Raw genomic sequence first — 47,144 nt, forward strand, 5'->3', positions numbered from 1 at the left:
AAATTCAGTTAGCTGGCCGTTCGTCGTGCGTACCGTGAAGGTGCGCTATTTTTTATATTTCGGGCTTACTTTGTTTTTTTCTCAATAGCTTTTTAGACATGATAATTAGTCATGTTATAAAGCTGATTCTGTTTCAATTTATAAATGGTTATTTCCTTTTTTTATATCTAACATACTCTATTATGTGTGTTATGTAAAAAAAGCATTCTTCGCGCACTTTCAAACAACGTATATTTAGTGATTTTCTGTTCATAATATCCCACACCGTAAAAAATATAATATGTAAACGTCTCAAATTGATGACCATTATCTATATAAGCTGATGTCAATGAATAATATGTCCTTATAATATAGATGATTAATGTCTAGATAATTATTTAGTGTATATGAATTACTTTGTTATACAAGAGGAACTTTACATAATAAAAGGAGTATTGGCAATGGACTCAATGACTTTTGTTTTATTTGGAGCTACAGGAGATTTAGCTAAAAGAAAAATAATACCCGCGTTATATAATTTATTTTTAAATAAGAAAATGCCTCAGCCAATTTCTATTGTTGGATCGGGTAGAGAAGAGATGTCTGATACGGATTTTCAAAACCTAGTAAGAGAGTCAGTGGAAACTTTTTCTCGACGAAAGGTAGACAATCGTTCAAGCATGGAAGATTTTATAGGTTATTTCAGTTATATTAGCTTGGATGCAACAGCACCAGAAGATTATAAAGATGTATTAAATCATGTTCAACAACGTGAAAAAGAATTAGGAATTCCAGAAAATCGAATATTTTACCTATCAGTAGCACCAGATTTTTTTGATTCTATCGCATTAAACATTAAAGAGAGCGGGCTAGGTTCTACAAAAGGTTGGAAGCGCCTGATAATCGAAAAGCCATTTGGACATGATTTAAAATCTGCGCAAGATTTAAACCTAAAATTAAGTCAAGCATTTAAAGAAGATGAAATTTACCGTATTGATCACTATCTTGGAAAATCTATGGTTCAAAACTTAGAAGCTTTAGAATTTGCAAATCCTATACTTCAATCACTATGGAATAACGAACACATTGCTAATGTCCAAATTACGGCAAGTGAAACGGTAGGGGTAGAAGAAAGAGCTGGTTATTATGACCAAGCAGGTGCAATTCGAGATATGGTTCAAAATCATATGTTGCAACTCGTAATGATGACGGCTATGCACCTACCAAAAAGAATTAATTCAGAAGAGATTCGTAATGAAAAGAAAAAAGTAATGGAATCACTTCGCCTCATAAAGAAAGAGGAAGTAGGTATGCACGTTATTCGTGGTCAGTATAGTGCTGGAGAAGTTCAAGAACAGTCTGTAGTTGGATATAAAGAAGAACCTGGTATTGACACGTCTTCACAAACTGATACATTTGTAGCTGCTAGATTGTGGATTGATAATCCATTTTGGACTGAAGTCCCTTTTTATATTCGCACAGGAAAAAGAATGAAAAATAAGTCTACTCGCATTGTGATTGAATTTAAAAACTCGTTAAAATATTTGCATGTTACTGAAAAAAGAAACCTGGCTCCTAATTTGCTAATTATTGAAATTAATCCGCATGAACAGGTCTCCATACAACTTAACAGTAAAAATCCATTAAATAACGGAGAAATTGAACCTGTAAGAGTAAACTTTTCATTGGATCAAAAGGACGTACCTGAAGCCTATGAACGGTTAATCTTTGATGCTTTCTGTGGAGATCCTACTTTCTTTGCTCACTGGGATGAGGTGGAGATGTCTTGGAAATGGGTACAGCCAATCCTAGAAGCTTTTGCTGAAAACCTTTTACCTCTTTATTCTTATAAATCAGGTTCTTATGGGCCTGAGGAAGCGAATCGTTTACTGAGTGCAAACGGATTTAAATGGTGGTTAGATAAGGATCTCTTTCCAACTTTAGAAGGGTGAGACCTTTAAAAAAGCGTCTATTATTTGAAATAAGAATCTCCCTGGGATGGGAATGATAAGGACCATAGGAGAAAATAATATCTAGTGACATGTTTCGAGCGTTAGATCAGAGGTCAATCATTTGAATTTACCACAGAAAACGTTGTTCAACTTACTAAAAATGTATTACATGGTTAAATTAAGAGATATTAGGGGAAAGAAAGTAAACAAGCTTATGCTCTATTGTCTTGTAGCTAAAAAAAGATTTGATGGAGGAATACAACTATGAAATTTTTTATTGATACAGCAAACATTGAAGATATTAAAAAAGCATATAAAGTAGGCGTTTTAAACCCATCTTTAGTGGCAAAAGAAGGCGTAAAGTTCGAAGATCGCATTGAAGAAATTCTAAAAATAGTACCTGAAGTAGAATCAGTTTCAGCAGAAGTAACACCGGATGCTGAAACTGCAGAAGAAATGATTGCACAGGCAGAAGAATTAATTAAAATTAACGGCGGAGATAAAAATATTACAATCAAACTTCCAATGACAATCCCTGGCCTGGAAGCAACACGTTACCTTTCAAAAAAAGGCGTGAAAACAAATGTAACACTCATCTTTACCGTGAACCAGGCACTTCTAGCAGCGCGTGCAGGTGCTACTTATGTATCTCCATTCTTAGGACGTTTAGATGATATTTCAGAAGACGGTGTCCACCTTGTATCAAAAATTGCAGAGCTGTTCCGCGTACAAAACATTGATTCGCAAATTATTGCGGCTTCTGTCAGACATCCAGATCATGTGACGCGTGTAGCGCTTGCTGGAGCTCATATTGCAACAATTCCTTATGCTGTCATTGAACAACTAGTGAAACATCCTTTAACTGAGCAGGGAATTGAAAAGTTTGCAGCTGATTGGAAAAACGCTGTTAAGAGCTAATTTCTCTACCTAAAACGATTTATTTAATGGAAGGAACGTTAGCTGTTTAAGAATTGTTAACGTTCCTTCTCGTTATAAGGATATTAATACGACTAAGGGGTTAATTAGTATGGATTTATTAAGTAGTAAAGTAATTAAGACTGCCCGTGGTTTGGAACTATATATAGATTCAGTAGAGAATATCACGATTAAAGGGATTCATATTCCAACTACATCTAAGCCATATTATGGGGTTAAATTTGAAATTGATTATTTTTTATTAGAAGAACATAAATATTATGACCTGCAACAAAATTATTTCTGCCTTGTTATGAGTGAAAACTTTCAGTCAATCAAGTTAGAGGAACCAGAGATGCAAAGTTTATTTGGTGTTAAAAATGAAGAGGAATTTAAAGCAACCAAACAGCTCTTAAGTGACTGGTTAATTAAAACAAATGCTTATAGAGAAGCAATTCTTCAATCTCTTAATGAACATAAAGAGCATGGTACAAAAGAAGGAAATGAAGATACTAAAAAAACAATTACATTCTTAAAGGAGTATTAGAACTGAAAACAATAGACATAGAGCAAGCGCCTATCTAAAGAACGGTTTATTATTTTCACTATCCGGTATAGTAAAGAAGCTCCAGAACTAATTTAATCGTTCTGGGGCTTCCTTGGAGTTAGTATAGTTTCATGGACACCATTTAATTAAAATACCTTTAAGCTTTATGAAGCCTGTATTACACATAGCTAAAAACAGATAATTGCGGTGATTACCTGGATATGAGATGAATAATACATAGGTTACGCTAATCAAATTTCTTTATCTTAATTATCACCCAATAAGAGGAGCAAATAAATGTCTAGTTCTAAAAGACAAATGATGGACGCTGCTTTAGCTCAACATTATAAAAGAGAAGGTGGTTCAAACGGGATAGAGCTGAAACAAATTGAAAACCTTTAGTCCTAATTTGAAATAACTTCGTCCAGAAAAGATTTACCTCGAAAGGAATCTTTTCTGGACAAGTACAGTATTAACAAAAACTTATAGATTAATAGGTTTTAGATGTCGCAATTGCTTGTTCAAGGCTAGAGACAATTGAGATTTTACTGAAATCAATCCCGATTTGAATAGCAGTTTGTGCAATTTCAGGTCGAATACCTGATAATGTAGCTTTTACACCTATTAAGCTTAATGATTCAATTAATTGAAAGATTTGATGAGCCACCATTGTATCAATAATGACTACTCCGGATAAATCAAGCAAAAGGTGACGAATCCCCTTATCTACACATTGATTTAAAGTGTTCTCAAGAATAAACCTAGCGCGGTCTGTGTCAATCTCACCTACAATAGGAAGTAAGGCTAAGCTTGAACTTAATGAGATGATAGGTGAGCTCAGTTCTATAATCAGTTCTTGCTGAGCCTTCAATCGTAGCTGAGAATGCGCATGGTATTCTCTAGTGAATACAGTCATGACGTAATTAAAGTTTTTAATCACAACACGATTCCACCTATTGATTGTTTCTTGTGAATACGTTTCACTACTTGTCCGAACAAATTCTTCAATTAAATCCAAATACTGATTTTGCGTAACGAAAAACTCATGTAAAATGACGTCGATTGGCGTGTTTAAATGTTCTTCATCTTTTGAAATTGAATTAATCCATTCATCGAAGTGAATGGAAAACTGTTCACTTGACTCGTTATTATCAAAGACTTTACAAAATCGAACATGAAATTCATGGTTTTGCTGTTTTACTTTATCAATTACGAGTGGATCATTTGAAGCATATACACCTAATGAATTTTCTTTGTCTAATGATTCATACCAGTTTTCAGTCAAAGACCATGTGCGTTCAACTAAAAAATGATATAATTTGTGATTTCTATGCATCGTTTATTATCTCCTTATACAAGTGATGGCCATCATCGATCTTTCATGTTGTAAACAGTAAAGTCGTTATTATCTTATAAAGAAAAAAGCCCTGGATTTAAAGGGCTTTTTCTGCTCTTAAATTATTGTGCATGCAGTTTTCACTTTATTAAATTTAAAATAGACTGCTTTGTGCTTGTTTATCTTAACATATTAATATAGAGAAAAATACCTTTTTTAGTGTATATATGCTCACAAGGAGTATTTTGCTAACAGCAGTTAACTTAGCTTGAAGGGGGGATAGTATAGCTTTACAGACAAGCATTCAAAGCGTAGAATGACTCTAACGAATAGACAATTTACTATTTTAAGAATCTTAAAATGTGGGTTGATCTTATATAAGGGAGCGTCCACAATTGAAAAATCAGTTTTCTCAATTAATAGAGAACAACGAAAGCGTTCATATTTATTATAATATTAACGATAAAAGAAATTACTTGGACAATCTAGTGTCGTATATTGTTTCAGGTGTAGAACAAGAAAGACATACGTTAGTAATTGAAAGTGAAAGATTAATTCCGCTCATTTTTAAAAAGTTAGAGGGAATGCTAACTAAGGAACAATTAACATATATACACATTCTACGTTTCTTTTTGTTGGCTTATGCTGCAGTCTATTTGACGTTTTGTTTCGGTCAATTCTTTCGTTGAGATCCGCTTCTAGCTCCACAAAATATATCGTACCGCATTTTGATTCAAAAATGTCGCATACTTCTTTAACAAAATCCCAATCGCTTTGCATATCAAACGCCCATACATAAGTGAAAATTATACCTTCTGCGTCACTTTTTGCAACAGCTTCAAAGATTTCTTTACGGAACAAATCTACTAATCTCCACATTTCTTCGTTGAATTGAAACAAAGGAGCAAGAAGCTCAACGCCTGTGGGCCGAATATGAGAACGAACTTCATCTAGTTTCTCCTTTCTGCCGTAAGCTTACTAGATTATCATTATATACATTTGGTGAATTTTATCACAAATAAACAAACAGCGGAAGAAGAGATTCCAACAACTAACAATTTACCGTAGAGGTGCGGAATTGCACCAACTCCAATCAAGAATGATAGCATAGCTTCTTCATAACCACGGCTTCTGCTTATCTCAAAAAAGCATTAAAAAAGGATGAAGGTAATACAATACCCTCATCCTTGGATTTATATTTCTGCTGAACATCTTGAAAACAAAACAATTTCATGATAAATTAGTATAGATGCGTATCTATATTTGTTATCGATTATAATTTTCCCTACTATAATTATAATATAGAAATGATGCGCTAGTCAACTATTTTTTAAGGGGTGTTTGCGATGGGTTCGGAACTTCAGCAGGAACAAAAGCGCGTAGACGACGTTACGGAAAGAATTAATGAAGAAATAAATAAGCTAGAAGAAGAGACGACAAAGCGTAAAGAAGAAGTCATTCATATTCGCAAGCACTTTTGGGATGAGGTTAAGGTAAATACGGATACGTTTGATGATTACCTTGAAACGATTATTGGGTTACGTCAGGAAGCTCAGGCACTATCAGTAACTCAAAGTACACATAAACATTCCTCTAAGCGATTATCCACGTTGCATCGGATGAAAGAACTTCCTTATTTCGGTCGTATTGATTTTACAGAAGAAGGAGATTCAGCTCCTGAAAGCATTTATATTGGAATTGCTGCTCTTAATGACCAAACCGGAGATGATTTTTTGGTTTACGATTGGCGAGCGCCTGTTTCCAGCGTCTATTATGATTATCAGCCTGGGCCGGCTCATTATATGACTCCAGGCGGTATGATTCAAGGTGTGCTTGAAAAGAAATGGCAGTACCTTATTCGTAACGGGGTGATTCAGTCCATGTTTGATACAAGTTTGACGATTGGAGATGAAATCTTACAGCAGGTTTTAGGTAAAGGTACAGATAAGCAAATGCATAGTATCGTTGCGACAATTCAAAAAGAACAAAATAAAATCATTCGCCACGATAAAGGACGATTATTGATTGTTCACGGGACAGCTGGAAGCGGAAAAACCTCGGCAGCTCTGCAGCGAATTGCGTATTTATTGTATAAATACCGAGACCACATCAATGCGGATCAAATTATTCTGTTTTCACCTAACTCTATGTTCAGTAGCTATGTTTCAAACGTACTACCAGAGCTTGGAGAAGAAAATATGCAGCAAGTGACGTTTCAAGAGTATTTAGACCACCGCTTAAGTAAAGCATTTCAAGTAGAAACGCCGTATGAACAGTTAGAATATGTTTTAACAGCTAAAAAGACATCTTTCTATCAAGCGAGGCTTGCAGGCATACGTTTCAAAGCATCTACACGCTTTTTTGAAGCTGTTCAAACTTACAGAAAGTCGCTTGAATCAGAAGGAATGCTGTTTAACGACGCGGTGTTTAGAGGAAAAGCTGTTGTAACAGCAGGAGAAATAGTAGAACGATTTTACAACTTTGATACCTCTCTCCGTTTTCATAACCGACTTGAAAAGTTACGAGATTGGTTATTGAAGAAGTTAGCTGACTTTCAAAAAACAGAAAGTAAAAAGCCGTGGGTTCAAGACGAAATTGAGCTTCTAAGCAATGAAGACTATCATAAAGCACATGCGTATTTAGCTAAAAAACGCGGGTTTAAGAGAGAAGACACCGCTGATTATGATATGGAGCCACAAGCGCTTGCAAGGCTGATTGTGCGTCAAAAGCTAAAACCGCTTCGAAGCAAAATTAAAGAGCTACAGTTTATTGATTTTATTGGCATATACAAACAACTTTTCACAAATTCTCTTGAAATAACGAAACACTTAAAAGGCAAGGTGCCTGATGACTGGTCTGACATTTGCGGAATTACAGTCGATGCATTAGAGAAAGATAAGCTTTTTTATGAAGATGCTACGCCATTTTTACTTTTAAAAGAAATTATTGAAGGCTTTCAAATAAATAGCGCTATTAAGCATATCGTCATTGATGAAGCGCAGGACTATTCTCCGTTTCAGTTTGAGTTTTTGAAGCGTTTATTTCCAGCTGCACGAATGACGGTACTTGGTGATTTCAACCAGGCTATTTTTGCTCATGCAGATGAAAATACCGATTTTAAGATGTTAACGCACCTCTACGGCGTAGAACAAACGGAACTGATCAACATTACGAGAAGTTATCGATCCACAAAACCCATCATTGAATTGACAAGAAGGCTTGTGCCTAACGGAGAAGGCATTGTTCCGTTTGAGCGTGAAGGGAAACGCCCTGCTCTTACACAGCTGCCAGATTATGATGAACTCCACCAAGCAATTGCGTCAAAGGTTGATGAATTCAAGAGTGAGGGTTATCACAGTATTGCGATTATCTGCAAGTCTGCAGAAGAAAGCGCATCTGCGTACTTATCTTTAGCTAGCATTAAAGATCTGAAGTTGTTAAAAAGCAACTCTCTTGAGTATGAGCAAGGAGTAGTAGTGGTTCCTGCGTACTTATCAAAAGGAATTGAATTTGATGCCGTTATCATCTACAACGCATCAGAGAAAGTCTACGCTGAAGAAAGTTTACGCCGTACTTTTTACACAGCTTGCACAAGAGTCATGCATGATCTTCACCTATACAGCGTAGGGAAAGCAAGTCCGTTTTTAGACAAAGCCCTTCTTGAAAGAGCGCTTGACGCTTAGGGCAATAAAAGATATTTACTTCTTCTAAATATTGGGTTATGATGGAATTATCATGGAGATATATGGAAGGAGCATAATGCAGATGGCTGGCATTCAATAATGGTTAATTAACAAAATGAATAGACAAATTCCCTTTTTTTACGAAAGGGTTGTTTTTCATTGTTACCATTATAGGATACGCCTAAGCTTATGTATGAGAAGACAAAAGAGCGGGTGCCTATTAGCATCTGCTTTTTTTGTTAGTCCATATCTCCAATCGTACGTTGGTTGGCGCGTCCGCAAGGAGATGCAAATATGTCTAAATTAACAAACAAAATTGCTGTTATAACAGGAGCAAGTCGAAGCAAAGGGATAGGCTCAGCCATTTGTATAGAGCTAGCCAAAGTGGGGGCAGATATCTTCTTTACTCACTGGTCTCCTTATGATCGACAAATGGACTATTTTGAAGAAGAAGATACAAGTTGGTCAAAAGAGTTAGTAACCGAAATTAAAAAATATGGCGTAAGATGCGAAGCGCTGGCACTTGATTTATCTAAACCTGATGCACCAGCACAGCTTCTTGAAGAAGTTCAAAAGCGACTTGGGACACCTTCTATTTTGGTGAATAATGCCACTCATTCCATTGACGTAGACTTCCGGAATCTAAATGCAGAAGTTCTTGATAATCACTATGCAGTGAACGTTCGAGCCACCTGTCTTTTAACCGCTGAATTTGCGCGGCGATTGGATGGCAAACATAGTGGGCGAGTCATTAATATGGTATCCGGACAAGATAAATCACCTGAACCAGGAAACCTTGCATATATCGCAACAAAAGGTGCAGTATCTACATTTACAAAATCAATCGCGATTGAACTTGCTTCTTTAAATATTACGGTAAATGCTGTAGACCCTGGTCCAACCGATACAGGCTGGATGAATGAAGAGTTAAAGCGAACTTTACTACCTCGCTTTCCAATGGGAAGGATTGGCGCGCCTACTGACGCAGCAAAACTTATTGCCTTTCTAGCTAGTAATGACGCAGCGTGGATTACCGGACAAATTATTCACTCTGACGGTGGTTTTTTGTAAATAAATCAATTTTCTTGTCCGCTAACATCAATTTTGGCATTTTTTTCATACTATAGATTGAGGTGAGACTATGCCAAGAGTTCAGTATAAGGATTCAGACGTTGCATTAATGGCTAGAATGATGCGAGCGGAAGCAGAAGGTGAAGGACAGCAAGGAATGTTATACGTTGGAAATGTCATTGTAAACCGAGTAAAAGCGAATTGCCTTGACTTTAAAGGTCTACGAACAATTCCGCAGGTTATTTATCAAGTGCAAGGAGGTAACTATTCCTTTGAAGCTGTTCAAAAAGGGAATGCTTTTTATCAACGAGCAAGAAGTACAGAGAAAAGATTAGCCAAGAAAACGCTTGATTTTTGGCGTGAGTATCCTGCAAAATATGCGCTTTGGTATTTTAACCCATACGGTCCGTGTCCTCCAACTTGGTACGGCCAGCCATTTGCAGGTCAATATAAAAACCACTGCTACTACGAGCCGCAGCCGAATACGTGTGACAGTGTGTATACTGGATCGTAAAGTTAATTTAAAATAAAAAAGAGTTCATCGCCTTTATATTTTAAAGATGAGCTCTTTTTTTGTTTTAAAACCGCAAAAAGTTTTGAGGCGTAACACGATATTTTCTACTACATTAGTATAGCTATGTCCAAGGGGATTTTGAAATCTCGGTACAATATAGAAAAATTTAATATCATTGTTTCGAAATATATACTCTAGACGCTCAAGGTAAATTCCTTCCATGGCTAGCTCAATACCAAAAGTAGCAGCTTGATGCAGGGTAGCGGATTCAATAAAGCCAAAATACGTGGGCTGCTTAATGAGAATATTGCTTTTTCCATTTGGGAAAGGCATTGAGACTAATAGATTAAGAGCTTGCTGAGAGCCAGATACAATAAATAATTTGTCTGGATTGGTAAAAACCTGTAGAGTTTGCAAATAGTTCACAAGCTGAACTCGTAGTGAATAAAGACCTTGCTGTTCAGAATAAGTAAATAGTTCTTCTTTATATAGATCTATCGCTTGGTACTGTTTTGGCGTTTCCTTTACTTACGAGCTGGGCAATGAAAACTCTACCTGTATCTCACGGAGCTGTAGAATTAGCACTTTTACCCTTAGCCACAGCAGGCTTTGCGATCATTAGAGCAAATGAAGCTCCTTCGCTTACGTTTTGGATTTCAAGCTTAATCGGCTCTTTGTCAGTCAGTTTCTAGCCTATGTAGCTTGGTACAGCGGAATGGCGATGGGCGGCATTTTAAAAATAAGTCAAATTCAATATCTACAGCCGTTTCTGATGATTGTTTTTGCAGCGCTCTTTTTGAACGAATCTATTACATTCTTTACAATTGTAACGGCTGTGGTTGTAGTAATAGCAGTCATTGTAGGTAAAAATACTGGAGTCACGAAGAAAAGTTCTGCATCAATCAAACAATCAAGATAGATGCCGTAAATATGTATCGAAAAAAATAGTCTATAGGCTTGTATCCGTTACCAAATCTTCCATTTCTCATAAGCTAATAGAGAAGGGAGAGACAAGTCATATGAAAAAGATTTATCTTGATGCCGGCCATGGCGGCACGGACTCAGGTGCAGTCGGTAATGGCTTATTAGAAAAAAATCTTGTTTTAAAGCTTCAGCAATACATGATTAGCTTTTTAAACGCAAACTTCGCTGATTTTACGCTCCAAACTACGCGTACAACGGATACGTTTTTAAGTTTGTCAGAACGCGCTTCTAAAGCGAATGCTTGGGGAGCCGATGTATTCATGTCTATTCACGTAAACGCTGGTGGTGGTACAGGTTATGAGGATTACATTTACAATGGATCCGTCAGCTCAGCAACTATTAACTATCGCAATCGCGTTCATGAGCAGGTAGTTCCTATATTATCAGCTTACAACCATACAAATCGAGGTAAAAAAGCAGCAAACTTTGCGGTTTTACGCTTAACGAATATGCCAGCTGTTTTAACTGAAATTGCGTTTATTGACACAACGAAGGATGCAAATCTTTTAAAAAATGAAGCTTTCTTACAAGCGATGGCAAATGCATACGCAAGAGGTATTGCAGTGTATTTAAATTTACCAGTTCGCCAATCAACAGTTTATACAATTCAAGCAGGGGATACATTCTATAAAATTGCAACTATGTATAACATTACTGTTGAAGCACTGCAAAATGCCAATCCTGGTGTTAACCCAACTACTCTACAAATTGGGCAACAAATCTATGTTCCTGTGCGCACATATATAGTAAAAGCAGGAGATACACTGTATAAAATCGCAGGGATGTATAACGTAACGGTTCAACAAATTCAAGCAGTAAATCCGGGCATTGACCCATCAGCGCTTCAAATTGGGCAACAAATTAGGATTCCTTCATAAAAAAGTAGAAAAAGGGCTTATCTTTAAGCTCTTTTTCGCTTATAATAGCGCTTTAGAGTAGGTGTTTAGGTTCATTTTTTTTGAATCTCTTTTTATAGACGGAAAAAAATTCTATAATAGACATAAGGAGGAGAGGTATGTACATTGTTTATATTATTGGCACAATCTTAATTCTAGGGTTAATAACGACTTGTATTTACCTTTATCGCCGAAATGTACAAGTCGAAGAGAAGTATGTTACCCAGCTGGAGCTAGCACAAAAGGAAGCGGCTGTTTCCATCGCTGCTTGTGAAGAAGAATACAAACAGAAGAAACAAGCTGATTTAACAGAGAAAGAAGAGCACTACAAAAATATTATCAGAGATTTACGAGAAAAACATACGGCTCAGTTAATTAAATCGACAAAGTATATAAAAAGCTTGGAAGCTTTTTCGAAAAATAAAGGTGAAATTGTTATTCATAAAACGTTAACGACATTACAAACAAACTTAATTCATAAAAATAAGATTACAGCTGATGACATGATTATTATGGGAAACGTTTTTATGCCTTATTACATGAACGAACAGCTATTTATTCGACAAATTGACCACGTTGTTTTAATGAAAACTGGTATTTATTTGATTGAAGTGAAGAACTGGAGCGGAGATATTCTTTATGGTATTCGAAAAGACCAGATTCATGAGCTGTCATTTTTAGTCGATTCACTATCCACTCGGGTAGCACGAACCGAAGAGCAAACCTTTGTATTTACGAAAACAAGTGAAAGTGAGATTAAAGTAATGAGTAAGCCTCATCCTGGAAAAGAAGTCCAGCAACACGCGGCTAGCTTAAAGTCTTACTTGCAAAAATTACGTCGCGATATACCTGTAGTAACACCAATCGTTTATTTTAACGGTGATTATAATACGAGTGTAAAAAACTACTCACAAAACCATTCACTTTGCTTTTCTACTAAAGATGACCTATCTGTCTTTTTCACTGAACAGTTAAAACAACAGCCTATCTATACAACAGAAGACTTAAAGATGTTTAAAGAAACGCTTGAAAAAGCAAGTTATCATTTCATTCATTCCTAGTTGTTAAAACGAACATAGCTTACTAAGGTAAAAGAGTAGTATACGTATTGACTAAAATGGAAAGTAAATACCTAAAATATGTTGTGTAAAAAGTGCTTTTATAAGCACTTTTTTTCATCAAGAAAGGATGGGAACCAATTGAATGTTCGTCAAATTTCAAAAGAAGACACGTGGCAACTTAGGCAAAGCGTAATGTGGCCGGATAAGAATATTGAGTATGTGAAAATAGACAACGATCATGAAGGAATTCATTACGGGCTATTTGATCATAATGAGCTTTGTTCAGTAATTTCACTCTTTGTCCAAGGTGATACAGCTCAGTTTCGTAAATTTGCAACTGATACAAGTCGTCAAGGAAAAGGCTACGGTACGACTTTACTAAATTACGTCATAAATGAAGCGAAAGAGATGAATACAAAAATAATTTGGTGCAACGCCAGAAAGAACAAGACCACCTACTATAAAAGATTTGGTTTAACGCCTTCTAATGATACGTTTCAAAAGGGCGGCGTTGACTATGTTATTATGTCAAGACACCTATAATTTTGTTTGATTTTGAAAAAATATCCTGATATGGTGCTATAATGTAAATATCGATGATTATAGTAAAGCAGGTGAAATGAATGGATCTAGGTTATAAAGACAAAGCCGCGCACCATGCGATGGGCTTTGAATCAAGCTATGACTATTATGATGAGCAGTACAAGATTAACGACAATCCAACTGTTTGGCGCTATATGAACGCAGATCATTTTGAGTCCTTGCTATCTACAAAATCACTATTTTTCACAAAGCCCACTGCGTTTCTAGATCCTCTTTCTACGAATTACATGATGTGGAATATGCGCGATGTTGATAAATCTATGTTTGCAACCACTGAAGATTTAAAAAGCTATCTTGAAAAGGTCTATGAATTTTCTGCATTGTCCTCTTGGCATATAAATGAGCATGAGTCAGCAGGGATGTGGGATTTGTTTTTGAAATCTCAAGATGGCATCGCCATTCGCACGACATACGACCGATTATTAGGAAGTATTAAGGATTTACGCTATAAAGTTTTTGCGCGTAAAGTTCAGTACATTGATTTTGCTAAAAAGCAAGTGAGTGAAAATATCTTTGATACGCTTTTTTATAAGCGAAAATCGTACAGCTATGAAAACGAACTGCGGTTGCTTATTATCGCAAGTCGCATTGATGCATGGAAGAGCCAACAGCTATTTATTAAAGAAGAAATCTATGCTAGCGAATGGCAAGCGCGTATGGACGCTTTAAAAGAAAGATCTTTTGCATTTTCGCATCTGCACGGAAATCTTGTACGCTGTGACCTTGCTCATTTACTTACAGAGGTATACGTATCACCCAAGAGTTCTCCTGCTTTTGTTCAAAAAATAAAAGCGCTATTAAGCGATCACGGCTTAGCTTATAAGGATGTTATTCAGTCTGATTTAGCAAAAGACTATATATATTAACCGTATGAAATCTCTCTCCTCACTCCATTATAAGAATGGAGGTGTAGATGATGAAGCAACCGGTTGTAATCTGTCCAAAATGTCAGTCTGCAAGCGAATTAGGATCTGTGTTAACCGCACAGTCCAATCAAAACGTCATTTATCATTGCTCACAATGTGACTATCAGCTTCGCAACGTATATACGAATAAAGGGTGATGATCTAACAAGAAAAGTCAAGGTGTTGCAACACTTTGACTTTTCTTGTTGTTCGTAGTTCAATAAGTTTTATAATTAAAAAGAAAGGGTACTTCACATGAGAGAACATAAGAGGTGGGTTGACGTCACTAAAGGAGTTTTAGTTATATGAAGCAATACAATTTTACTGAGGGCTCAATCTTAAAGCAGCTCATTTTCTTTTCAACGCCAGTGCTATTAACGAATTTGCTTCAGGTATCTTATCAGTTCATTGATAGTCTATGGGTCGGTAATTTATTAGGGTCTGATGCTTTAGGAGCCATTGCGGTTTCAGGTACCGTTATTTTTACGATCTTATCATTTATTATTGGAATTAATAATGCCAGCTTAACAATTTTATCTCAGCAAAAAGGAAACGATGATAAAGAAGGGCTATCTCGTTATTTAAATGCGTTTGTTGTGATATTATCGGATTTAGCAATCTTACTTGGCGTCATTGGCTTTTTAAACTCAGAGACAATCTTGAAGTTACTGGGCACTCCTGAAACAATGCTTGTCCACGCTACAACATACTTACAAATTAACTTTGTCGGAATTTTATTTTTGTTCGGGTACAACTTTATCGGTACTGTACTACGAGCAGTAGGAGATAGTAAAACCCCGCTGCGGTTTGTGTTTATCTCGGTTATTTTAAATGCTGTGCTTGATCCAATCTTTATCTGGACGTTTGATTTAGGTATTGCAGGAGCTGCGTATGCAACTGTTTTATCTCAGGGCTTTGCATTCATTTACGGCCTCATTTATATTCTTAAAAAGAAGCTTGTACCGTTTTCACGTCCTGCTCTGCCAAAGAGGGAAGAAACAGTGCTTATTTTCAAGCTTGGTATTCCGTCAGGTTTACAAATGACGGTTATTTCAGCTGGTGTTATGGCAATTATGAGCGTCGTTACATCCTTTGGAAACGATGCAGTTGCAGGATTTGGCGCAGCTCAACGCTTAGATAGTATTCTTATGCTTCCAGCGATGGCGCTTGGAACCTCTGTGAGTAGTATGGCAGGGCAAAACATTGGTGCAGGAAAGTGGAGTCGAGTGAATCAAATTGGCCTATATGGAGTTATATATAACTTTGCAATAATGATGCTTGTAGCTGTGGTTATCTTTTTCTTAGCAGAGTGGGCGACTCGTCTATTTATTGAAGACGAAGGAGCCGTGGCGTTTGGTACACATTACTTAAAGGTTGTCGCTTTCTTTTATCCGTTTCTTGGTATTAACTTCATTCTAAATGGAGTTGTAAGAGCATCAGGAGCGATGTTTGCGATTCTTGTGTTAAATATTGTTTCTTTTTGGGTACTGCGTTATCCACTCACTTATTTATTCGCTAAGTGGCTAGGTGAAACGGGCATCGGACTTGGCATGGGTACAAGTTTTGTAATAAGCAGCATTATCGCATTTGTTTATTACAAATATGGAAAGTGGGATCAAAAACAAATTTTTGCTTCTAAATAAAGCACTAATCATAAAACCCCTCTTATTGTCTTTGGAAATAAGAGGGGTTTTATGATTAGTGCTTGTCTTTATTTAATTTCTCAGTAAGCTCTTTCACTTGTTGTTCTATTTGGTTAAGCTGTTTTCTGCTCTTTAAAAATGAACGAAACAAAAATACTAGAAGTGCAATAAACAAGATAATAAGTCCAAAAGTCACGAGTTGAAATATAATATCACCAATATTGTACGTACTCATACAAAATAACCCTCCGTTAAAAATGAAAATATGACCATTATTTTAACATAAAATTACATATAAAAGTAAGTGGAATAGTAAATTGATAGTATAAATAGAATTAAGATTCTAAGTTAAAGGCAGAATGAACAAAAGTAACAGCTTTGTACTCTGCTTCATTCTGCCTTTATCCCAATCTCGATAAAATATCTCTTGCTTCATTTTTAATATTCGCTACACACTTCAAATAAAATATCTAACCCCTTTTCTAGTTCCTCTAATGACGCGTACGCATACGACAGACGAATATGATATAAATCCCTTGTTTCATAAATATAGCCGGGATTAATTAGAACATTTCGCTTTAGCAAATTAAGAAATAGTGCTTTATTAACGATTGGCTTCTTAAATTTAAGCCATATAAAAAATCCGCCTTCAGGTTTTTCCCAGTTTGCTAAGCTTTGAAATTTTTGATAGAGAATCTTTTCTACAAATTCCGCTCGGATTTTTAGCTGTTCTCGCAGCTGTCCTAAGTGATTCTCATATAACCCTGTTGATAGCCAGTGCGCCACAATCTCTTGAGAAAAGGCGCTAGATCCATAATCTGTTTGCATTTTTATATCTGCTAGCCGTTCAATTACAGGGGGAGGAGCAACAACCCATCCAATTCGTAAACCAGGGCTAAGCGTTTTTGAGACGCTACCAATGTATAAAACTTGTCCGGACGTATCCAGCGCTTTGATAGGTTCAATCCCTGAAGTAAATAGCAGCTCGTGATAGACGTCATCTTCAATGATAGGAATCTGGAGTTCTTTGCACGTTTGATAAAAGGCTATTCTCTCCTCTAAAGTCCAACTATAGCCTGTCGGATTATGCAAAGTAGGTACACAATAAAACAATGACTGTTTATTTTTCTTAAGCCTACGTAGATGTTCGGGTAGGTTCTTACCTCTTAAAACGGACATAACGCGCATGCCTGCAGACTGAAAAGGATGTACTGAATTCAAATACGATGATTGTTCTTGAAAGACAAGTGATCCTTTTTCTAATAGCCCAACCGCAATTAGCTGAAGTGCTTGAAGGGCCCCAGAAACAATTAAAATATTTTCAGGCGTTGTATAAATTCCTTTTTTCTTTAAGTATGTACATAAGGTTGTTCTTAGAGCTTTACTGCCCCTTGGTGATGAATAGCCAATTGCTTTTGATTCGAGCGAAATTTCTTTTAACGACTCTTCAAGCTGCTTTGTTGGAAGTAAATCTGGCGATAATTCACCTGTTCCAAGTCGAATAATATGATCAACTTGTTCATATTGGTTAATAAGCTGAATGGTATGGTAGTTTGGTTCATGAACGCTTCCTTCAATATACTGCTGCCAATTCGGATTTGTTTTGTTTACAAGAACGTTCCAAGAACTATTGCTTACAAATACTCCAGAGCCTCTTTTAGATTGAAGTAAACCCTCTGCACGAAGTTCATCAAGAGCCAGCTGCACCGTGCTTCGGTTTACATTAAACTGCACTGCAAGTTGGCGCTGTGTTGGAATTTTCGTTCCTACGCACCAGTCACCTTTTTCAATTCTCTCCTTTATCCAATCGATAATTTGGTCGTGAAGAGTTAAGTGTGAATGTGTATTTGGCTTCCAGTCCATGCAATCTCCTCTAAATTGGATGGGTAAAAAACCATTCAATTGGTTGTTTTCTTTTTAATCTATCATAGTAGGATAGTGATTGAAAGGAGGTTGTTGATGGATGGAAGCTATTTTTCATGGAGTTCTTTTAGCATTAGGTCTTATTTTACCTTTAGGCGTGCAAAACGTATTTATTTTCTCTCAAGGAGCTACGCAAACGCAATTTGTCCGAGCGTTACCGGCAACGATTACAGCTGCAGTATGTGATACGTTGCTAATTTTATTAGCTATCTTTGGATTATCTGCTATTGTATTTCAGTTTGAGTGGATTCGAGTTGCTTTAATGAGTGGAGGTAGCTTATTTCTACTATATATGGGTTACACTATTTGGACGTCTGTACCAAAAGCAGATGGGAATTATCACGTATTAACAACTCGTGAGCAAACTTTATTCGCTTTATCGGTTTCTTTACTCAACCCGCACGCAATTTTAGATACGATTGGTGTAATTGGAACAAGCGCACTAAAATATAGCGGTGCAGAACAAGCCTTGTTTACGGGAGCTTGTATTGCCGTATCGTGGCTGTGGTTTATCAGCCTTACGTTTGCTGGAAGGGTGATAGGGAAAATTGACCATACAGGTGGTTTTATGAAGCTGCTAAATAAATTATCTGCTTTGTTTATATGGGGAACTGCTGTTTATTTAATAATAGGAATCTTTTAGTCTAAAACAAAAACAAGCATCTGACAGAGAACATCAGATGCTTGTTTAGCGTTCTTTTTTACCTTCATGTTTCTCTGCAGCATTTTTCGTGACGATTATTCCCGTTAATCCAGCCGTCATACTAATGAGAAAGCTCCATAAGAGGTAGCGCCACTCTCCTGTAAACAGCGCAACGCACAAAAAGACAAGGAATTGCCCGATAAAAGCAAACCACGAAGCGAACCATGCTAAGCGCATATGTTCTTTCATTACATCACTCCAAAGCATTTCATCTTTTTTTCACGGATTCTACGTATTCTATGCTTATTCAATCTTTTTCATTTCATGTTTTTAATCGTAAACATCGGGTAAAGATAGAGAGTGCTTACAAATATAAGATAATGACAATAAAGAAAAAACAAGCAACGAAAGGGGAAGCGGTCATGCAATCCTATGAACAACACCTAGAAACCCAGCGTGAACGAGTACTACACCAGCTCATTAATTACGGATGCTATAAGGCAAAAGATGGACGACATTTATATGAGCTTTCTATGCTCGAATTAAAAACGATGTACACAGAAATCCAGAAGCAGCACATTAACTCCGTGCTAGGAGAGCGATAACTTAAGTTTTTCAGCCGCTACATAACCTTTTCGAGTTAATTTTGTGCCACCACGTCCTTTTTGCTTCATCACTAATCCTTTTTCTTCTAACATCTCTAAACGATAGCGCACCTGCTGCTCAGAAAGAGGCGTGTGGGATGCTTCAGCAAACTCAACCAAACGCTTGCGACTAGGCGTAACTCCTTGCCTAGTTAACGCATAAATGCCCTTCAATAAAATCAACTCATCCATCCCAAGCTCTTCAAGACTAGAATCTGATTGGTTCTGGTCTTTTTGATAATCACTTAGTTCAAGAATGGTCCATTTCAATGCTCTTTTTCTTCGTTTTTACTGTCGCATAGTTGTTCTGTTATTTCTTTCAAATGTTCTAACGTTATGTACATAAAAGAAGTCAAAGTATGTAAAATGTTGTATAATTAGACATATTAAACCTGAAGGAGACACTACATGACAAAAACGAAACAAGCTTTAGTTCAATTTTCAGCTAAGACAATCGATGAAGCGCCTGAGTACTACAGCTACGCTTTTCCTGTTCAGAAGATTAAAGAGTATTTAAAAACAAAGACAGGTCACGATTTCCAACTATATGTTGATAGCGATACGTCTAATGAGATTTGGGAAGTACTTGAAGAAGATCTAGAGCTTCACCCTGAAAGTGTTACGGAACTCGCTTCCGTTTTTGACTGCTTAGAAATGGGGATTATTTCTTCCAATCATACAGACAAAGAAATGGAGCTTATTTTAAAACCATCGCTCTACAATCACCTTTATTATTATGAAAAGCATAACCTAGCGCTTGTGCGTATGCCTGCTTTTCAAAAGAACGAATTGACTCAGTATGACTACATTTTGGCATCAAGTGAAGAAAGCCTATCATCCTTTTTAGACTATGTGTTAAAACGTAAGCGGGACTATATTAAAGATTACGTGACCATTTTTATTGATACAGAAGATGGTGTTGAAAATCATAAAGAGAAGATTACAACGCTTGTTAAGCGGGACGAAGTTTTTTTAGAAGATAAGCTCAAAAATCAAATCTATCGTTCTATTGACGAATTTTTCACAAACGGCGGAGAGTTTTTTCATACGTATCAAATTCCATATAAACGTGGAATCTTATTGTACGGAAAGCCTGGAAACGGTAAAACAACGCTTGTCAAATCGATTGCAACGAGTATTGAAGCTCCCGTTGCCTATTGGCAAATTACTGAGTATACGTCCAGTTATTCGATTCAAGAAGTATTTTCTTCCGTCGCAAAAATGAGTCCGATGGTGCTTGTTATTGAAGATATTGACTCTATGCCTCAAGGAATTCGCTCTGTCTTTTTAAATACTCTTGATGGCGCGACATCTAAAGAGGGGATTTACTTAATCGGCACAACCAATTATCCAGAACGTATTGATCCCGCGCTTATTAACCGCTCCGGGCGATTTGACCGCGCCTATGAAATTAAGCTTCCAACACCGAGACTTCGCGAACAGTATCTTGTGAAGAAAAACAGCAGGAATCTTTTGACGGCAGAAGAAATTAAAGAGCTTGTTTCCGTTACAAATGAATTTTCATATGCGCAGCTTAATGAGCTGTATAACAGCATTGCTCTTCAAAAACATTATGAAGATAATGTCAACATCATCGATATTTGTAACGAATTAAAAGCAGATAATAAAAAAGGCCAGCGTAATGCTTGGTCAAATAACGATGAAGCGAATATTGGATTTTAAACTAATACTTTTTTGTAACATAAAAAACCAATTTTACGATCTAGTGTAAAATTGGTTTTTTCGAAGATTAGGAGAATGTATGATGAACCTTTTTTACTTTAATCATGAAAACTACACGGGTAATCACTTGCACGTAGACAGCTGGCAAGACGAGAACACAGCGTATTTAGCAGGCATTGCTTTGGAACGAAAAAATGGAACAATGGATGTGTTTTTTCAAGGGAGTGATTTACTGTCGGACGAAATAAAGAAAAAAGGAAACATTCAAGAAACATTCGGCATTTTTTTAGGGAATGTTAAAAACGCTGGGGATGCCTGTAACCTCTTTTGTCGATGGGTTCAAAACAATCCTTTATAAGCAGTCGTTTTTTAGCTACATAAGGCGATTCGACAGAGCTCGCTAATAAAAGTTTAAATTTTCAGATAAATATATTAGAATTTTTTGTAAACACTTTCACATTTCGACAACGTTTTCAAAAAAGAGTCTGTATACTAATATCCAGGGAGAGGCATTCAAGGGAATAAGTTTGACGTCACCGTTAATTGATGTGTGCATTGGGTTTTCAAACTAAACAGTATTCATTCTAATAAACGGACACTACGTTTTATGTCACTTTGCCATTATGGACCCTTGAAAGAAAAGCAGAAAATAGCAATCTACATCAACATTCAATAGAGGTCAACGGGGGGATATAAATGAGTATTCACATTGAGTTAAAGATGATGAGAAACTACGAAATACTAGAAGACATGACACTAGTCGAATTAGCACACACAGGCGATGATGAGTCGCTCAATCACTTGATTAATCGCTATCGTAATTTTGTACGAGCAAAAGCACGTCCTTATTTTCTCATTGGTGCTGAGCGAGAAGACCTTATTCAAGAAGGCATGATTGGCTTATATAAAGCCATTCGTGATTTTAAAGAAGATAAAACGAGTTCATTCCGAAGTTTTGCAGAGCTCTGCATCACAAGGCAGATCTTAACAGCTATTAAAACAGCGACTCGTCAAAAACACGGACCGCTTAACTCATCCGTGTCGTTGGACAAGCCGCTTTCGGATGATGAATCAAACTATACACTTTTAGATTTACTATCAGAAGAAAATCGTACAAACCCTGAAATGATGCTGATTAACCGTGAAAAATCACTTGATATGCAGATGGAAATTTCTGAATTATTAAGCGAATTAGAACGAAATGTACTAAACCTTCACTTAGAGGGGAAATCTTATTTAGAGATTTCTAACGAGCTACAGACGCATGTAAAGTCAATTGATAATGCCCTGCAGCGCGTGAAGAAAAAGCTCGAGCGCAACTTACAAATTAAGCAAGCAATTTAACATCAAAAACAGCATTTAGACGCCTAAATGCTGTTTTTGATGTTATTGGAAATATCAGATTACATAATAGAATCCTTATTTAAACTACGGTGTTCTTTTCAATAAAATCTATTGACATATTTATCAAAAATATGATAATTAAATAGTGATTAGCACTCTGGACAAAAGAGTGCTAATCATCTACATATTCATGCAACAGGAAGGAGATTTTTTATGACAAAGAAAGAATTTAAAGCTGAATCAAAACGACTGCTCGACATGATGATTCATTCGATTTATTCTCAAAAAGAAATTTTCTTACGCGAGCTCATTTCAAACGCAAGTGATGCGATTGATAAAATCTATTACAAAGCGTTAACAGATGAATCACTATCATTTGAAAAAGATCGTTACTTTATTAAAGTAACGGCAGATAAAGAAAAACGTACGCTTACTATTAAAGATACAGGTATTGGCATGACGCAGGAAGAGTTGGAAAACAACCTTGGCACAATTGCGAAAAGCGGCTCTTTGGCGTTTAAAGCTGAAAATGAAGCAAAAGATGGACACGATATTATCGGTCAATTTGGCGTTGGCTTTTACTCGGCGTTTATGGTTGCTGATGAAGTAACCGTAACGTCAAAAGCACTTGGAAGCGATACAGCTTACCGCTGGAATTCAGAAGGAGCAGACGGCTATACGATTGAGCCTTGTGAAAAAGATGAAGTTGGTACAGAAATCGTCTTAACGATTAAAGAAAATACGGAAGAAGATCAGTACGACGAATACTTAGAAGAATACCGTTTAAAAGCTATTATTAAAAAGTATTCAGACTTTATTCGCTACCCAATTAAAATGGACGTTACTGAGAGTAAACCAAAAGAAGGCAGCGATTCTGAGTTTGAACAGGTAACGGAAGAACAAGTCATTAATAGCATGGTGCCAATTTGGCGTAAAAATAAAAGTGAGCTAACAGATGAGGATTACGACGCGTTTTATCAAGAAAAGCGCTATGGTTTTGACAAACCGCTGAAGCACATTCACATTAGCGTGGATGGAATGGTGCGCTACAACGCTATCTTATATATTCCAGAAACAATGCCGTTTGATTACTATTCTCCTGAATATGAAAAAGGCCTAGAACTTTATTCAAGCGGCGTATTAATCATGAACAAATGCGCGGACCTTCTTCCAGACTACTACAGCTTTGTGAAGGGTCTTGTTGATTCAGAAGACTTATCGCTCAACATTTCACGTGAAATGCTGCAGCATGATCGTCAGCTAAAACTGATTGCGAAAAACATTAAAAATAAGATTACGAGTCAGTTGAAATCCCTTTTAAAAGATGATCGTGAAAAGTATGAAACGTTCTTTGGTACATTTGGTCGCCAGCTAAAATACGGCGTGTACAGCGACTTTGGTGCAAATAAAGATACGCTAAAAGATTTACTATTGTTCTATTCATCAAAAGAGCAAACGCTTGTAACGCTTAAAGAATATATTGAACGTATGCCTGAAGACCAAAAGTATATTTACTACGCATCTGGTGAATCGTATGACCGCATCTCAAAAATGCCACAAACAGAGATGGTTCTTGATAAAGGCTATGAGATTCTTTACTTTACCGATGAAGTGGATGAATTTGCGATTAAGATGCTGATGTCTTATGAAGATAAAGAATTTAAATCTGTTTCAAGCGGTGACTTAGGAATTGAAGCAGATGAAAAAGAAAGCGCAAAAGAAGAAGAATCTGACAGCAAAGAGCTTCTTACGTATATGAAAGAAACGTTAGCAACAAAAGTGAAAGATGTTCGATTATCTAAACGTCTAAAAACTCATCCTGTTTGCTTATCAACCGAAGGTGACGTAACAATCGAGATGGAAAAAATCTTAAAAGCAATGCCAAATAACCAGCAGGTACAAGCGGACAAGATTTTAGAAATCAATCCAAGTCACAGCGTGTTCCAAGCCTTAAAAACAGCGTTTGAGCAGGATAAAGAAAAAGCAGAGCTTTACACAAATCTCCTCTACAATCAAGCCCTTCTTATTGAAGGTTTACCGCTTGAAGATCCGGTTGAATTTACAAACAATATGTGTAAAGTGATGGTGTAACGCAAAGGAAGCAGAAATGCTTCCTTTTTCAATGCAAAAATGTAACGGTTTACAAACGGTTTTTGGTAAACTGAAAGTGGGAGGGATTTTTATGACAAAATATCCAATACTTGAAGGCGCAGAGCCATTTTACTTTGAAGGAAACGAAATTGGTATTTTAGTATCGCACGGTTTTACAGGTACTACACACAGTATGAGGCCATTAGGGGAAGCTTACCACAAAGCTGGCTATACGGTTTGTGGTCCCCGTTTAAAAGGGCACGGTACACACTACGAAGATATGGAAACATCAACTTATCAAGAATGGATTCAATCACTAGAAGAAGGCTATTCATGGTTAAAAGAGCGCTGTCACACCATCTTTGTTGTTGGTTTATCAATGGGAGGGACATTAACGCTTTATATGGCAGAAAATTATCCTGAAATTAAAGGCATTGTGCCAATTAACGCAGCGATTGATATTCCTGCTTTAAACCCACAAGCATTCGAAGCGGACCCTCATACGCGTTTTCTTGACTCAGCTGGCTCTGATGTAAAAAAAGAAAACGCAGATGAAATCGGCTATGACAAAACGCCTGTTGCGTCACTTAAAGAGCTATATAAGCTGCTTGGACTTGTTAAAAATGATTTACCTAAAATTACGTGCCCAACCCTTATTTTTGTATCCACAGAAGATCACGTTGTTCCACCGCTAAACAGCACATACATAGCTGAAAACATCAGCTCAGCTGAGAAAAAAGCTATAACGCTTGAAAATAGCTACCACGTGGCAACATTAGATAACGATCAGCAAATTATCATTGATGAATCATTAAAATTCTTTAACGACTATCAATAAGTAAAGAGCTCTTCATTTAAGTGGAGAGCTCTTTACTTATTTTTAATTAATTTTACGATGCCAAGAACTCCCCAAGGTGCTATTCCGAGAGAAAGCGCAAGTAATGCCAGAACAATCACATTCCCTAAAAAGTATCCATATTGAATTTACCTCTACTGTACTACTAAATTACGTTTTGAAAGTTTCAAATTTAAGACCTATATTTTTTCTATTGCGGTTGTTGAAGGATGAACATAATATGGTAGAATTTGAGAATAACAGTTAATTCAAAAAGGAGTGATGCTTAATGTTGTCAAAAGTACATGTGATTGTAACTGGGGCAGGAGCTGGGATAGGGAAAGAAATTGTCACATCATGCTTAAATGAAGGAGCGCGTGTTGTCGCTTGTGATATCAACGAAGATTCATTAAATGAACTAAAGGCTTCATATTCAACTAATAAATTGTCTACATATAGAGTTGATATTGCAGATTATGACAGCGTGAAAAACTTCTTTAAACAAATTACAGCTACATTCCCAGGAGTTAATGCTCTAGTTAATAACGCTGGAATTTATTTAGCACAAAATTTACTTACATATTCAGAAGAAGACATTAACAAAGTAATAGATGTTAATGTAAAAGGCTCAGTTTATTTTTCTCAGCTTTTCGGAAGATACCTCATCGAAAAACAAGCGTATGGCACAATTGTTAATATATCTTCAGTTTCAGCATTAGAAGGAAGTTCCGATGCTCTATACGGTTTATCTAAAGCTGCTATACTCGGATTAACAAAAAGTTGCGCTATGAATTTTTCGCCGTATATACGAGTCAATTCTGTGGCTCCAACAATGGTGGATACATCTATGATGGATAGCATTCCAACGTGGCGCAAACAAGAGTATTTGGAACACCAGCTAATTAAAACACCGGTTTTTCCTCGTGACGTAGCTGATACGGTAGTATTTTTGTTATCAGATAAAGCCAAGCATTATACAGGAGCTACATTTGATCTTAATAACGGTGGATATTTACGTTGAAGTAAAATTTCAGTAAATAAATTGACTATCCCGCAGACTTATGATGAGTCTGCGGGATTTTTTAAAAAGAAAACCTTCTCAACAATGTGTTTAAATTTTCTAAAAACTATTGAAAGATAACGCTTTCTTTGATAAATTATATGTATTAACTTTTTACTAAAAATTTAGTGAAAATGAGTAAATATTACATAATAGGGGATGGATTTACGCATGAAAACTATACTAAACAAGGATTATTGGATTTTTGGCTTGTTTTTTGCCCTTTACTTCTTTATTTGGGCAGCATGTACACCATTTTTATCAATTTGGCTACAAAACGTTGGGGGATTAAGTTCGACTGAAGTAGGGATTATCTTTTCAGCAATGGCCATTTCAGCACTTTGCTTACAGCCGTTTTTCGGAATTATTTCAGACAAGCTAGGTTTACGTAAAAACTTACTATGGTGTTTTATTATTTTATTGGTATTTATCGCACCATTCTTTATCTACTTATTTCCGTATCTCTTAAAAACGAACATCATTCTTGGAGCAGTCGTTGGAGGCGCTTACCTTGGAGCTTGTTTTAACGGTGGATCTGGAACAATTGAAGCTTACATCGAAAAAGTTAGTCAAGTAAACTCGTTCGAGTACGGGCAAGTTCGTATGTTTGGTTGCATCGGAGCAGCTACGGGCACATATTTAACAGGAGCATTTTTCGCAACAAACCCTAACTTAATTTTTATCATTAGCTCAGTTGTAGCGGTAGTGTTAGGGATTCTATTCTCGTTTGCGAAAACAAAGCAAACGAATTTAGGAACAACGACCGAAGAAATTGAAAAACAAAAAGCAGAAGCAACATCAAAAGAATCGGTATTAGCTATCTTTAAAAATAGAAAGTTCTGGTGGTTAACTCTTTACGTTGTTGGGGTAACGTGCATTTACGAAGTTTTTGACCAACAGTTTGCGATTTACTTTACGCATTTCTTTAGCACCGAAGCAGAAGGTACACGCGTTTTTGGAAACCTTTACACAACTCAAATCATCATGGAAGCAGTGGTTATGCTGCTGGCGCCGTTCTTCATTCGTAAAATCGGCGCAAAGAATGCTTTAATCTATGCAGGTGTAATCATGTCGTTTCGTATTTTGGGTTCGAGCTTTGCGGACGGCCCAATTATGATTAGTGCGTTAAAGCTTCTGCATGCAATAGAAGTACCTGTTTTACTGGTCGCTATCTTTAAATACATTACAGCAAACTTTGACATCCGCTTATCCGCAACGATTTATTTAATTGGCTTCCAATTCTCAAAGCAGCTAGGCGCTATTTTCCTTTCTGCAATTGCAGGAAGTATGTATGATACGGTCGGCTTTAAAAGCGCTTACTTATTATTAGGGTTAATTGCCATTACGTTTACAATCATTTCAATGTTTACGCTTTCAATTGATAAAAAAGAAAAAAAGAAAGAACAAAGAGATCCAAGACTGGTTAACGCATTATAAGAGAAGTCCTCGCAGTGATGCGAGGACTTTTTTGTTGTGAAAGCATTATATGGAATAAAGATGTTAAAATTCAATAAAAAGGAAGTTTTTGAGGTGACAGTTTATGATGATTGGTATACCTTTATTACTTGCTCTAATACCAGGAGTTATTTTATTATTCTTAACCTGGCTATTTAGCCGTATGCAATGGAGTTTGACTGCAAGAATACTTCCTTCTATCACGGTAGCTATGGGTGCATTGGTTCTTTTTTATATTGGATATGTAGAAGTAAGAGGCTTTGAAGGTGCCACTTATTCACTCTTAAGTATCTTTCTTTTTCTTTTTGCTGCTGCAACCTTTGTGATAGCCAAAAAACCGTTAAGATGATCTGAATTTTAACGACTTTTTGTTGTATAAGAGCCTTTCTACACCTAAAGTTGTAGAACACCTCCATCTATCATCTGATTTCATCGGTTAAGGTTTTCGCTATGATGATACTTAAGAAAGAGGTGTATGAATTGATTAAAGGTTTATATGAAGCGCATTTACCCGTAAAAGATTTAAATCGTTCGATTACATTTTATGAGAAGTTAGGATTAGAGCTCTCTCATACCTATAGCGACCACCTTGCTTTCTTTTGGTTAAAGAAAGGAGAAAGTTGGCTTGGTTTATGGGAAACGCAACAAGTAGAATTAGACTACCATCCTTCTATCCGCCACGTTGCTTTTCACGTAACGTTGGAAAATTTGAGGTCATCAGTATCATGGTTAAAAGAAAGGCAGATAGCTCCTAGAGAAGCATTTGGCTTTATGCCTCATGAACCGTTTGTAATGGCACATGATGGCATAGCCCATGCAAAGATTCATTTTTATGATCCCGATGAAAATAGCTTAGAATTTATTTGTAAAATTCCAAACCCCACTAATATCGTCGGACGAATGTATTTAAGCGAGTGGGAAACCATTTATTCTTAAAGCTTTTTTACATAAAACAGCTCCTTTCTATAAAATGAGAAGAGCTTAATCTTTATAATTACTTTAAACTATAAAGTGGGGTGATAAAAAATGAATAGTAAACCGATTGATGAATTAACAATTGACGATTTAAAGGACTATAAAATCTGGCAGTGGGCCCTAGATGAAGAAGAGAACGAACACCAAGATGAGACATGGGTTACGCCTGCTGCCACGGATAACTTTACATCAGATTTAAAGGGATCTATCGTATTAGGCACACTATACATAAACGCTAACCAAACAATGCCTATTATGTGCAGCCTGGATGTTACTACTCATGAAGTTTCTATTGATTCAGTTATTGTGTATAAGAAAGAAGGTGATGCTGTTTTTCAACAAATGATTGATTACGGTCACTTTAATCATTATCAAGAAGATATTGCATTCATTCGTAAGTACGGCAAAGACTGGCTATAACTAAAAAAACAAAAAGAAAGCGATTACAAAAAATTGTATCTTGCTAGAATACTAGTAAGACATGAAAACGGATGTGGTGGTTAGTGATGCTTCAACCAAAAGAGTATGACAAGCTTCTCGGTATCTTGGAAACATCAGCGGAAACAAAAGAAGTCGAGGGCATACGTAGCGTAATTAAACATATACCAGATTTACATATAGCTGGAGATTTAGATCCACGTGTTTTAAAAGTAATCAGCAGTTATACAAATCATTCAGAGGAAGAACAAACAGAACCTGCGAATGTTTCAATTGAAGCCATTCGCGCTAGCATGGGCTGGCTTAATAGAGACGTTACAACTACAGAAATTACAACAGAGTTACTCAGCATTCCGAGCAAAGAGCATGATATTCCTGCACGCATCTATCGTCCTATATCAAATGAGCTCTTACCAGCAGTCGTGTTTTTTCACGGAGGAGGGTTTATTGGAGGAAGCTTAAAAACGGTTGAAAACCCTTGTAAAGCACTAGCTGAAAAAGCGCAAGCAGCGGTTGTTTCTGTCGATTACCGCTTAGCTCCTGAACATCCATTTCCAGCTGGCTTAGAGGATTGTCTAGCTGCAGTGAGCTGGGTGCATGAAAATGCTGAAAACCTCGGAATAAATAAAGAACAACTATCAGTTTGTGGTGATAGCGCCGGTGGCAACTTAGCTGCAGTTTGCAGTTTACTTGATTCCCAGCAAGGAACAAATCGAATTAAATACCAAGCGCTTATTTACCCCGTCGTGAACCCTGGGCGAATTGATACAGAAGATCATAGATGGGACATAAATGAATATGAAGTTTTTCATCATCATGAGCTAATTAAAGGGGTTATTCTAGCATTAGCTGGCTCTAGCTCAATGCTCAATAAGCTGTATCTACAGGGAGCGGATGTTACTGATATACGCGTATCTCCTTTATTAGCCGATGATTTAAATGGTCTTCCAGAAACTCTTATTATTAATGCTGAATATGACTATCTCCGCTTACAAGCCGAAGCGTATGCTAGAAAGCTTGCACGATCTGGGGTTAAAACAAAAATGATTCAGTATAAAGGAATGGACCACGCTTTTATAGATAAGATTGGAGATTATCCGCAAGCAGAAGATTGTATCAATGAAATTGCAAAGGAACTTAAAAGTGCATTTAGAATCAATTGCTAGCTTTGTATGTTGAAAGGCGAGTATATTCATGGCTCGTCTTTTTTTATTTGGTGAATATCTAATTTACTTTAATTTTATTATGTAAACTTTATATATGAAACATCACTTTCCTTGATGTTCCAAATCAATGCGCATACAATGAAAGAAGGAATCAATAGATAGGCCATCCAGATCAGTGAAAGCGATTCCTGTTTTTATGTGAGACCTGGCTTTTTCGTTCAAAAAGGGGATCACGTTATCGTGTCATTGGCCTCAACAGGACGAGACCCAGAAGTATTTTCACATCCAGAGAAACTTGACATTACACGAGAGAAAAACCCTCATTTAGCGTTTGGGAAAGGCATTCATTATTGCTTAGGTGCGCCACTAGCCCGATTAGAAGGTGAAATTGCGATTCGCGTGCTGCTTGAAGAATTCCCAAACGTAGGCCTTGTTGCTAATTTGTCTGATTTAGAATGGCGACAAAGCTTTATTATTCGAGGTCTAAAGGAGCTTCCAATTCGTTTAGCCTAACGTTAACTAAAAGGAGCGGTCAAAATGAGTATTATTAATTCATTTAAAACAATTCCAACTACGTGTATATCAGACGCAATGGCAGGGTTAAACAATCTTGATCCGTCGATTAAGCCATTAAAAGAAGAATACAAAGTGGTTGGAAGAGCCTTTACCGTTAAAATACCTGTAGGTGACAACTTAGTATTTTTAAAAGCTATTAAAGAAGCGAAGCCGGGTGACGTATTAGTTGTAGATGCAAAAGGTGATACGTATCGAGCAATTGCTGGAGACTTTATCGTTGGGTTAGCGCAAACATTAGGCATTAATGGGATTGTCGTGGACGGAGTAATCCGTGATGTGGTCGGCGTAAAGCAGCTAAACTTTCCTGTTTTCTGTAAAGGAACAACTGTAGCAGCAAGCGGAAAAGCGGGGCAAGGTGAACTAAACGTCCCTATTTCATGCGGAGGCACCGCTGTTCATCCAGGCGATATCATTGTTGGTGATGCGGACGGAGTTGTAATCATTCCAAAAGAGCACGAGCAAGCTATCCTAACAAAAGCGGCTGAAAAAGTGAAGTTTGATGAGTTGCGTGACCAAAAAGTATCTGGAAATCGCGCTGAGGTTATAAATTACCTAAATGATTTTCTTTCAAAATCATAAGCCTTTATCCTCCCAAGCTACTAATCATAAAGATTGGTAGCTTTTTCTATCTCATTAGCAGTTCCTAATAACTAGCTTAAAAGGTATAATTAGTTAAAGAAACTAGGTTCTGGTTTCTATTTATATCCTGCTGCTTTATAGAGTTAAAATAAAGCAACATCTAAAAAGAAGGTGAACGTATGCAGCTCAGTATGAAAGTAAAAGGAGAAGGTGCAGAAAACGTATCGCGGTTAATTGCAAAGAATCCTTCCAATCCTTATGAACGAAAAGAAAAAGGACAGAATGTAAGGTTAGCTTTCACGACCTTTAAATCTGACGAAGCGGAATTTATTATATACGTTGATGTGGATCCTATTGAACTTGTAAAAAGCGGGTCCAATCACTTTGATATTACGCACTATATCAACGACCGTGAATTTGCGGTCAGCAGCTTGTTTTGTTCCTACATACGCAAAGCGCTCGGAACAGCTTTAAATGGCAAGCCCAAAGAAGAATATAGCGAATGGGTACATCATGCTTTTAATCTTGAAGTTAGCTTTGGTCCTATTGCCTCACATTTAGCTGATAAGCGAATCCAGGAGCTCTTCGAACCCATGGGCTATGCTGTTGAAATAGAGCGAGGAAACATTGATTATACGTTTGATTTAAAAACACGAAGCACTGCTCGTTACGTAACCTTAAAAGGAGAAGTCACAGTCCAACAAGCGCTTCAGCATCTATTTATTTTAATCCCAGTCCTAGATAACTTTAAGCACTACTTTTTGGATGAACGAGAAATTGAAAAAATAGAGCGCTACGGCGAAGGTTGGCTAGATTCTCATCCCTTAAAAAGTTATATCTATGAGCAGTCGCCCTTGTTCAACAAGCGAACGTAGCAACTAATACGGAAAAGAAAACGCACGCTCACACAGCGAAAGATAAAATCCCACTCAATGAACTGCGCTATCAGGCAATTCTTAAAAAAGTACAGTCACTTCCTGCTAAAGGAAAAGTTGTAGACTTTGGTTCAGGTGAAGGAAAGCTAGCTACTCGTTTAGGATTTATTCCAACCATAGGTGAAATTTTAGCAGTAGAGCCTTCGCAATCTGCACAGCTAAAAGCATTAGCGCGATTTGAAAAAGCTGCTGCCAAACCAAACTTCATTCAGCCTCGTTCTGTTTGGGGATCGTTATTTTATTATGATTCACAGCTTCAAGGCGCCGACATCATCATTTTGTGTGAAGTGATTGAGCATATCAATGAAGAGCGACTGCCTGCCATTATGAAGACAATCTTTGCTCTTTATCAACCAAAATCACTAATTGTGACAACGCCAAACCAAGAATACAATGCCTTTTATCAGATGAATGAAGCCATGAGACACGCGGATCATCGTTTTGAATGGAGTAGACAAGAGTTTGTAAGTTGGTGTGAGGCTTGGACGCATGATTTTCCTTACTCCATAACCATTGAGGGCATTGGAGAAGAAAGCGACGAGTATGGAGCACCAACACAAATGTGTACGTTTGAACGAAAAGAGGGAGACAATTGAAGAGATTATTTTTACCTCCTGCAGGGATTGTACTTTTAATGGGACCCTCAAATAGCGGTAAAACAACGCTGTTAGAGGCATGGATTAAAAAAGGCTATATAAAACCTTCTGAAACAGTGAGCTCAGACCAGTTCCGCTTGTTAGTAGGAGATACGGATTTTATTGAATGGACAAGCCATCCAAAAGATGAAGCAGACATATTGTTCCAAGAATACCAAACCATTTCCCAAAAAGCATTTGAAACAATGGATTATATCATTGAAACGAGGGCGAAACTGGGGAAATTAACGATCGTCGACGCAACGCATCTCTATGAAGACGACCGTAAAAGATATATTGACTTAGCGAAAAGAAATCATATACCGTGCATTGCATGTTTACTTGATATCTCAATGGAAACGTTGCTTGAACGTGATGAAACCAGAGAATTCCCACGTGGCAAAAAGCGAGTTAAACAGCAAGCACAGATATTTGCTAAGAGCAAGCGGTCTATTAAACGCGAAGGATTTCGTCAACAGTACGTATTCACAGAAGAAGAGATCAATAAATTAGAAGTCGTTCGCACCAAAAATAAGCTTGAACTTGAGGTTGGAACGGGAATAGACGTAATTGGTGATGTTCACGCGTGCTATGAAGAGCTTATTGAACTGCTGAAGCGTCTTGGCTATGAACCAAATGAAGAAGGTCTGTACACACATCCAAGCGGACGGAAATTTCTATCAGTTGGAGACGTAATGAGCAGAGGTCCTCGTTCGCTTGAAACTATGCTGTTCTTCAAGAGTCACGTAGACGCTAACCTTGCGTATATGATTGACAGCAATCATGGTTGGAAAATTGCAAGGTGGCTAGGTGGCAGAAACGTCACGCTGTCCCACGGAGATGAAAAGGTAGCCGATAAGTTTACTCGCTATGAGGAAGAACACGGAACTGAACAAGCGGAAGAATTAAAGCGTGAGCTAAAAGACTTTTTGCTAGAAGCGCCGTCTCATTATATTCTGACAAAAAATAATGTACGGGTAGCTGTAGTAACGCATGCAGGCATAAGAGATGATTATATCGGAAAGCAGTCCTATCACATATCAGACTTTTGTCGATACGGAGATTCAGAAGGATTTGACGATGCCGGAAAGCCTATACGCAAAGATTGGTATACAAATCACCATACAAAAGAACTCATCATTTGGGGACATGACTGTAAAGTTCATCCTCTTGTTGTAAACAATACGGTTAACATTGATCAAGGGGCTGTATTTGGCGGTTCACTGACCGCTTTTCAGTATCCCGAAAAACAGTTTGTTTCTGTAAAAGCAAAAGAAAACTACTCTGGAACAGAGGACAATCCTCTTACACAGTGGCAGAAGAAAAGGTTAGATCCACCAAATATCGCACGTTTTATTAATGGCTATTCGGTACTCACTGACACATATGGAGATATTAAAATTCTTGAAGGAACGACCAAATCAGCAATTGACTCTGTTTCTCACTTCACGATTCCAATTGAAGAGCTTGTTTATATTCCGCCAACCATGAGCCCGACGCCGAAGCCTTCAGCGCTTGAAGAATATCTTGAGCATCCAAAAGAAGCATTTGATTACTATCAGTCAAATGGTATTCAAACAATGGTTGTTGAGAAGAAACATATGGGTAGCCGCGGCGTACTGCTATTATTTAAAGATAAGAAAGCTGCTGTTCATTACGTTGGTAGAGAAACGCTAGGAACTATATATACGCGTACAGGACGCTCCTTTTTTGCAAAAGACGTAGAGAAACAGATTTTATCAACTTTAAACGAAGACTTAACGCGTGCTAATTATTTCTCTAAATACAACACAGACTTTGTGCTGCTTGATGCTGAAATTTTGCCATGGAACTTAAAAGCAAAAGAATTGATTAGCTCTCAGTATGCGCACGTAGCAGAAGTTGCCCTGTTAGACCGACAGAAGCTAAAAGAAAAGCTAGAAAAAGCAATCACACAGAACCAAAACGTTGACTCGTGGCTATCTGAAGTCAATCTAAAGCTTAAAAATGCTGAGATTTTCAACGAAGTCTTCCAAAAGTACTGTTGGAATATTGACGGAGTAGAGGACATTCAAATTGCACCGTTTCACGTCTTAGCCCACAGCAACGAAACGTTTTTTCAAAAAACGCATATGTGGCATATGGAACGAAACGCTGAGTTTAGCTCATTATCGGATTTATTTATTAAAACAGACTTTATGGTCGTGCATGACGAGAATTCCATGAACAAAGCGATTGAATGGTGGAACTCTCTTACGGAAGAAGGGTACGAAGGCTTTGTTGTGAAGCCGGAAACGTTTATCGCAAGAAATGAGAAAGGAAAGCTTCTACAGCCTGCGATTAAAGTGAGAGGGCGTAAATATCTTCATATCATTTACGGAATGGATTATTTATTACCTGAGAATCTTCAACGCTTAAAACAGCGGAACACTGGTAAAAAGCAAAAGCATGCGCTACTAGAGTTTGCTTTAGGTATCGAAGGAATTACGCGCTTTGTAAACAAAGATTCAATCGAGCGAATTCATGAATGTGCCCTTGGAACGCTTGCTCTTGAAATGGAGCCTGTGGACCCTAGACTGTAAGAAAAAAGAAAAATCGTGCGAGGAGCATCACAAAGCGCCATTATCGGCTACTTTTTAGATAAAGACTACAACGGTAAAGGTTATATGACTCAAGCAGCAAAGCTATTTGTTACCTATGCGTTTACTAAATTAAATTTACATCGCATTCAAGCCGAAGTTCAGCCTCATAACGTTGGATCGATACGGGTATTGGAAAAAGCAGGATTTCTTCAAGAAGGTCTTGCAACGAAAAATCTTAAAATCAGAGGAGAATGGAAGGACCATCAGGTGTTAGCCATAATTAATCCAGCTGATTGATGAAAACAAATAGGAAGCAGAGGTGGGAGAGAGCTTGAAACAAAAAAGGCTACGTGATTACGGGGTAACGGATTGGAAAATTAGAAACAGGCGCATATAACGCAATTACGGATGTTAAAGGCGTTACGGTCGGGCATGTGACTATTAGCGAAGGTGAACAGCAAACAGGAGTAACAGCAATCTTACCTCACCAAGGGAACATTTTCCGCGAAAAGCTCATTGCATCAAGTCACGTCATAAACGGATTCGGAAAAACAATCGGAACTATTCAAATAAATGAGTTAGGAACGTTAGAATCTCCAATCGTTTTAACGAACACGCTAAGCATCGGGACAGCAGCCGATGCGGTCATTGATTACATGTTAGAACAGAACGAAGAAATTGGACGAACAACCGGAACGGTAAATCCTGTCGTGTGTGAATGCAATGATATGATTTTAAACGATATTCGTTCAAAGACAGTGACGAAAAAACATGTACTCAAAGCTTTAGAGACCACTTCAGAAACAGTCGAAGAAGGCTCTGTCGGTGCAGGCAGAGGCATGGTTTGCTATTCGTTAAAAGGAGGAATCGGAACGTCATCTAGACAAATCCAATTAACTCATGGCCTATATACAATCGGTGTCCTTACCTTAACTAATTTTGGTTCATTACCTGATTTAACGATAAACGGACAGCCAGTTGGCTCACAGCTTTATAACTCGATGCATTCTTTAGAAGAAATACCAGACAAAGGCTCTGTAATCGTTATTCTTGCTACTGATTTACCCGTGACGGAAAGACAGCTCAATCGCATTTTAAAACGAACGGTAACGGGCTTATCACGTACAGGATCTATTATTACAACAGGAAGCGGGGAAGTCGTCATTGGATTTTCAACAGCAAATAAAATTCCTCATGATAAAACGTCTTCCTGCCTTTCAATTTCAGCTATTCATGAAGAAGATATCGATTTAGCATTTCGAGCCGCTGGTGAAGCCACTGAGGAAGCGGTCTTAAACTCACTTATTACAGCAACTCATGTTGTTGGCAGAAGCGGCAATGAACGACCGGCATTAAAAAACCTATTGGAGATTTACGGAATTCAGTTAGACTGAAAACCAATACGTGTGTACAGTTGTTTATAGAAAGGAAACTTTGTATTGGCTCAGTTTGATATGAAAACAAAGGAAGAACTACTAAAGTAGGTTTGGGGGATAAACTATGAAAAACCTGGGAGATCTATACTTTTTCTGCGGAAAGATGGGAGCAGGAAAATCAACTAAATCAAAGCAATTGGCTGCGGAAAAACATGCGGTGCTGTTATCCGAGGATGAATGGCTTTCAGCTTTATATCCGAATGAAATCGCATCATTTGATGACTATCTAAAATTCTCAGCACAGCTCAAACCGTTAGTGAAAAAGCATGTCCAAAATATACTAAGTGTTGGTACAGATGTAGTGATGGATTTTCCAGGAAACACTCAAAAACAGCGAAAATGGCTTTTAAGTATCGCGTCAGAAGTCAACGCAAATCATCAGCTAATTTTCCTCAACTTAAATAACGAGCAATGTTTACGTCAAATCGCACAAAGACGTAACGAACAACCTGAAAGAGCAACTTTCGATACTATAGAGACGTTTATTCACGTTACTAAGTTCTTTGAAGAGCCAGATGTATCTGAGGGTCTAAACATTTTAGAGTTTAACGAATAGCTCAACCAAACCGTCACCTGAAACCACAGGTGACGGTTATTCATGTAATGAAGGGGGAAGATGTTTATATTTTTTATTTTTCTAGTTTACATAATATACATTATAGGAAGTTATATAAATAATAGATTTTTTGTCTCATTTAATAAGTAAACTTTAGATAGTGAGACAAAAAAGGAATTTACTAATGTATTGTATTGAAATTATATTATAGAGCTTGATACATGATTAACTTAAATAACTCCTGATCAAACGTTCGATTGCTTCAGTTTCATTTGGTGTTGCAGATGCCAACTACATAAACATATAGCAGCATCTCCGTTTAGAAAAAATAAATCTACTATAATTGAATTTTGTTCTAAACGTTACTTCATAGACTTTACATGATTAGTTTCTTAAATAGTTTACATAATTTTTCCTGTAAACGTAAATTTTGAGTTTAAAGATTTTTTATTCCTATATTGGATTAATATTCATTTTAGTTTGTGTAACATCCGTATTTATTGTAACTATATCCACTTTTATTTATTTTTATACAAATCGCCCCTTTGTTTTTTCTTTGTTTTCAATCTCTAGCCTTGCTGTTATCACATTTACAGTTGTAGTTTTGTATACATTGAGGTATAATGTATAACAAATAGAGATCGGCGCATATGTTGGGTGCTTAATCATCCGATTTTAAAGGAGCGATACTTGTGAATATTACAATTTATTATGGTAACCATGAAGATAAAACAATTCATACAATGGATTGTCACGTAGATATTGATGTAGACGACGAAGATTTAGTTTCTTTAACAGATGTACGCTAAATCCATATAGAAAATAAATGTTCAAAACACAAATCAACTGGTTTGTGTTTTTTTATGTTTACTCTCCCCCGCTTTCTTCGTAAGACATAGCTACTTTTTTATTTTTATCCCCCCTTTACTTTTCGTTCTTTTTCTCGTATGATTTAATAAGAACGTATGTTCGATTTATCAATTGCAAGGAGTGTTTGTTAGATGAGCAATAGAAAAAGAAAAAAGCCGCTTCCCCCTACCCTTTCTAATACTGGTTTTATCGGAGCAACATTCGCAGATACAAATGAGCTGCTTGCAAATGAATATCACTTTTCACGTAAACAGATGAAGATCACTCACCACGTATTGGATGCACTATTACAAGGTGTGACGCAGCTATTTCAACAGCATAATGTTGAAATAGCTCTATCTTGTGTTTATTTACCTAAATATAAAAAGATTGGTCTTGTGTTATCTAAGCAACCGTTTGGGCGTCGTGAAGGTATTGGCTACTTTATTAATTACTTAAAAGAAGTTGGTCATATTGATTGGGATGAAAAAACAAAGGATTATGAAATACATAACACGAGCTTTATAGGCGTTGTCTTTGCAGATTTAGAAAAGATTTCAAAGTTTACTTTTGAATTTGAGCTTCAGCTTCTAGCTAAATTTGTAAAAGAACTAATTATCCCTGCGAAGGAGCTCTTTTTACAGCACCATATAAGAGCCTATATCTCAGGAATTGAAAATGATGAGCAGCATAAGTTAGGCTTTGTACTTTCGATTAAGCCTTATGACGAACGGAAAGAAGCGGATTTATATTTTGTTGAATATTTAAAAGAACGCGGTCTTTATGAAGCGGATGAATCTGAAGAAGAATTAATTCCCATACATACGAAGTGGAGTCTATTCTCCAAATAAAAATTCCCATTTCTCACAGCTGAGGGTGGGAATTTTTATGTTTTTTTGGTTACTATAAACAAATTAGTAGTAACTACTAATAGTTAGTATTATAATAGAGATTATAATGATGCACTGTCATTATAGACATTTTTTTATAGAAAAGGAGTCGTGGCAATGATTCGTTTAGAAGAACTAATTCCAAAAGAACGCTATAATTTAACGGAGGAATTTGAAAAACACGCATCTGATCACCTTGCGATCAAATGGCAAGATGCTGATGGTCATCGAGAAGAAATTACATATAATAATCTATTAAAACGAGCAAATAAAGCCGCAAATTCATTAACAGAACTAGGTTTAACAAAAGGCGATCACGTCTTAGTCATCATCCCCCGCTTAATTGATTCATATGTCATGTACTTAGCATGTTTAAAAGCAGGTATTGTCATTATTCCTTCTTCAGAAATGCTTCGAGCAAAAGATATCCAATATCGTTTACACCATGCCCAAGCAAAAGCGATTATTTCATATTCTCCATTTTGTCAAGAAGTAGACCAAGTAACAGACTTACCTTCTTCTCTAAAGCATAAAATTGTTTTGGGAGATGCTGTGAACTCTTGGACATCCTTAGAGCCTCTTATGGATGCAGCGAGTGATCAGTTTGAAGCCGCTGATACTCATAGAGACGATACGGCCTTTCTGCCTTACACGTCAGGTACAACTGGCAATCCAAAAGGCGTCGTTCATACACACGGATGGGCATACGCTCATCTACGTTTAGCAGCGCGTGAATGGCTAGATATTAAAAAAGGTGATATAGTTTGGGCAACAGCAGGTCCAGGCTGGCAGAAATGGGTTTGGAGTCCATTTTTATCAGTTTTAGGCCAAGGAGCAACAGGAATTGTATATAACGGCCGATTCGAACCAGAGAAGTACTTAGCGATTTTACAAGATGAGCAAGTGAATGTGTTATGCTGCACGCCGACAGAATACCGCTTCATGGCAAAATCAGCAAACTTAGATTCCTTTGACTTATCTCATATTCATAGTGCAGTATCAGCTGGTGAACCGCTAAATGAAGAAGTAATGAGCGTGTTTAAACAACACTTTGGTATTCAAGTCCGTGATGGATATGGCCAAACAGAAAACACGCTTTTGATTGGAACATTAAAAAATGTAGACGTTAAGGTTGGTTCAATGGGTAAACCGATGCTTGAAGAATTTATTGAGATTGTTGATGAAGACGGCAACCCATGTGCCCCTGGTGAAATTGGAGATATTGCGGTTCGTAAAGACCTCCCTTCGCTTTTTAAACATTACTACAAAGACGAAGATCGTACGAAAAAAGCGTTTTGTGGCAATTATTATCTAACGGGTGACCGAGCTTCTAAAGATGCTGATAATTACTATTGGTTCCAAGGCCGCAGCGATGATATTATTATTAGCTCTGGCTATACAATTGGACCTTTTGAAGTTGAAGATGCTTTGATTAAGCACTCTGCTGTCAAGGAATGCGCCGTAGTTGCAAGCCCGGATCCAGATCGTGGTAACGTAGTTAAAGCCTTTGTTGTATTAACTGACCCTACGTTAACTGCTGATGAATCGTTAGTTAAAGACTTACAAAATCATGTTAAGCAATTAACAGCACCGTATAAGTATCCTCGACTAATTGAATTTGTATCTGACTTACCAAAAACAAATTCAGGTAAAATTCGTCGCGTTGAGCTGCGTGCTCGTGAGCAGCAAGTTACTCAATAAGCAACAAAACGCCGAAGCGAATAGCCGCCTCGGCGTTTTGTTTAATTTTGTTTACAGGTAGCGCTGTGCAGTCCGAACTTCAACTGTTAGCGTTCCCCCTGCAACGTTTGTATACGTCTTAATAATAATTGGATATGATTTATTGTTCATAAATTTAAAATCAGGTCCATTCCATGAAACAGTAGCATCTCTTCCTTTAGGAACATATCCTACGTCTTTTGAATGATGAGAACGCGCAACGATTTGTACTCCAGCTTTATCTACTGCGTTAAATAACGTGGAAGATGTTTGACAGATTCCTCCACCAATCCCCATGACTAGTTCTTTGTTGATGATTTCAGGAGCTTGCTGATAACCGCGTTCTACCGTACGAGGCCCTACAACACTATTATAAGAGAAATAATCACCAGGTCCTAAAATAGTGTTGTTAATAGCTTCAGCAGAGAGCTGGATATTTCGATTTCTCCCCGTGTCGTTAGGGCGAAATTTCGTAGTGAAAGAAGCAATTGGTACTTCACTTACTCCTATTGCTGCTTGCACAGAAACGTTTGGTGGTGTTTCATAAATTGGAACCGTAATTTCTAATTGATTTGTGTTTAAATTTTGCAGACTCGCTACAAGTTCGTCTTCTTTTAAAACAATCCGGTTCGAGCCTCCAATTAATGCTCCATTTCCATCTAGCTTCATGCTTTGCATTGGTGTATCGATTCCTTTTGCTAACTCGGAGGCAAGTGCTTTTATCTCTTTATTATATACTTCCTTATCAGCAAAATTAACGGGTTTAAATTCTCGCATTAATGCACCAGTACGAGAATCTTTTAATTGGTACGTTAAGTCTTCTACTTTAATAACCGGCTCTTTTTTTTCTTTTTTCTCTACAGCTTTTTGTTCTTTTTCTGCCGCTGTAGCTGCCGCTTGTTGTGCAGAATGGTCCATATACATATCAAATGCAATATAACCGCTGACCAACGTGGCACTTGCTAAAAGTGCTGCTATAACCTTTTTCATGTAATTGTGATCCCCCCATATTTCGGCTTTACCTCAATATGTCTTTCTTTTAAAAATATGTATGTTTCACTATATTATATAAAAATATAGAAATATTCGTCTATCAAAAAGTAAATATTTTTAAGAAGAAAAGGAAAGACTGAGAAAAGCCAGAATCATTTACACACCCCTTTTTGAAACGAAACATCTGTCTGAAAGCGCTATTGATACTGTCATAATAGCACGAAATAAATAATAATTTAACGAATTTTGGAAATTAAGTTTAACTTTTTTCTATCTAGACTTCATCAAACTGTCACAAATAGAGAAGGTCTTTCATTTATACAAAAGCTTTACACATGTTATAATAATTAGTACAAACGTATGAATCTAGAGGAGGCTCCACAGATTGACGCAGTATAACAAAGAAAATGTGAAAGAACAGTTAGAAAGCATTGATCAAATTAAAGAGGCGCTAGTGAAGTATCGAAACACCGTGATCGGTGAAAAGTATGACTTACTTCCCTACCACCTTACACCTACAAAAGAGACAATCTTAAAAACTGTTTATGATAAAGAAAACTGTATTGTTAGCGATATCACAAAAGTACTTGGCCTTTCCCCAGGTGCCATTACCATTGTGTTAAATCAACTCGAAGATGAACAGCTCGTAACGCGCATTTATAAAAAGAAGAATCGTCGCAGCGTATGGATTGAGCTAACTGAAAAAGGAAAAGACGTTGTGGAAACGTTACAGCAAACGCGTACGGATTTTTGGCTCAGTATTTTATCTCATCTGACAGATGAAGAGCGTTCACAATACATTCATATTATGCAGAAACTTTCAAAAACATTAAGCGAATAAACAAAAAAAGCGGTATAATCACCGCTTTTTTTGTTTATTTTTTAAGCATGAGCTAAAGCTAGCTCTTTTACTTTTTTCTTCATAATTTTACCGACGCTGTTTTTAGGAAGAGAAGGTACAAATACGATTTTAGGAACCTTATAAGCTGTTAATCGTTCTTTGCAGTATTCTTTAACCTCTGTTTCTGTTACAGTAGACTCTTCTCTTACCACCGTATACGCGTAAGGAACTTCTCCATATAAGTCATCTGGCATACCAACTAACGCCGTTTCCAACACATCATCAATGCTTAAAATCACATCTTCTACTTGGTCTGGATAAATATTGTCTCCTCCATATACAATGACATCTTTGTAGCGACCATCAATGTATAGGAATCCCTCTTCATCAAGCTTCCCTGCATCTCCCATAGATAACCAGCCGTCATGTAACACAGCTTGTGTTGCCGCTTCATTCCCCCAGTATCCCTTAAAGATGTACGGGCTTTTCACAAGGACTTCACCAATTTCTCCTGTTGCAACTGCCTCTCTTGTTTCAGGGTTAACTACTTTTACTTCAACACCTGCAATTGGTTTTCCAACAGAGTTTACTTTATCCCAGCCCATTTGAGGTGCCCAGGCGCTGATTACCCAAGCTTCTGTACTACCGTAACCTTGTGCTACCGTAACACCATGCTTTTCTAAGTTACGAATAAGTGATTCAGGTACTTTTGTTCCACCTGATAAAGCTAGCTTCCACGGTAAGTTTTCGCGAGGATTTTGCTCGAGCTCTTCTAATAAGTACGTAAGAGCCGGTGGCAAAGCTAATAATAGCGTAATATTTTCTTTATCAATAATGTCTAAAATCCGTGCTGGTTCGGTCTCTTCTGAACAAACCATTGTCACGCCGCTTTTAATGCAGTGAAACATAGAGTTCATTGAGCTCATATGGAAGAATGGATGCACAAATAAATAGTGCATTTCAACATGAATTAAATCCTCTGTTCTTCCGCTTTCTAAGTATTTTCGAACGCCACCATGTGAAATCATGCAGCCTTTTGCGTTCCCTGTTGTACCTGACGTAAACATCATTAAAGCCGTATCTTCTTCAGTTACTTTATAGTCAAATGAAGGTTCTTCTGCTGAAAATTGATTGAATTGTTCACTAAACTTAGGTTCCCGCTCTAGCACTACCGTAAAGTTCAATTGGTCAATTGCTTTAGCCCCTTCCACAACCGTTGAAAATTCTCGATGATGTAGGAGCGCTTTTAACTTTCCACTTTCAATAATGTGGTCTAATTCGTAAGGTGTCATATTTTCACTAAGCGGGCTTACAACAGCTCCAATTTTTACAATTGCCATCATAACAGTTGGATAAGCAGCGGTTGTACGAGCTAAAATCCCAACTCGATCTCCTTTTGTGACCCCCTGACTTACTAAAAAGTTTGCAATTCGATTAATTTGATTAGAAAACATTTCATACGTATAGCGTTGTTCACCTTCTACTAACGCTTCTTTATTTGGCGATAGCATCGCTCTCTCTGCAACTAGATGTTGAATCGTATTTGATTTCATCTTTATCTCTCCTTTACGTTTTCAACATAACTATTGAAAAAAATGAATTAAAATAGTTTAATTACTAAAATATTAGTGACCCAAAGAATAATATCAAAAAAACATTCATTAGTAAAATTTCAATAGTCCCATATACTCTATTCGTATAGTTTAAAGACAAAAAAGAAGCATTTTAGACCCTGAAACCTGGTATTCAAGAATGTAAGAGCTTTTAACAAAATTCAAATAAATACTAAAAATAGTCATAAGGGTGTATGGTTTTTCTAATTTATGGTTAAAAAGCGTTTTAAAATGATTTTATTTTCTTATTTATGAAATTTATTTTGTTTTTTTACTTTAAAAGTGTTTAAAGCATAACTTTTGAGTGCATAAGAATCGTATGAAATAATAAAGAAAGAATAGAGCTGAAAGGAGAATGTATATGAAAGTATTAGTTATTGGAGCCAATGGACAAATCGGTCAAAAAGTTGTAAGACTATTACACGCTAATGAACAATATACCGTACGCGCAATGGTTCGTAAGGAAGAACAGCTTGAGAAACTAAAAAATGAAAATATTGAAGCGGTCTATGCTAGCCTTGAAGGAACGGTAAAAGAATTAGAAGCAGCAATGAAAGGCTGCGATGCGGTAGTCTTTACTGCCGGTTCAGGAGGTAGCACCGGGTCTGATAAAACGTTGCTAATTGATTTAGACGGAGCAGCCAAATCAATTGAAGCAGCCGAAAACGTAGGAGTTAATCGTTTTATCATGGTAAGTGCCCTACAAGCACATCATCGTGAAAACTGGAATGAGAATTTAAAGCCTTATTACGTAGCGAAACACTATGCTGACAAAATCCTAGAAGCAAGTAGTTTAGACTATACAATCATTCGACCAGGTGGATTGACGAACGACGCTGGTACGGGTAAAGTAGACGTTGCCACAAACTTAACGCGCGGAACAATTCCTCGTGAAGACGTAGCCAAGGTTGTGGTTACTAGCCTTACAGAAGAAGGAACTTACAAAAAATCGTTTGACTTATTAGCAGGCGATAAAAACATCGAACAAGCTCTAAAGACATTATAATAAAACAGGCGGTCGTAACCGCCTGTTTTATTTATTTAATAACTGGGTGAAATGATGCAAAATCTTAGCAGTTAGACCCCAGATTACACGATTCTCATAATAATAAAAATGCTCTTCCATCTTGCGTGTTTGCCAATTATAATCTTCTCCTCCAATGATATCATCAAATGGGAAGGTTGAATCAGGCTCTACTTTAAAATGAATATGATGAACTTCAGGTGGATTCTCTTTAAAGAACGAAAGGGGTACGGTAAATATTTCCGCTACCTCAGAAGGGTTTGGACGTAGTGGCAAATCATCTTTTAAAACCCCGATATACGGATAAATAATAGTTCCGAATTGCGACACGATATAATCTAATGGTTTGACATTTTCAACCGCTTTATTTTCAATACCCAGTTCTTCTGTCGTTTCTCTCACTGCTGCATCTTGAGGTGTTGAATCATTTGGTTCAATCTTACCCCCAGGAAAACAAATCTCACCAGGTTGCCTACGCAAATGGTGGGCCCTTACTTCGAATAACACATGAAGCTCATCTTGTTTTTGAACAAGTGGGACCAAAACGGCAAACTGTAAAAATTCATCCATGCCTAAAATGTTTGGATTTCGCTTAGTTAATGTTTCGAGTATGTCATTTAGCTTCAATGTACCACTTCCTTTTCTCTCTTTTTCGTAGTAACAGCATAGTTTGTTGGTTAAGGCTTGTCAACTTCCATACCCTTTAAAACTGATAGTAGCACATCTTCATCTTTATCCTCTTTAAAAATAGCGGGATGAAGCAGCTTAGCTAGCTTTTTAAGACCAACTAATAATCGTGGAGATGGCCGGCAAAATAATGCCTCCTCTAAAATATGTATATCCGTTTCCGACAGTCTTAATTCTTCCCAACCAGAACGTTTTTGGATCACTTTTTTATTGACGTTCTTTTCGGCTACCCCAACCCACGCAAGACATATCGCTTGAGGTTTTCTCTTTTTGACTTCTTCCCACGTTGTTTGAACGCTTGGTTCACTGTAATCTTCAAACATATTTTTTGCTCCGGCAAGCGCACTAATTTCAGTTAGCCAGTTTGAGCCACCTGGCGTAAACAAAGGCTTTGGCCACCATTCCCAGTAGATGTTGGGCTTGTGTGTAATACGCTGGGCTAACTCTTTATAGTAGGTTATTTCTTTATCAAATCGCTGCACAATTTTTTCTGCATAAGTACCTACTCCAATTAAATCCCCTACAGTCAGAAGGTCATTTCTAATATCACTTAAGGACTGAGGATTTAACGTAACGAAAGGAAGGTTCCTTTTTTTTTAATTCTTCAATGTTTCGCTCCATTCCAGGAACGCTTAAAGAAGCTAAGATTAAATCCGGCTTCAGCTCCTCAACCAAGTCCATATCAATAGACAAGTCAGGACCTAATCTCGGTAATTTTTGCACGCTGTTCGGCCAATCTGAATAGTTATCGACCCCTACAAGTAAATGCTCGCATTGCAAATAACCAATGAGTTCAGTGTTGCTAGGGCATAGAGACACAATTCGCATTAAAACTCCTCCCTCTATAAATGTTGATTTATCAACGGTTTGAGCCGTTGGTGGGGTGTCAAAAAAATATTTTTCG

44 protein-coding genes and 5 pseudogenes are annotated in these 47,144 nt (G+C 37.2%); 38 read left to right on the forward strand and 11 right to left on the reverse strand.

What is annotated here, in order from left to right; genetic code table 11:
* The first annotated feature begins 440 nt into the window (after positions 1-440).
* The 3 genes from zwf (at position 441) to AC1UFB_RS15065 (ending at position 3,393) form a co-directional block, all read left to right on the forward strand.
* Positions 441-1,931 (forward strand): glucose-6-phosphate dehydrogenase, encoded by a 1,491-nt coding sequence (gene zwf / locus AC1UFB_RS15055; RefSeq protein WP_062686330.1) that lies wholly within the window; start codon positions 441-443, stop codon positions 1,929-1,931.
* 264 nt (positions 1,932-2,195) lie between these two features.
* Positions 2,196-2,849, forward strand: a complete 654-nt coding sequence (fsa, locus tag AC1UFB_RS15060) for a fructose-6-phosphate aldolase (RefSeq protein WP_482589443.1) — start codon at positions 2,196-2,198, stop codon at positions 2,847-2,849.
* Positions 2,850-2,958: 109 nt separating this feature from the next.
* Positions 2,959-3,393 (forward strand): hypothetical protein, encoded by a 435-nt coding sequence (locus AC1UFB_RS15065; RefSeq protein ID WP_482589444.1) that lies wholly within the window; start codon positions 2,959-2,961, stop codon positions 3,391-3,393.
* Between the two features lie 490 nt (positions 3,394-3,883).
* Here AC1UFB_RS15065 and AC1UFB_RS15070 read toward each other — a convergent pair whose 3' ends face one another.
* Together AC1UFB_RS15070 and AC1UFB_RS15075 are read right to left on the reverse strand one after the other, a co-directional pair.
* Positions 3,884-4,729 carry an STAS domain-containing protein gene (locus AC1UFB_RS15070; protein WP_100347790.1) on the reverse strand — a complete coding sequence of 282 codons (846 nt, stop codon included), beginning with the start codon at positions 4,727-4,729 and terminating at the stop codon, positions 3,884-3,886.
* 618 nt (positions 4,730-5,347) lie between these two features.
* A pseudogene (locus AC1UFB_RS15075) lies at positions 5,348-5,611 on the reverse strand (shikimate kinase); the annotation flags it as partial.
* 464 nt (positions 5,612-6,075) lie between these two features.
* On the opposite strand from AC1UFB_RS15075, the gene helD reads away from it, so the two are divergent.
* The 3 genes from helD to AC1UFB_RS15090 all read left to right on the forward strand — a co-directional run bounded on the left by helD (position 6,076) and on the right by AC1UFB_RS15090 (position 9,997).
* On the forward strand, positions 6,076-8,412 hold the full coding sequence (gene helD / locus AC1UFB_RS15080) for an RNA polymerase recycling motor HelD (RefSeq protein ID WP_100347789.1): 2,337 nt from the start codon (positions 6,076-6,078) through the stop codon (positions 8,410-8,412).
* A gap of 294 nt (positions 8,413-8,706) precedes the next feature.
* Positions 8,707-9,483, forward strand: coding sequence for an SDR family oxidoreductase (locus AC1UFB_RS15085; RefSeq protein WP_061785201.1), 777 nt, complete (start codon positions 8,707-8,709; stop codon positions 9,481-9,483).
* Between the two features lie 70 nt (positions 9,484-9,553).
* Complete coding sequence (locus AC1UFB_RS15090) at positions 9,554-9,997, forward strand: cell wall hydrolase (protein ID WP_025910994.1); 444 nt, start codon at positions 9,554-9,556, stop codon at positions 9,995-9,997.
* A gap of 84 nt (positions 9,998-10,081) precedes the next feature.
* Here AC1UFB_RS15090 and AC1UFB_RS15095 read toward each other — a convergent pair.
* Positions 10,082-10,501: pseudogene (locus tag AC1UFB_RS15095) on the reverse strand (aminotransferase class I/II-fold pyridoxal phosphate-dependent enzyme); the annotation flags it as partial.
* On the opposite strand from AC1UFB_RS15095, the pseudogene AC1UFB_RS15100 reads away from it, so the two are divergent.
* The 7 genes and pseudogenes from AC1UFB_RS15100 to AC1UFB_RS15130 form a co-directional block, all read left to right on the forward strand.
* Positions 10,492-10,916 (forward strand): annotated as a pseudogene (locus AC1UFB_RS15100) (EamA family transporter); the annotation flags it as partial. The pseudogenes AC1UFB_RS15095 and AC1UFB_RS15100 sit on opposite strands and share 10 nt — an antisense overlap.
* Before the next feature lie 100 nt (positions 10,917-11,016).
* Positions 11,017-11,859, forward strand: coding sequence for an N-acetylmuramoyl-L-alanine amidase (locus AC1UFB_RS15105; protein WP_328101783.1), 843 nt, complete (start codon positions 11,017-11,019; stop codon positions 11,857-11,859).
* Positions 11,860-11,996: 137 nt separating this feature from the next.
* Entirely contained in the window at positions 11,997-12,938 is a 942-nt protein-coding gene (locus AC1UFB_RS15110) for a nuclease-related domain-containing protein (RefSeq protein WP_482589445.1), read from the forward strand.
* Positions 12,939-13,076: 138 nt separating this feature from the next.
* Entirely contained in the window at positions 13,077-13,481 is a 405-nt protein-coding gene (locus tag AC1UFB_RS15115) for a GNAT family N-acetyltransferase (protein WP_025911000.1), read from the forward strand.
* Positions 13,482-13,561: 80 nt separating this feature from the next.
* On the forward strand, positions 13,562-14,407 hold the full coding sequence (locus tag AC1UFB_RS15120) for a DUF2971 domain-containing protein (protein ID WP_482589446.1): 846 nt from the start codon (positions 13,562-13,564) through the stop codon (positions 14,405-14,407).
* Between the two features lie 47 nt (positions 14,408-14,454).
* The gene (locus AC1UFB_RS15125) at positions 14,455-14,604 is read left to right on the forward strand and encodes a hypothetical protein (RefSeq protein ID WP_169799843.1); all 150 of its coding nucleotides are present in this window, start codon (positions 14,455-14,457) and stop codon (positions 14,602-14,604) included.
* A 147-nt stretch (positions 14,605-14,751) separates the two neighbouring features.
* Positions 14,752-16,089, forward strand: a complete 1,338-nt coding sequence (locus tag AC1UFB_RS15130; RefSeq protein ID WP_482589447.1) for an MATE family efflux transporter — start codon at positions 14,752-14,754, stop codon at positions 16,087-16,089.
* Positions 16,090-16,144: 55 nt separating this feature from the next.
* On the opposite strand, the gene AC1UFB_RS15135 is transcribed toward AC1UFB_RS15130, so the two are convergent.
* The gene (locus tag AC1UFB_RS15135) at positions 16,145-16,324 is read right to left on the reverse strand and encodes a DUF4083 family protein (protein WP_025911003.1); all 180 of its coding nucleotides are present in this window, start codon (positions 16,322-16,324) and stop codon (positions 16,145-16,147) included.
* 203 nt (positions 16,325-16,527) lie between these two features.
* Positions 16,528-17,952 carry an aminotransferase-like domain-containing protein gene (locus AC1UFB_RS15140; protein WP_482589448.1) on the reverse strand — a complete coding sequence of 475 codons (1,425 nt, stop codon included), beginning with the start codon at positions 17,950-17,952 and terminating at the stop codon, positions 16,528-16,530.
* A gap of 100 nt (positions 17,953-18,052) precedes the next feature.
* On the opposite strand from AC1UFB_RS15140, the gene AC1UFB_RS15145 reads away from it, so the two are divergent.
* The gene (locus tag AC1UFB_RS15145; RefSeq protein ID WP_100347782.1) at positions 18,053-18,655 is read left to right on the forward strand and encodes a LysE/ArgO family amino acid transporter; all 603 of its coding nucleotides are present in this window, start codon (positions 18,053-18,055) and stop codon (positions 18,653-18,655) included.
* A 45-nt stretch (positions 18,656-18,700) separates the two neighbouring features.
* On the opposite strand, the gene AC1UFB_RS15150 is transcribed toward AC1UFB_RS15145, so the two are convergent.
* The gene (locus AC1UFB_RS15150; RefSeq protein WP_094910099.1) at positions 18,701-18,904 is read right to left on the reverse strand and encodes a hypothetical protein; all 204 of its coding nucleotides are present in this window, start codon (positions 18,902-18,904) and stop codon (positions 18,701-18,703) included.
* Positions 18,905-19,077: 173 nt separating this feature from the next.
* Here AC1UFB_RS15150 and fbpA point away from each other — a divergent pair, with 173 nt between their 5' ends.
* The gene (gene fbpA / locus AC1UFB_RS15155; RefSeq protein ID WP_100347781.1) at positions 19,078-19,260 is read left to right on the forward strand and encodes a Fur-regulated basic protein FbpA; all 183 of its coding nucleotides are present in this window, start codon (positions 19,078-19,080) and stop codon (positions 19,258-19,260) included.
* Here fbpA and AC1UFB_RS15160 read toward each other — a convergent pair.
* The gene (locus AC1UFB_RS15160; protein ID WP_025911011.1) at positions 19,246-19,569 is read right to left on the reverse strand and encodes a winged-helix domain-containing protein; all 324 of its coding nucleotides are present in this window, start codon (positions 19,567-19,569) and stop codon (positions 19,246-19,248) included. The genes fbpA and AC1UFB_RS15160 overlap by 15 nt on opposite strands.
* Positions 19,570-19,707: 138 nt before the next feature.
* On the opposite strand from AC1UFB_RS15160, the gene AC1UFB_RS15165 reads away from it, so the two are divergent.
* The 21 genes and pseudogenes from AC1UFB_RS15165 (at position 19,708) to mbcS (ending at position 41,064) form a co-directional block, all read left to right on the forward strand.
* On the forward strand, positions 19,708-20,982 hold the full coding sequence (locus AC1UFB_RS15165; RefSeq protein ID WP_206833491.1) for an AAA family ATPase: 1,275 nt from the start codon (positions 19,708-19,710) through the stop codon (positions 20,980-20,982).
* Between the two features lie 82 nt (positions 20,983-21,064).
* Positions 21,065-21,340: a hypothetical protein gene (locus AC1UFB_RS15170; protein WP_482589449.1), complete on the forward strand. Its 276-nt coding sequence runs from the start codon at positions 21,065-21,067 to the stop codon at positions 21,338-21,340.
* Positions 21,341-21,678: 338 nt separating this feature from the next.
* Positions 21,679-22,326: an RNA polymerase sporulation sigma factor SigH gene (sigH, locus tag AC1UFB_RS15175; RefSeq protein ID WP_100347778.1), complete on the forward strand. Its 648-nt coding sequence runs from the start codon at positions 21,679-21,681 to the stop codon at positions 22,324-22,326.
* 213 nt (positions 22,327-22,539) lie between these two features.
* Positions 22,540-24,417 carry a molecular chaperone HtpG gene (htpG, locus tag AC1UFB_RS15180; RefSeq protein WP_100347777.1) on the forward strand — a complete coding sequence of 626 codons (1,878 nt, stop codon included), beginning with the start codon at positions 22,540-22,542 and terminating at the stop codon, positions 24,415-24,417.
* A gap of 91 nt (positions 24,418-24,508) precedes the next feature.
* Entirely contained in the window at positions 24,509-25,255 is a 747-nt protein-coding gene (locus AC1UFB_RS15185; RefSeq protein ID WP_482589450.1) for an alpha/beta hydrolase, read from the forward strand.
* Positions 25,256-25,541: 286 nt separating this feature from the next.
* A complete protein-coding gene (locus AC1UFB_RS15190) occupies positions 25,542-26,273 on the forward strand; it encodes an SDR family NAD(P)-dependent oxidoreductase (protein ID WP_094910090.1) in 732 nt (243 codons plus the stop codon).
* Positions 26,274-26,483: 210 nt separating this feature from the next.
* Complete coding sequence (locus AC1UFB_RS15195; RefSeq protein ID WP_482589451.1) at positions 26,484-27,749, forward strand: oligosaccharide MFS transporter; 1,266 nt, start codon at positions 26,484-26,486, stop codon at positions 27,747-27,749.
* Positions 27,750-27,852: 103 nt separating this feature from the next.
* Complete coding sequence (locus AC1UFB_RS15200) at positions 27,853-28,116, forward strand: YesK family protein (protein WP_094910088.1); 264 nt, start codon at positions 27,853-27,855, stop codon at positions 28,114-28,116.
* 131 nt (positions 28,117-28,247) lie between these two features.
* Positions 28,248-28,703: a VOC family protein gene (locus tag AC1UFB_RS15205; RefSeq protein ID WP_094910087.1), complete on the forward strand. Its 456-nt coding sequence runs from the start codon at positions 28,248-28,250 to the stop codon at positions 28,701-28,703.
* A gap of 90 nt (positions 28,704-28,793) precedes the next feature.
* Entirely contained in the window at positions 28,794-29,162 is a 369-nt protein-coding gene (locus tag AC1UFB_RS15210; protein WP_025911025.1) for a hypothetical protein, read from the forward strand.
* Positions 29,163-29,248: 86 nt separating this feature from the next.
* Positions 29,249-30,346, forward strand: coding sequence for an alpha/beta hydrolase (locus AC1UFB_RS15215; RefSeq protein ID WP_482589452.1), 1,098 nt, complete (start codon positions 29,249-29,251; stop codon positions 30,344-30,346).
* A 198-nt stretch (positions 30,347-30,544) separates the two neighbouring features.
* Positions 30,545-30,859 (forward strand): cytochrome P450, encoded by a 315-nt coding sequence (locus tag AC1UFB_RS15220; RefSeq protein WP_285848202.1) that lies wholly within the window; start codon positions 30,545-30,547, stop codon positions 30,857-30,859.
* 24 nt (positions 30,860-30,883) lie between these two features.
* Entirely contained in the window at positions 30,884-31,501 is a 618-nt protein-coding gene (locus tag AC1UFB_RS15225) for an RraA family protein (RefSeq protein ID WP_328100876.1), read from the forward strand.
* Positions 31,502-31,680: 179 nt separating this feature from the next.
* Positions 31,681-32,376, forward strand: coding sequence for a hypothetical protein (locus AC1UFB_RS15230; RefSeq protein ID WP_328100877.1), 696 nt, complete (start codon positions 31,681-31,683; stop codon positions 32,374-32,376).
* A 77-nt stretch (positions 32,377-32,453) separates the two neighbouring features.
* Positions 32,454-33,032, forward strand: a complete 579-nt coding sequence (locus AC1UFB_RS15235; protein WP_482589455.1) for a methyltransferase domain-containing protein — start codon at positions 32,454-32,456, stop codon at positions 33,030-33,032.
* Complete coding sequence (locus AC1UFB_RS15240; protein ID WP_328100878.1) at positions 33,029-35,632, forward strand: polynucleotide kinase-phosphatase; 2,604 nt, start codon at positions 33,029-33,031, stop codon at positions 35,630-35,632. The genes AC1UFB_RS15235 and AC1UFB_RS15240 overlap by 4 nt, the downstream gene beginning before the upstream one ends.
* 9 nt (positions 35,633-35,641) lie before the next feature.
* A pseudogene (locus AC1UFB_RS15245) lies at positions 35,642-35,929 on the forward strand (GNAT family N-acetyltransferase); the annotation flags it as partial.
* 137 nt (positions 35,930-36,066) lie between these two features.
* Positions 36,067-37,026 (forward strand): DmpA family aminopeptidase, encoded by a 960-nt coding sequence (locus AC1UFB_RS15250; RefSeq protein WP_482589453.1) that lies wholly within the window; start codon positions 36,067-36,069, stop codon positions 37,024-37,026.
* A gap of 106 nt (positions 37,027-37,132) precedes the next feature.
* On the forward strand, positions 37,133-37,624 hold the full coding sequence (locus AC1UFB_RS15255; protein WP_328100880.1) for a P-loop nucleotide/nucleoside kinase family protein: 492 nt from the start codon (positions 37,133-37,135) through the stop codon (positions 37,622-37,624).
* Between the two features lie 1,001 nt (positions 37,625-38,625).
* Positions 38,626-39,324 (forward strand): hypothetical protein, encoded by a 699-nt coding sequence (locus tag AC1UFB_RS15260; RefSeq protein WP_482589454.1) that lies wholly within the window; start codon positions 38,626-38,628, stop codon positions 39,322-39,324.
* A 156-nt stretch (positions 39,325-39,480) separates the two neighbouring features.
* On the forward strand, positions 39,481-41,064 hold the full coding sequence (gene mbcS / locus AC1UFB_RS15265; protein WP_100347767.1) for an acyl-CoA synthetase MbcS: 1,584 nt from the start codon (positions 39,481-39,483) through the stop codon (positions 41,062-41,064).
* Positions 41,065-41,115: 51 nt separating this feature from the next.
* On the opposite strand, the gene AC1UFB_RS15270 is transcribed toward mbcS, so the two are convergent.
* Positions 41,116-42,072 (reverse strand): VanW family protein, encoded by a 957-nt coding sequence (locus AC1UFB_RS15270; protein WP_328100881.1) that lies wholly within the window; start codon positions 42,070-42,072, stop codon positions 41,116-41,118.
* A 388-nt stretch (positions 42,073-42,460) separates the two neighbouring features.
* Between AC1UFB_RS15270 and AC1UFB_RS15275 the strand changes: the two genes are divergently transcribed.
* The gene (locus tag AC1UFB_RS15275; RefSeq protein ID WP_328100882.1) at positions 42,461-42,916 is read left to right on the forward strand and encodes a MarR family winged helix-turn-helix transcriptional regulator; all 456 of its coding nucleotides are present in this window, start codon (positions 42,461-42,463) and stop codon (positions 42,914-42,916) included.
* Between the two features lie 41 nt (positions 42,917-42,957).
* Here the strand turns inward: AC1UFB_RS15275 and AC1UFB_RS15280 are convergent, their stop codons facing one another.
* Positions 42,958-44,469: a class I adenylate-forming enzyme family protein gene (locus AC1UFB_RS15280; protein ID WP_100347766.1), complete on the reverse strand. Its 1,512-nt coding sequence runs from the start codon at positions 44,467-44,469 to the stop codon at positions 42,958-42,960.
* Between the two features lie 421 nt (positions 44,470-44,890).
* Here AC1UFB_RS15280 and AC1UFB_RS15285 point away from each other — a divergent pair, with 421 nt between their 5' ends.
* Positions 44,891-45,535, forward strand: coding sequence for an SDR family oxidoreductase (locus AC1UFB_RS15285; RefSeq protein WP_025911050.1), 645 nt, complete (start codon positions 44,891-44,893; stop codon positions 45,533-45,535).
* 27 nt (positions 45,536-45,562) lie between these two features.
* Here AC1UFB_RS15285 and AC1UFB_RS15290 read toward each other — a convergent pair whose 3' ends face one another.
* A complete protein-coding gene (locus AC1UFB_RS15290) occupies positions 45,563-46,180 on the reverse strand; it encodes an NUDIX hydrolase (protein ID WP_025911052.1) in 618 nt (205 codons plus the stop codon).
* Between the two features lie 50 nt (positions 46,181-46,230).
* Positions 46,231-47,068 (reverse strand): annotated as a pseudogene (locus AC1UFB_RS15295) (cobalamin-binding protein).
* Positions 47,069-47,144 lie beyond the last annotated feature (76 nt).

Source organism: Priestia sp. KCTC 13724 (assembly GCF_056820425.1).

What these genes read in the sequence shown, in the direction of transcription:
- zwf (WP_062686330.1), top strand. Translation starts at nt 441, where the DNA reads ATGGACTCAATGACTTTTGTTTTATTTGGAGCTACAGGAGATTTAGCT.
- fsa (WP_482589443.1), top strand. Translation starts at nt 2,196, where the DNA reads ATGAAATTTTTTATTGATACAGCAAACATTGAAGATATTAAAAAAGCA.
- AC1UFB_RS15065 (WP_482589444.1), top strand. Translation starts at nt 2,959, where the DNA reads ATGGATTTATTAAGTAGTAAAGTAATTAAGACTGCCCGTGGTTTGGAA.
- AC1UFB_RS15070 (WP_100347790.1), bottom strand. Translation starts at nt 4,729, where the DNA reads ATGCATAGAAATCACAAATTATATCATTTTTTAGTTGAACGCACATGG.
- helD (WP_100347789.1), top strand. Translation starts at nt 6,076, where the DNA reads ATGGGTTCGGAACTTCAGCAGGAACAAAAGCGCGTAGACGACGTTACG.
- AC1UFB_RS15085 (WP_061785201.1), top strand. Translation starts at nt 8,707, where the DNA reads ATGTCTAAATTAACAAACAAAATTGCTGTTATAACAGGAGCAAGTCGA.
- AC1UFB_RS15090 (WP_025910994.1), top strand. Translation starts at nt 9,554, where the DNA reads ATGCCAAGAGTTCAGTATAAGGATTCAGACGTTGCATTAATGGCTAGA.
- AC1UFB_RS15105 (WP_328101783.1), top strand. Translation starts at nt 11,017, where the DNA reads ATGAAAAAGATTTATCTTGATGCCGGCCATGGCGGCACGGACTCAGGT.
- AC1UFB_RS15110 (WP_482589445.1), top strand. Translation starts at nt 11,997, where the DNA reads ATGTACATTGTTTATATTATTGGCACAATCTTAATTCTAGGGTTAATA.
- AC1UFB_RS15120 (WP_482589446.1), top strand. Translation starts at nt 13,562, where the DNA reads ATGGATCTAGGTTATAAAGACAAAGCCGCGCACCATGCGATGGGCTTT.
- AC1UFB_RS15125 (WP_169799843.1), top strand. Translation starts at nt 14,455, where the DNA reads ATGATGAAGCAACCGGTTGTAATCTGTCCAAAATGTCAGTCTGCAAGC.
- AC1UFB_RS15130 (WP_482589447.1), top strand. Translation starts at nt 14,752, where the DNA reads ATGAAGCAATACAATTTTACTGAGGGCTCAATCTTAAAGCAGCTCATT.
- AC1UFB_RS15135 (WP_025911003.1), bottom strand. Translation starts at nt 16,324, where the DNA reads ATGAGTACGTACAATATTGGTGATATTATATTTCAACTCGTGACTTTT.
- AC1UFB_RS15140 (WP_482589448.1), bottom strand. Translation starts at nt 17,952, where the DNA reads ATGGACTGGAAGCCAAATACACATTCACACTTAACTCTTCACGACCAA.
- AC1UFB_RS15145 (WP_100347782.1), top strand. Translation starts at nt 18,053, where the DNA reads ATGGAAGCTATTTTTCATGGAGTTCTTTTAGCATTAGGTCTTATTTTA.
- AC1UFB_RS15150 (WP_094910099.1), bottom strand. Translation starts at nt 18,904, where the DNA reads ATGAAAGAACATATGCGCTTAGCATGGTTCGCTTCGTGGTTTGCTTTT.
- fbpA (WP_100347781.1), top strand. Translation starts at nt 19,078, where the DNA reads ATGCAATCCTATGAACAACACCTAGAAACCCAGCGTGAACGAGTACTA.
- AC1UFB_RS15165 (WP_206833491.1), top strand. Translation starts at nt 19,708, where the DNA reads ATGACAAAAACGAAACAAGCTTTAGTTCAATTTTCAGCTAAGACAATC.
- AC1UFB_RS15170 (WP_482589449.1), top strand. Translation starts at nt 21,065, where the DNA reads ATGAACCTTTTTTACTTTAATCATGAAAACTACACGGGTAATCACTTG.
- sigH (WP_100347778.1), top strand. Translation starts at nt 21,679, where the DNA reads ATGAGTATTCACATTGAGTTAAAGATGATGAGAAACTACGAAATACTA.
- htpG (WP_100347777.1), top strand. Translation starts at nt 22,540, where the DNA reads ATGACAAAGAAAGAATTTAAAGCTGAATCAAAACGACTGCTCGACATG.
- AC1UFB_RS15185 (WP_482589450.1), top strand. Translation starts at nt 24,509, where the DNA reads ATGACAAAATATCCAATACTTGAAGGCGCAGAGCCATTTTACTTTGAA.
- AC1UFB_RS15190 (WP_094910090.1), top strand. Translation starts at nt 25,542, where the DNA reads ATGTTGTCAAAAGTACATGTGATTGTAACTGGGGCAGGAGCTGGGATA.
- AC1UFB_RS15195 (WP_482589451.1), top strand. Translation starts at nt 26,484, where the DNA reads ATGAAAACTATACTAAACAAGGATTATTGGATTTTTGGCTTGTTTTTT.
- AC1UFB_RS15200 (WP_094910088.1), top strand. Translation starts at nt 27,853, where the DNA reads ATGATGATTGGTATACCTTTATTACTTGCTCTAATACCAGGAGTTATT.
- AC1UFB_RS15210 (WP_025911025.1), top strand. Translation starts at nt 28,794, where the DNA reads ATGAATAGTAAACCGATTGATGAATTAACAATTGACGATTTAAAGGAC.
- AC1UFB_RS15215 (WP_482589452.1), top strand. Translation starts at nt 29,249, where the DNA reads ATGCTTCAACCAAAAGAGTATGACAAGCTTCTCGGTATCTTGGAAACA.
- AC1UFB_RS15225 (WP_328100876.1), top strand. Translation starts at nt 30,884, where the DNA reads ATGAGTATTATTAATTCATTTAAAACAATTCCAACTACGTGTATATCA.
- AC1UFB_RS15230 (WP_328100877.1), top strand. Translation starts at nt 31,681, where the DNA reads ATGCAGCTCAGTATGAAAGTAAAAGGAGAAGGTGCAGAAAACGTATCG.
- AC1UFB_RS15255 (WP_328100880.1), top strand. Translation starts at nt 37,133, where the DNA reads ATGAAAAACCTGGGAGATCTATACTTTTTCTGCGGAAAGATGGGAGCA.
- AC1UFB_RS15260 (WP_482589454.1), top strand. Translation starts at nt 38,626, where the DNA reads ATGAGCAATAGAAAAAGAAAAAAGCCGCTTCCCCCTACCCTTTCTAAT.
- mbcS (WP_100347767.1), top strand. Translation starts at nt 39,481, where the DNA reads ATGATTCGTTTAGAAGAACTAATTCCAAAAGAACGCTATAATTTAACG.
- AC1UFB_RS15270 (WP_328100881.1), bottom strand. Translation starts at nt 42,072, where the DNA reads ATGAAAAAGGTTATAGCAGCACTTTTAGCAAGTGCCACGTTGGTCAGC.
- AC1UFB_RS15280 (WP_100347766.1), bottom strand. Translation starts at nt 44,469, where the DNA reads ATGAAATCAAATACGATTCAACATCTAGTTGCAGAGAGAGCGATGCTA.
- AC1UFB_RS15285 (WP_025911050.1), top strand. Translation starts at nt 44,891, where the DNA reads ATGAAAGTATTAGTTATTGGAGCCAATGGACAAATCGGTCAAAAAGTT.